Annotated in this window: 45 protein-coding genes and 1 pseudogene; 24 read left to right on the plus strand and 22 right to left on the minus strand. The window is 49.1% G+C overall.

Going from position 1 to position 43,900, the window contains the following annotated elements; translation table 11 throughout:
- Nucleotides 1-1,625, minus strand: a 1,625-nt coding sequence (locus tag HUX64_RS07760) for a thiamine pyrophosphate-requiring protein (protein ID WP_174625666.1), incomplete at its 3' end; no start/stop codon positions are given.
- A gap of 767 nt (nucleotides 1,626-2,392) precedes the next feature.
- Between HUX64_RS07760 and HUX64_RS07765 the strand changes: the two genes are divergently transcribed.
- Nucleotides 2,393-2,950: a recombinase family protein gene (locus tag HUX64_RS07765; protein ID WP_174625667.1), complete on the plus strand. Its 558-nt coding sequence runs from the start codon at nucleotides 2,393-2,395 to the stop codon at nucleotides 2,948-2,950.
- Between the two features lie 159 nt (nucleotides 2,951-3,109).
- Here HUX64_RS07765 and HUX64_RS07770 read toward each other — a convergent pair whose 3' ends face one another.
- Entirely contained in the window at nucleotides 3,110-3,685 is a 576-nt protein-coding gene (locus HUX64_RS07770; protein ID WP_217426463.1) for a cation diffusion facilitator family transporter, read from the minus strand.
- Nucleotides 3,686-3,842: 157 nt separating this feature from the next.
- On the opposite strand from HUX64_RS07770, the gene cadR reads away from it, so the two are divergent.
- The 3 genes and pseudogenes from cadR to HUX64_RS07785 all read left to right on the plus strand — a co-directional run.
- Nucleotides 3,843-4,268 (plus strand): Cd(II)/Pb(II)-responsive transcriptional regulator, encoded by a 426-nt coding sequence (gene cadR / locus HUX64_RS07775; RefSeq protein WP_174625669.1) that lies wholly within the window; start codon nucleotides 3,843-3,845, stop codon nucleotides 4,266-4,268.
- 195 nt (nucleotides 4,269-4,463) lie between these two features.
- Nucleotides 4,464-5,039, plus strand: coding sequence for a recombinase family protein (locus HUX64_RS07780; protein ID WP_425484253.1), 576 nt, complete (start codon nucleotides 4,464-4,466; stop codon nucleotides 5,037-5,039).
- A gap of 2 nt (nucleotides 5,040-5,041) precedes the next feature.
- Nucleotides 5,042-5,722, plus strand: a pseudogene (locus tag HUX64_RS07785) (DUF4158 domain-containing protein); the annotation flags it as partial.
- Between the two features lie 399 nt (nucleotides 5,723-6,121).
- Here the strand turns inward: HUX64_RS07785 and HUX64_RS07790 are convergent.
- The 17 genes from HUX64_RS07790 to HUX64_RS07870 form a co-directional block, all read right to left on the minus strand.
- Complete coding sequence (locus tag HUX64_RS07790) at nucleotides 6,122-6,985, minus strand: OmpA family protein (protein ID WP_174625671.1); 864 nt, start codon at nucleotides 6,983-6,985, stop codon at nucleotides 6,122-6,124.
- Entirely contained in the window at nucleotides 6,982-8,490 is a 1,509-nt protein-coding gene (locus HUX64_RS07795) for an LPD7 domain-containing protein (RefSeq protein ID WP_174625672.1), read from the minus strand. Before HUX64_RS07795 ends, HUX64_RS07790 begins: the two co-directional genes overlap by 4 nt.
- A gap of 32 nt (nucleotides 8,491-8,522) precedes the next feature.
- The gene (locus HUX64_RS07800; RefSeq protein WP_174625673.1) at nucleotides 8,523-10,526 is read right to left on the minus strand and encodes a type IV secretory system conjugative DNA transfer family protein; all 2,004 of its coding nucleotides are present in this window, start codon (nucleotides 10,524-10,526) and stop codon (nucleotides 8,523-8,525) included.
- Nucleotides 10,492-11,526 (minus strand): P-type DNA transfer ATPase VirB11, encoded by a 1,035-nt coding sequence (gene virB11 / locus HUX64_RS07805; RefSeq protein ID WP_174625674.1) that lies wholly within the window; start codon nucleotides 11,524-11,526, stop codon nucleotides 10,492-10,494. Before virB11 ends, HUX64_RS07800 begins: the two co-directional genes overlap by 35 nt.
- Nucleotides 11,523-12,704 (minus strand): type IV secretion system protein VirB10, encoded by a 1,182-nt coding sequence (gene virB10, locus HUX64_RS07810; RefSeq protein ID WP_174625675.1) that lies wholly within the window; start codon nucleotides 12,702-12,704, stop codon nucleotides 11,523-11,525. Before virB10 ends, virB11 begins: the two co-directional genes overlap by 4 nt.
- Entirely contained in the window at nucleotides 12,701-13,540 is an 840-nt protein-coding gene (gene virB9 / locus HUX64_RS07815) for a P-type conjugative transfer protein VirB9 (protein ID WP_174625676.1), read from the minus strand. Before virB9 ends, virB10 begins: the two co-directional genes overlap by 4 nt.
- A gap of 14 nt (nucleotides 13,541-13,554) precedes the next feature.
- Nucleotides 13,555-14,352 carry a VirB8 family type IV secretion system protein gene (locus tag HUX64_RS07820; RefSeq protein WP_174625677.1) on the minus strand — a complete coding sequence of 266 codons (798 nt, stop codon included), beginning with the start codon at nucleotides 14,350-14,352 and terminating at the stop codon, nucleotides 13,555-13,557.
- A 6-nt stretch (nucleotides 14,353-14,358) separates the two neighbouring features.
- Nucleotides 14,359-14,784 (minus strand): hypothetical protein, encoded by a 426-nt coding sequence (locus HUX64_RS07825; RefSeq protein ID WP_174625678.1) that lies wholly within the window; start codon nucleotides 14,782-14,784, stop codon nucleotides 14,359-14,361.
- 138 nt (nucleotides 14,785-14,922) lie between these two features.
- Entirely contained in the window at nucleotides 14,923-15,975 is a 1,053-nt protein-coding gene (locus HUX64_RS07830) for a TrbL/VirB6 family protein (RefSeq protein WP_174625679.1), read from the minus strand.
- Nucleotides 15,976-15,986: 11 nt separating this feature from the next.
- A complete protein-coding gene (locus tag HUX64_RS07835; RefSeq protein ID WP_174625680.1) occupies nucleotides 15,987-16,220 on the minus strand; it encodes a hypothetical protein in 234 nt (77 codons plus the stop codon).
- A gap of 46 nt (nucleotides 16,221-16,266) precedes the next feature.
- The gene (gene virB5, locus HUX64_RS07840; RefSeq protein ID WP_174625681.1) at nucleotides 16,267-16,962 is read right to left on the minus strand and encodes a P-type DNA transfer protein VirB5; all 696 of its coding nucleotides are present in this window, start codon (nucleotides 16,960-16,962) and stop codon (nucleotides 16,267-16,269) included.
- Complete coding sequence (locus tag HUX64_RS07845) at nucleotides 16,959-19,406, minus strand: VirB4 family type IV secretion/conjugal transfer ATPase (RefSeq protein ID WP_174625682.1); 2,448 nt, start codon at nucleotides 19,404-19,406, stop codon at nucleotides 16,959-16,961. Before HUX64_RS07845 ends, virB5 begins: the two co-directional genes overlap by 4 nt.
- Before the next feature lie 35 nt (nucleotides 19,407-19,441).
- Nucleotides 19,442-19,762, minus strand: a complete 321-nt coding sequence (locus HUX64_RS07850; RefSeq protein ID WP_174625683.1) for a VirB3 family type IV secretion system protein — start codon at nucleotides 19,760-19,762, stop codon at nucleotides 19,442-19,444.
- 6 nt (nucleotides 19,763-19,768) lie between these two features.
- Nucleotides 19,769-20,077 (minus strand): TrbC/VirB2 family type IV secretion system protein, encoded by a 309-nt coding sequence (locus tag HUX64_RS07855; RefSeq protein WP_174625684.1) that lies wholly within the window; start codon nucleotides 20,075-20,077, stop codon nucleotides 19,769-19,771.
- Nucleotides 20,074-20,343 carry a hypothetical protein gene (locus tag HUX64_RS07860; RefSeq protein ID WP_174625685.1) on the minus strand — a complete coding sequence of 90 codons (270 nt, stop codon included), beginning with the start codon at nucleotides 20,341-20,343 and terminating at the stop codon, nucleotides 20,074-20,076. The genes HUX64_RS07855 and HUX64_RS07860 overlap by 4 nt, the downstream gene beginning before the upstream one ends.
- Before the next feature lie 110 nt (nucleotides 20,344-20,453).
- Nucleotides 20,454-22,433 (minus strand): type I DNA topoisomerase, encoded by a 1,980-nt coding sequence (gene topA, locus HUX64_RS07865; RefSeq protein WP_174625686.1) that lies wholly within the window; start codon nucleotides 22,431-22,433, stop codon nucleotides 20,454-20,456.
- A complete protein-coding gene (locus tag HUX64_RS07870) occupies nucleotides 22,433-23,146 on the minus strand; it encodes a lytic transglycosylase domain-containing protein (RefSeq protein WP_217426464.1) in 714 nt (237 codons plus the stop codon). The genes topA and HUX64_RS07870 overlap by 1 nt, the downstream gene beginning before the upstream one ends.
- Before the next feature lie 1,080 nt (nucleotides 23,147-24,226).
- On the opposite strand from HUX64_RS07870, the gene ssb reads away from it, so the two are divergent.
- From ssb to HUX64_RS07950, 16 genes are all read left to right on the plus strand, one after another.
- Nucleotides 24,227-24,628 (plus strand): single-stranded DNA-binding protein, encoded by a 402-nt coding sequence (gene ssb, locus HUX64_RS07875; RefSeq protein WP_174625687.1) that lies wholly within the window; start codon nucleotides 24,227-24,229, stop codon nucleotides 24,626-24,628.
- 56 nt (nucleotides 24,629-24,684) lie between these two features.
- Nucleotides 24,685-24,909: a hypothetical protein gene (locus HUX64_RS07880; protein ID WP_174625688.1), complete on the plus strand. Its 225-nt coding sequence runs from the start codon at nucleotides 24,685-24,687 to the stop codon at nucleotides 24,907-24,909.
- Nucleotides 24,910-24,945: 36 nt separating this feature from the next.
- Nucleotides 24,946-25,707, plus strand: coding sequence for a ParA family protein (locus HUX64_RS07885; protein WP_174625689.1), 762 nt, complete (start codon nucleotides 24,946-24,948; stop codon nucleotides 25,705-25,707).
- A gap of 39 nt (nucleotides 25,708-25,746) precedes the next feature.
- Nucleotides 25,747-26,862, plus strand: a complete 1,116-nt coding sequence (locus HUX64_RS07890) for a ParB/RepB/Spo0J family partition protein (RefSeq protein WP_174625690.1) — start codon at nucleotides 25,747-25,749, stop codon at nucleotides 26,860-26,862.
- A 71-nt stretch (nucleotides 26,863-26,933) separates the two neighbouring features.
- On the plus strand, nucleotides 26,934-27,290 hold the full coding sequence (locus tag HUX64_RS07895; protein WP_217426465.1) for a TrfB-related DNA-binding protein: 357 nt from the start codon (nucleotides 26,934-26,936) through the stop codon (nucleotides 27,288-27,290).
- 62 nt (nucleotides 27,291-27,352) lie between these two features.
- The gene (locus HUX64_RS07900; protein ID WP_174625692.1) at nucleotides 27,353-27,649 is read left to right on the plus strand and encodes a hypothetical protein; all 297 of its coding nucleotides are present in this window, start codon (nucleotides 27,353-27,355) and stop codon (nucleotides 27,647-27,649) included.
- Nucleotides 27,633-28,751 carry a replication protein RepA gene (locus HUX64_RS07905; RefSeq protein WP_174625693.1) on the plus strand — a complete coding sequence of 373 codons (1,119 nt, stop codon included), beginning with the start codon at nucleotides 27,633-27,635 and terminating at the stop codon, nucleotides 28,749-28,751. Before HUX64_RS07900 ends, HUX64_RS07905 begins: the two co-directional genes overlap by 17 nt.
- A gap of 534 nt (nucleotides 28,752-29,285) precedes the next feature.
- On the plus strand, nucleotides 29,286-30,272 hold the full coding sequence (locus HUX64_RS07910; RefSeq protein ID WP_174625694.1) for a DNA-binding protein: 987 nt from the start codon (nucleotides 29,286-29,288) through the stop codon (nucleotides 30,270-30,272).
- A gap of 149 nt (nucleotides 30,273-30,421) precedes the next feature.
- Nucleotides 30,422-32,008 carry a class I SAM-dependent methyltransferase gene (locus tag HUX64_RS07915; RefSeq protein WP_174625695.1) on the plus strand — a complete coding sequence of 529 codons (1,587 nt, stop codon included), beginning with the start codon at nucleotides 30,422-30,424 and terminating at the stop codon, nucleotides 32,006-32,008.
- Between the two features lie 1,164 nt (nucleotides 32,009-33,172).
- Nucleotides 33,173-33,625: a JAB domain-containing protein gene (locus tag HUX64_RS07920; RefSeq protein WP_174625696.1), complete on the plus strand. Its 453-nt coding sequence runs from the start codon at nucleotides 33,173-33,175 to the stop codon at nucleotides 33,623-33,625.
- Nucleotides 33,626-33,745: 120 nt separating this feature from the next.
- Nucleotides 33,746-34,099, plus strand: a complete 354-nt coding sequence (locus HUX64_RS07925; protein WP_174625697.1) for a helix-turn-helix domain-containing protein — start codon at nucleotides 33,746-33,748, stop codon at nucleotides 34,097-34,099.
- Between the two features lie 161 nt (nucleotides 34,100-34,260).
- A complete protein-coding gene (locus tag HUX64_RS07930; RefSeq protein WP_174625698.1) occupies nucleotides 34,261-34,446 on the plus strand; it encodes a hypothetical protein in 186 nt (61 codons plus the stop codon).
- A gap of 84 nt (nucleotides 34,447-34,530) precedes the next feature.
- On the plus strand, nucleotides 34,531-35,019 hold the full coding sequence (locus HUX64_RS07935; RefSeq protein ID WP_174625699.1) for a hypothetical protein: 489 nt from the start codon (nucleotides 34,531-34,533) through the stop codon (nucleotides 35,017-35,019).
- Between the two features lie 151 nt (nucleotides 35,020-35,170).
- A complete protein-coding gene (locus tag HUX64_RS07940) occupies nucleotides 35,171-35,488 on the plus strand; it encodes a hypothetical protein (RefSeq protein ID WP_174625700.1) in 318 nt (105 codons plus the stop codon).
- Nucleotides 35,489-36,115, plus strand: coding sequence for a recombinase family protein (locus tag HUX64_RS07945; protein ID WP_174625701.1), 627 nt, complete (start codon nucleotides 35,489-35,491; stop codon nucleotides 36,113-36,115).
- 8 nt (nucleotides 36,116-36,123) lie between these two features.
- Nucleotides 36,124-36,507: a hypothetical protein gene (locus HUX64_RS07950; RefSeq protein ID WP_174625702.1), complete on the plus strand. Its 384-nt coding sequence runs from the start codon at nucleotides 36,124-36,126 to the stop codon at nucleotides 36,505-36,507.
- A gap of 281 nt (nucleotides 36,508-36,788) precedes the next feature.
- Here HUX64_RS07950 and HUX64_RS07955 read toward each other — a convergent pair whose 3' ends face one another.
- The 3 genes from HUX64_RS07955 to HUX64_RS07965 are packed head-to-tail and all read right to left on the minus strand — an operon-like array spanning nucleotide 36,789 to nucleotide 38,397.
- A complete protein-coding gene (locus HUX64_RS07955) occupies nucleotides 36,789-37,247 on the minus strand; it encodes a hypothetical protein (RefSeq protein ID WP_174625703.1) in 459 nt (152 codons plus the stop codon).
- An 8-nt stretch (nucleotides 37,248-37,255) separates the two neighbouring features.
- Entirely contained in the window at nucleotides 37,256-37,963 is a 708-nt protein-coding gene (stbB, locus tag HUX64_RS07960) for a StbB family protein (RefSeq protein ID WP_174625704.1), read from the minus strand.
- The gene (locus tag HUX64_RS07965) at nucleotides 37,960-38,397 is read right to left on the minus strand and encodes a hypothetical protein (RefSeq protein ID WP_217426466.1); all 438 of its coding nucleotides are present in this window, start codon (nucleotides 38,395-38,397) and stop codon (nucleotides 37,960-37,962) included. The genes stbB and HUX64_RS07965 overlap by 4 nt, the downstream gene beginning before the upstream one ends.
- Nucleotides 38,398-38,638: 241 nt before the next feature.
- Here HUX64_RS07965 and HUX64_RS07970 point away from each other — a divergent pair, with 241 nt between their 5' ends.
- From HUX64_RS07970 to HUX64_RS07985, 4 genes are all read left to right on the plus strand, one after another.
- Complete coding sequence (locus HUX64_RS07970) at nucleotides 38,639-39,010, plus strand: hypothetical protein (protein ID WP_174625706.1); 372 nt, start codon at nucleotides 38,639-38,641, stop codon at nucleotides 39,008-39,010.
- Between the two features lie 225 nt (nucleotides 39,011-39,235).
- Nucleotides 39,236-39,760, plus strand: a complete 525-nt coding sequence (gene mobC, locus HUX64_RS07975; protein ID WP_174625707.1) for a plasmid mobilization relaxosome protein MobC — start codon at nucleotides 39,236-39,238, stop codon at nucleotides 39,758-39,760.
- Entirely contained in the window at nucleotides 39,745-41,196 is a 1,452-nt protein-coding gene (locus HUX64_RS07980; RefSeq protein WP_174625708.1) for a relaxase/mobilization nuclease domain-containing protein, read from the plus strand. The genes mobC and HUX64_RS07980 overlap by 16 nt, the downstream gene beginning before the upstream one ends.
- 1,422 nt (nucleotides 41,197-42,618) lie before the next feature.
- A partial coding sequence (locus HUX64_RS07985) for a glycoside hydrolase family 15 protein (RefSeq protein ID WP_217426467.1) occupies nucleotides 42,619-43,900 on the plus strand: 1,282 nt, incomplete at its 3' end.

The following is a 43,900-nucleotide window of genomic DNA, read 5'->3' on the forward strand; positions in this document are numbered from 1 at the left end:
TCCAGCACCGCCGGCCGATCAGCGTTAAGCGCGCGCTCCCATGCATCGGCCAGCTGTTCCGGCTGATCGACGCGCAAGCCGTGTAAGCCGATCAGCTCGGCATAACGCGCATACAGGAAATCCGGCAATTCCTGCGAAGCTTCAAATTTCGGATCGCCCTGCATTGCCCGTTGCTCCCAGGTTACCTGATTCAAATCACGGTTATTCAGTACCATGACCACCAGCCGCGAATCACTCCAGCGCCGCCAGTACTTCGCAATAGTTATCAATTCATTAAGGCCGTTCATTTGCATCGCGCCGTCGCCGACCAGGGCAATCGCCACGCGTTCGGGATGCGCGAATTTTGCCGCAATCGCATAAGGCACGCCCGGCCCCATGGTCGCGAGCCCTCCCGATAACGAAGCCATCATGCCTTGGCGGATTTTCAGATCGCGCGCATACCAGTTGGCGGCAGATCCGGAATCGCAGGTCAGTATGCAGTCATCGGGCAGCCGCGGCGATAGTTCCCAAAAGACGCGTTGCGGATTGATCGGATTAGCTGACTCCATAGCCCGTTCCTCTATCGTTTCCCACCACTTCGCGACATTTTTTTCAATGCGCTCGCGCCAGCTGCGGTCTTCTTTCCTGCGCAAAAGCGGGATCAGCAGTCTGAGCGTTTCGACGCTGTCGCCGACCAGGTTCACTTCCATCGGATAGCGGATGCTGATCATGCGGCCGTTAATATCAATCTGCACGCCGCGCGCCTGCCCTTCCTCAGGCAAAAATTCGGAATAGGGAAAGCTCGACCCGATCATCAGCAAGGTATCGCACTCCATCATCATGTCATAGCTAGGCTTGGTGCCCAGCAGACCGATGGCTCCCGTTACATAAGGAATATCATCAGGCACGGCGGCTTTACCCAGCAAGGCTTTGGCAATGCCGGCCCCGAGCAGGTCAGCTGCCTCGAGCACTTCGTTTGTGGCGTGCAGCGCTCCGGCCCCGACCAGCATGGCCACTTTGCCGCCTGCGTTAAGCACGTCGGCGGCGCGTTGCAATTCTCCGCTGTGAGGAACGGTGCAAGGCGGCTCGTACCCGAGACCTGAATGCACCGTGCCATGCTCGTGAGGCGGCGTTTCGGCATCCAACTCCTGAACATCGTTAGGGATGATAATACAGCATACATTACGCTCAGCTTGCGCAATGCGCATGGCCCGATCGATAATGTGGCGCATTTGCGCGGCAGTCGTCGCCATATGCACGTATTCATGAGCGACATCCTTGAACAACGAAATCAGGTCGACTTCCTGCTGGTAATCTCCGCCCAAGGTCATTCGATTCTGCTGACCGACGATGGCGACCACCGGCTGATGGTCGAGCTTGGCGTCATAGAGCCCGTTCAGCAAATGAATCGCGCCAGGCCCCGAAGTAGCGAGGCATACCCCGACTTCGCCGGTGAATTTGGCGTGCGCGCACGCCATAAAAGCTGCCATTTCCTCATGCCGCACCTGAATAAAGTCGATCTTGCCGTTGGCGCTGTTCAACGCGCCTATAATGCCGTTTATGCCATCGCCCGGATAACCGAATATGCGCTTGACGCCCCAGTCGGATAAACGCTGCACTAAAAAGTCGCTGACATTTTTACTCATGGCGTCTCCTCTACTCACGCTGGCATGCTGAATGCCCGCAGGCGCAGACGTCACTGTTTTGCTGCTCCTCGCAGCTGTCACAGCAGTATGTTTCGCCTGGCTTTACCTGGCAGTTACAAGAGGGATTAGCGCAAGTTGAGTTATCTTGATTCGCCGAGTCGCGGGTTACAGGGTTCATGGCATTCTCCCGGGGAAAAATTTGAATGGCTGGAAAACAAGTCCCTATCTTTATGGTCGGGCCGGCAATGACCAGGATAATACCGGCTGGTTTTGTCTCGCCTGCCGCCCTAATACGTCATGGCTATGGATAAGCTTATTCAGGACTCCGGTTCAGTGGTATTTTTTGTACACGAAATTAATTGCGCTTTATGTACGCCAGGCAACTTAAATTTAAATTATTTAAAGGATGGGTTAGGTCGCTTGCATTTTGATGTCCCGCCTTCAAAGACCCCAGTCAGTTAATCGGGCTGGCATGGATTATTCGCAGGATCAGACGCCAGAGGCGCGGATTTATCAGTCCAGTCTGTCAATTTATCAAACGAGGCCAGTTTAAGGGGTACTTACCACATAGCTGTCAAAAGTGCCATCTTCGCCATATAGATCAAGTTAGTTCAATATAATCAACATACTAACGTTTTTTTTATTTAAACTACCAATAGAGCAAGCCCTAGTGATAGTTTAAAAAAAGCGATAAAGACTCTCTTTAGAGTTATATTTTAATTTAGATAGCTTTTCTATCACAACTACTAGACTCTTATGATAGAAGAATGATCATTGGTTACGCACGCACATCAACGGTCGACCAAATGGCCGGTTTTGAATCTCAGATTACTGACCTTCAAAGTATCGGTTGCGAAAAGGTCTTTCAGGAACAGGTCTCGTCGGTCGGCAACCGGGTACAACTCGATGCCGCATTAGAGTTTGTCCGGGAAGGCGATGTCCTGGTGGTGACCAAACTGGATCGCTTAGCCCGTTCGGTGCGGGACTTAATGACTATAATTCATAAGCTTGAACGTAAACAAGTCGGTTTGCGTATTTTGAATTTGGGCATGGATACCCAAACTACAACGGGTAAGTTAATGTTGACCATTTTAGGTGGCGTCGCTCAATTCGAACGTGAAATGATGCTTGAGCGACAACGCGAGGGTGTCGCCAAGGCAAAAGGGGAAGGCAAATATACGGGTCGAAAACCGATTGACACCACCCGCCAGGCAGCAATTATCCGCTTAAATACTGAGGGTCTGACCAAGGCCGAGATTGCCAATCAGGTTGGCGTGGGTGAAGTTACGGTTTATAGGGTATTGGCTAAAACTAGGAAAGCTTAATATACTGATTATATTGAATTATAATATTACACCGGTCGAAGATGGCGGTTTTTGCAGCTATGTGGTAACTACCCCTATTAGGGGTAGCTGCAGAATTCGGAAAAAATCGTACGCTAAGAGCTGCCACCCCTTTGTTGGTTAGTGTGATGCGACATTAAACTATGCGGGTGCCCGTAACGTGTGCAGCGACTGACGCAGTACGCTGAATGCAGAGTGTAGGAATAGTATGGCGATGAGGCCGCCGACGCCAATGTCAGGCCAGCGCGATGCCAGCAGATAGCTGCTTCCGGCTGCTAACAAAACCCCAACATTCGCAATCAAGTCGTTGCGCGAGCATAGCCAGGTCGAACTCATGTTGAGATTGTCGTCGCGATGCCGATACAGCAGCAAAAAGCATATTAGGTTGGCGAGCAGTGCTAGGCCGCCGATGAGCGCCATCGTTTCGACTCCTGGCATGAGGGGAACATACACTTTATAGGCAGCTTCCCCAAGCACGCCGAGTCCGAAAGCCAACATGAATGCCCCTTTGGCAAGAGCGGCGCCGGCCTGCCAGCGCGCCGAGCGTTCCAGCACGAACAGACTAAAGCCATACACCAAAGCATCGCCCAGCATATCGAGCGCATCGGCCAACAGCGAGGTTGAATGGGCCAGTAAACCGGCCGCGCCTTCGATAAAGAACATTGCCGTATTGATGGCCAGTACGATCCATAGCACGCGACTGTGGCTCCGGCGCATGGCGGTTAACGCACAACTCTTATTTTCACAACAATTGGTCATTTTTCGTCCTCATACTGTCATGCAAGCCGGCAATCCGCCCTGATCCTTGCCCATTTAAAACCCTCTAGTTACTATAGAGTCAAATGCAAAATGCGGATGAGGTGAAACTGTCCCTATGACCAACCGATTGAAAATAGGCGAATTGGCCAGTATGACGGGTTGCCGGGTGGTAACCATCCGTTACTATGAGCAAGAGGGGCTGCTACAGAAGCCAGCTCGCTCGGAGGGCAACTATCGTTTATACACGCATGAACACCTTGAGCGGCTTCATTTCATTCGTCATTGCCGATCGATGGAGATGACGCTCGAAGACATTCGACGGCTGCTCAAATTCCGGGACACACCGGATGAAGACTGCAGCGAGGTAGACGCGTTACTTGATCAGCACATTCGGGAGGTGGCAGATCGGATCAAGCAACTCAAATCACTGGAAAGACAGTTGAGAGACTTGCGGGGTCAATGCCGCAGCGCCCGAGCCACCAAGGATTGTAGAATCTTGCTGAGCCTGTATTCGGAACCAGACGAGCAATCACAACGATAATAGTACATCTGCATTTAAATTGGCCCGATCAGAATTAGAGCGACCCTGCACATTCGACTGTTGGTGTCCGAATGAACTATACCCTAACCTGATGTCAGGTTATGCACTGTTTTGACGTCAGGATAGAGTATGTTTTTGCAAATATTGACACATGCCGCCTAAGGCTATAGAGTTCATCCTGACACTTTTGGTTTTTTGAGGGCTGTTCATTTGCAAGGGCATCGGGTTGGTTACATCAGAGTCAGCTCGTTCGACCAAAATCCGGAACGGCAACTGGAACAGGTCGAGGTCAGTAAGGTGTTTACCGATAAGGCTTCCGGCAAAGACACCGAGCGCCCAGCCTTGGAAGAATTGCTGGCGTTTGTCCGAGAAGGCGATACGGTCGTGGTGCATAGCATGGACCGGTTGGCGAGAAATCTGGATGACTTGCGACGCTTGGTGCAGCAGTTAACCAAGCGCGGCATACGCATAGAATTCGTCAAGGAATGCCTCACGTTCACCGGCGAAGATTCTCCGATGGCCAATTTATTGCTGTCGGTCATGGGGGCGTTTGCAGAGTTCGAACGGGCTCTGATCCGCGAACGGCAGCGCGAAGGCATTGCATTGGCCAAACAGCGCGGCGCTTACCGGGGGCGCAAGAAATCGCTATCGCCAGAACAAGTACTAGAACTCCAGCAGCGAGCCAGTAACGGCGAGCAAAAAGCAAAGTTGGCCCGCGAGTATAGTATTAGCAGGGAAACCCTATACCAATATTTAAAAATTACTGAGTAATTATGTCCAGGCGCTCGGTATTGTCTGCTACGGAGCTGGCCAGTTTACTGGCCTTGCCCGACACTCAAGACGACTTGATCCGCCATTACACTTTCAATGAATCCGACTGGGCCCTGATTCGACAGCGCCGAGGCGACGCTAACCGTCTCGGTTTCGCGGTGCAACTCTGCCTGTTGCGCTACCCTGGTTACGCGTTAGCTGCGAATGCAACTGTAGCGGAATCGGTGATCCACTGGATAGCCGGCCAAATCAAGACCGATCCCAGCGCTTGGCGAAAATACGGCGAGCGCGATGAAACGCGGCGCGAACATTTCCAGGAACTGCGCGGTTATCTTGGATTATCGGCCTTCGGATTATCCGATTTTCGGTTTCTGGTGAAAACGCTGGCCGATCTTGCCATGCAGACAGATAAGGGTGTGGTGTTAGCGGCTCATGCCTTGGAAGGGCTTCGGCAACGCAAGGTAATTTTACCAACGCTTACCGTGATCGAGCGCGCCTGTGCCGAAGCCATCACTCGCGCGAATCGCAGCATCTACCGGGCATTGGCTCAGCCGCTCACAGCGCTGCATCGACAACGGTTCGACGAGCTGCTGAAAATCAAGTCGGATTCCAACACGACTTGGTTGAGTTGGTTACGCCAGTCGCCATTGAAGCCCAATTCCCGCTATATGCTGGAGCACATCCGCTGCGAGACAGGAGTCGAGTAGTCCCCAGAAGCGATAGGGCATGTGTTTTCACGAAGCGGCTTTTGGCGGAGTGAAAATGCAGGCTTTACGACATCGCGTCGAGTCATTGCGAGAATGATGCTGGGTACCCCTTGTTGGGTGCCCAGCGAAAGAAGCAGGACGGCTGGGGCAGCCGCAGGCATGAGCGGTCGCGTGATTTTTGCCGCTTGTTGGGCAGGGACGTCCATAAAAGCTTTCGCAAAAATGGACTAGCGGGAGCATTTGAACAGAAACTTACGCTTTGGGTAAACAAGGAATGCTAATTTTATAAAAAAACAATGTTTTATATCCTCCACAAACACCGCGAATTTGATTGTTTATGGAACAAGTAACTTTAAATATATCTTATTGATAAGGCTAAAAAATAAATCGTAACCGTAATTCTTTGTTCAAATGCTCCCGCCAGTCCGCAATAAACTCCCCTTCCGCTTGAGAGAAGATTTTAATCATTGCCGGATTTACGCCAATATCCATAAGATAATTGCGGGCGGCCATTGCCCGGCCTTGCGCAATCTTTGCGTCCATTGGTCCCGCGATTCGTGAATCTGTAAAACCCGTGATGGCTATAGGGGTGTTGTCTTTCGGTATTTCATCGAGCGCGAAGGCTTCTATATCGCTTGGTTTAAAGGTTGTGCTGTACCGTGGGAACGTCACTTGCAGCATGATTGTATCCATGCCTTCTACGCGGCGCTCGATTGCTTCGAGCTTCGCGTTCAGATCATCGTATGTCGCCCGTGAATTGCTCTTTTTTAGCGCCTGGCGGATTTCGCTAAGTTGTTGCTTCGATAATGCAATAAAAGAAGCAAGATCGTTCTCGTTGCTTGGTTGTACTTTTACTGGTTCCGGCTTGTTGTGCGGTTCAGTCGGGGTTGATAACGGCGTTGAGTAAACATAGGTTTGTGTCGCAGGAACGGCGGTAAACCTGACTGATCGGCCATTGATATTAGCTGTAAAAGTGTTGTAAAGGCGATCCAGGCGATAATAACGGCCTACCTCTTCATACGGAATTGAGTTTCCTTTTTCGTCGTGTAGACTCAAAAAGAATGGTGAATCCGCGCATTCAAGAATGGTACGGTCACTGTAGATGTAGGCTCTCGCGTCCGTTACTGATCCAACAGCGGTATAGTGCGGACTCACGCGGCGCGGTGTTCCGCTGGGTGTAGCGCAGCCGGTGATGGCCGCGCTGATTGCCAATGCTAGGGCGATTTGTTTGATTTTCATCGGCTGTGCTCCCTGTCTTCTTGTTTGCTTTTGCTGCGATTTACTTCACGATCCTGCTTAATCTTTACTTCGGGCACGTTGCCTTTCTCAATGCTATTTACTACGTTCTGACGTACTCGTGATGCAACAATCTCGCGTTGCGCTGGCGAAAGACCGTCCGCTTGCGCCTTTTTATCTATTGCGGCGGCGGCGGCTGCCGCCCCGGCCAGTTCTGGATATTGTTTAACCGCGTCAATAGGGGTTTTATTCGCGAAGGCATCCGCCATCTTTTTGTTGTGGCTCTCCTGCTCATTTTCGCGGGCGCGAACAGGTTTATTCTCGGGTTCGATTTTGTTTTTATTCAAATCCCCAGTGCGCTTCATCAGTTCCGCCTTGTCCTGTTCAGACGGCGAATAACCCTTGATGTGCATTCCTCGTGCCGCTGCTTCAAGCCATACCTCGCGGCGGAATGTCTCTGAACCCGACACCTTGATTTCGTCCCATCCTCGTGCTTCGGCGATCCGCACCATGTTTTCCGCGATACCTTCACTGTTCGAGGTTGTTTCTAGCTTATTGCCTTTGTCCTCGAAAGCTACATAGCCTGTATTTTTCGGGTGATAGAATTTATCGCCGACACGCAGATATTGTTTTTCGATTTCGGGCGGGATCAACGGTTTTATGTCTTGGGTGGCTGTAAAGATTTCATCGGACTCCACCTTGTTACCGCCTTCCGTCGGCTTGGGTTGTGATTGTTGGTTGTTGCTGGCCTTCTGCAACCAGGCTTGTCGTTTTTCCTCTTCGGCCCCCGCGAGCTGTTGTCTTTCCTTTTCAATGTTTGGTTCAACAACATTAAGCCCAAGGGCTTCCTTTGCTTGCGCCGTATCCCGTGCTCTATTGTTTGCGACACGCTCCAATGCTGCCGGATCAATGGCGGCTTGTTTATTTGTGTCTGCGGCCTCTGCTAGAGCTGCGACTTTTTCCGCTATCGGTGATATTTTGGGCGGGTTCCGAACATAACCGGAATACGCTACTTCCAAGCCCATTTTGTAATTGGGGTATTCTTGTGTTTGACTCGACATTACCACTGCGGCTTGTTCTTGCAGCGCCGGGTCTTGGATGCGTAGAAATGTGGTGGCGTCGGCCAGCGCCAGTTTTCTATCCGTGTTTTCACCTACGTCTTGCCCGGCTTGTTTTCTTAATTCGGCCCGGCTCAGAATCTCTTTTAAGCTATCCTGATCAATTCCTGCCTGTATTTGATCTAGCGTTTTGCCATCATCCCGTGTCCATACGCCGTTTTGCTTGCTGATTTGCGATACCTCTCTATCTGCCGTGTAGCCCTGGAAACGTGTAAACCCAAGTTCGTCGGCTTTAGCGATCATTTCGTTTGCCGTTTTGAGCAAATATTTTGCATCCGTGAATGGGTCTTGCACTCCAAAGCGATGCTGCGCTTTCGATAGGTCGTTAGTTAGTCTATCGTCCAGAGTTTGTGCCAGGTTGCCGCTGGTATTGCGTATTTGTTTATCCATTGTGTGCTCCTAATATTACAAAGATTGATTTGCTATGCAGTAATACCCGCTTGTCGGCAAAGATCGTCTGCGTAAGCGTGAAGTGCCGCCTCGTCAAGTTCGCCGGGCTGCGGTGATTCGACCGAAGAAAAGTCGAGAACAAAATTTGCCAGGCTCATCTTGGTGAAGTTCGGTACATCTTTCGGTTCCGCTGACCGATAGATAGACATCACTTGGCCGCTTGGCTTTTGCGGTGAGGTGATTGTTATCGCTATATCGCCGCCTGTGCGTCGATGATGCCGATCCAGGTCAATTAAAGGTACAGGTGCAGCCAGTTCACCGTCCTTGATTGCGCTATTCATTTGATCTTCGGTAGGCAGTTCTGCGCCCAGTGCTTTTAGCTTGCTTGATACCGACTTAAGACGATCTACGAATGCCGGGTCTTTGTAGTACACAACCTTCCTAGCGAGTATCGGCCTTACATTTTCCATTATGACCAGCTCCTTGGTTTGCTCAAGGCTGGTGATTTCTTGCGGTAGCATCAATGCCCGGCGCTGGTCTGACGTGCTTTCGGTGGGCGATTTCTTCCCAAACAAGTGCTTCCCTTTAGATACCGAAACGCCTTTGACTGTTTGATAGCCTAGCCATTCTGATACCTCGTTCGCCGTCTTGATTTCTTTGGGCGACGGCGGGTAAATAATTTGCAAGGCGTGGTTTGTTTGGAATGTTTGGGCGGCGGCGGTTTGATAGACCTCGATCAATTGCCCAGGGCTTTGAATGATTGGCATCATGCGAAGCCCGTATCCTGCAATATAGCTAATACCTTTCGATAGCACTGGTATCTTGCCAATGGCTGTAAACTCATCCATCAATAACATGCAAGTGCGCTTGATGGTTTTATTTTGGTTTGGCAGCTCGCGAGTGTTTAGGTCAATCAATTGTTGAAAGAACAAGTTTAGCAGCGGTGCCATACGTTCAAGATTATCGGGGGTCACGCCTAGATATATCGACATACGCCGCTTTCTTACATCGCGCAAGTCGAAGTCATTCTCACTGGTGGCCGCGTCCACAATCGGGTTCATCCAGAGTTCAAGGCGTGAACGAAAGGAGGTCATTACACCTGCCCGCGTGTTTTCGGAAGAAATGGATATGTAACTATTCAGGGCGCGGACGCATGCGCCGGATAGCGGTTTTCCAGCCTCGATGCGTTCCGTGATGATCTTGGTGAAATATTCCGCTCCGTCCCCTTCAACTAGGGTTTCCCTTAGCACTTGGCCGAGCGTTACGGGTTTACCGGGCGTTTCCGCCAGAAAAAGCACTACACCCAAGAATAAGCTGCGCGGCGTGGCTGTCCAGATTACATCCGTTCCGGCCTGATCCGGGAACAACATGTTAGCGATCTTTTGTACATCGTCGATCCGAAAATTCGGGTCGCTGTTGATGTATGCCAGTGGGTTGTATCGATGCGTTCGGAAATCTGTCGCGGCGGGGTTGAACAAATAACATTCTTGCCCGTATTTATGACGATAGCCGCTTGTGATATTCCAGTTTTCTTGCTTAATATCCAGCACGACCACGCTATCAGGCCAGTTCAGCAGGTTTGGTATCACAATGCCGACGCCCTTACCGCTGCGGGTTGGGGCGGATATGATGGCGTGTTGAGGGCCGCCGAACATCAGATAGCGCTTGCCTAGCTGACCTACGATAATACCCTTTTCGCCGAAAAGCCCTGCTTTCGCGATTTCTCTGCGCGTAGCGAATCGCGCATCACCAAATAAGCTTTTTTTCTCGGGCGCGAAAAACATTAAACCCGGTGACAACACTATCAAGGCGGATATGCCGCTTGCAATGGCGAGCCATTGCTGTATATCTTTTTCGGCTCCGTAGTGATACCAGTATTGATATAACGTTAGTGGTGTTGCTTCCTCGAATTCATGATCATACGCTACCAGAAATATGCCGCCCGCCAGGTAGGCCCATAGCGTCATTGCAACTAACACAAGCAATGTAATGCTCAGGGCTTTAGCCCAACTGTTCATGTTTGAAATTTGGGTCATAGTAGATTTCTCTTAGCTTTCGCTGGTGGTAAAAAAGGATTACATCCAGGGTGGTAAATAAGCGGTGCTTGATATAATTGGTATCAAGATGTGCGCCTGTCCTGCTGTCCTTAATCAATGCCGTCAATTGCTCGAACGCTTCAAAAGCGCCGTTGGCGTGCATTGTTGAGATTGATCCAGGGTGGCCGGTGTTGACTGACTTAATGAATTCCCATGCCTCGTCACCACGTAACTCCGCTAATAAAATTCGGTCCGGTTTCATCCGTAGGCATGATGCCAGCGCTTGTTTGGGCGTGACCTTTGCCCCGCCCTCGTCTTCTCGCGCATAGAACAAATGGACTTTGTTTTTATGCTGACGCAATACCAGCTCATGCACGTCTTCTATCGTGATAAGGCGCTCGTCTGGCGGAATGCTGCGGATCAAGCTCTTTGTTACCGTGGTTTTGCCCGATCCTGTTTTGCCGACAATCAGAATATTGCGATGCTTACGGACGGCAAGATCGAGGAATTCCTTGATCTTGCGTTCCCCTTTGAGTTTTAACAGTTCGTGTTCAAACGGCTGTAACCCATCGTCTACATCCTCACATTGATCAAATGCGCCTTCTGCATCCAATTCATCCAGCGTTTTGTCGAGCAGTGACGGCTTTCTCACTGTGATAGATACCGTATTGGCTTCACACGCGGGCGGAATAATGACTTGTACCCGTTCGCCGGACGGTAGTGCGGCGGACAATACCGGGTGATCTTTGCTAATGGCTTTGCCGTTATAACTGGCTATCAATGTTGCCAGTTGCCGACAATGGTTAAACGATAGTGCGGGCGCTTCAAACTGCGTCCATCCGTTTCGGCCTTCTGTCCAAATTTCGCGTGGGCGATTGACCACCACCTCAGTTAGTGATTCATCATCCAAATACGCTTGAATCGGGGCCAGGTACTCCGCGAGCATGACCGATGATTGTTTATCATCGTCATGGTGCTTTACTGTTTGCAAGGCGCTCATTGTGTCACCTGCAAACCATAAACATCAGAAAAATCCAAATCGCGAGCCACCATAACTTGAATGTGTTCGCCTTGGTTCTTAACAATCGTCGGCGGAATATTTACCTGTGATTCTAGGATTTTTTCTACCACTCGTTGCCCGCCACTGCCGCCGCTGTAAATGTTCGTTGTACCTCCTGAATCGGTTGGTACTGCCCTATTGGCTATCGCCGCTACCGAGTCATGAAGCAATGTAATCAAGATGGCCGCTCCGAAGCGTTCCCAAAAGTGGTTATCAACCCATCCTTCATGCCCGGTTCTGCCGAGCGCATCCGTACCGGGCGAGTTGAGTGAAATTACTACGCCATTAGGAGTTTTTGCGCGCGTCCACAACACGAATATTCGGACTTGACCTTGTTTAATCCCGCCTTGGAATTCGCCCACCAGTTGCGAGCCGCGATCCAATAACAGCACTTGTCCATTGTCCGAATAAACATCACGGGTCAATCGGCAAGTGGTAATGCCAGGCAATGAGCTGTCGAGCGCGGTTTCAAGCGCACAATCTAACGCTGTGCCTTTGGTAATCAGATAGTTCCTATCTGGCAACATGGAGGCGGCTGCCGCCTTCGTGATGGTTGGCTCTAGCCGTGCGGCGAGTTCATTGTTTTGCGAGTTGCCATACTCCGACCAATTCGCCGCTTTTGCGGGTTGCGGACTGACCGCCGCCGGCGTAGCTGCTGCTCCTGTGTTGTTTTGTGTTGGGATTAACAACGTGCCCATCATTTTCCGCTCAGTCCAATCTAATGGTGGTTTGCCATTTGGGCCTACGGTTTTGATTGGTGGCTGCTGCGGCTGTACTACAGGCCTAACCGGTAACGGCGCTGGTTGCGCGGGCATGATTAGCGGTGGCAAATTGTTAGTGACCTGCCCCTTTGATTCCTTTTTTTGAGGTTGTTTGTCATCCTTATTGACTGCCACGATTAGCGCCGCTGCTGCACCAAGAATGAAGACAAAGCCAAGTATCGTGACCAACTTGTTATCGCCTTTTCGGCGATTGACCGACGGCAAATCATTTTCTTCATCAAATTCATTTTCGCGTCCGCGAAAATCGTGGTCTCTTGCTTGTCTTGTCACATCGGCTAATGATTTAGGTTTGTTTTCTTCCGAATCGTTCGCGTTGTTGATGTCGGTAATACTCATTGCTGTTCTCCTTTGATCACACGTTCCACGTCATGCGCGATAGTGCCCGTTGTATTGTCAATACCTCCGTTTATGTCATAGGATTTGTTAATCACGGACGCTACATAAATGCCTTTTCGCAGGATTAAATGCGGCACCAGGCGTTGTATAACGATGGTGTTACCATCAATGACATTGGTATTGATTAGCGCTTCGTTGCCCTCCTGATCGACTGAATATATCGCTGGCATGTCGCGGTTATTGGTGAATGTCAGGTATATGAAGCGCCCATCATCCCGCGCGGCTGTTGGGCTAATCTCTTCTGAACCAGCTACCCAATAATCCAAGTTGTTCACCTGTTTTTTTGCATCGGCCAGCTTGTTTTTGAGGTTCTTTGTTCTAGCTTCCGCCGCCAGTTTCTCTTCTTTTTCCCTTCTCTCCGCATCTTCTTTATCGGGGTAATGAAACGTTAGCGAAAAAATTAAATTGGGGTCCGCCCAAGCCCTGGAATCTTTGGGTGGCTTCGGTTGTACGACTAACGCGAATTGGTATGTTCTTTTGTCAGTTACCACTGTCACATTGGTATCTGCTCGGTCGGCTTGAGGTTTGATAAATAGGTGATTGCCGCGCGGCACTACTTTCCATGCTTGATCGTCCCCCACCGCAACATCTTTTATTGATTCGCCATCATCGAATTGCACATGTGTTGATACACCGTAAAACGTCGAGAGCTTGACTACATTCAACGGGTTGTAATCCACCACCCTTACACGTGGATCGTAATTGCCTTTTCTTGGGGTAATTTCGCCGAACACAATTGTCGGTATCAACATGGCTACTATAAAAAGCTTTTTCATTGTTCCTTCCTCCGCTACTGTATTCCAGGCAGCGTTTGCGCTGGTGGCTGTGCCTGGCTTGGGAACACTGTTACCTCGCGCTGCTCGGTATTTGTGGGCGCGGCTGTGTTGGTGGCGTTACGTGGGGTGTCCGGCATAAGCGTATCTGGGTCGTTCCGATACTCTGTCACTTGATACCCCAATGGGTTGACGCCTCGATCTTTCTCATTCATCGGAGCGCCGGAATATTTAAAAGCGATAGTGGCCGCCCAGTGCGATATTTGCGGTTTATCTGATCCTCGTTCGATTTCCTTGTAGTAGCGCACTAATGCGGTCGTGGGATTGATGAAGGAGGTGCTTTTGATGCGTATCTTTACCTTTGCATACTCACCATAGACATTGAGCGGCGACATTGGGTTTTTGGGGTTGAAGAAATCATAGTATTTTCGCTGTTCAGCGCCGACCGACATGATGCCGGTATTGTAGTAATACTCTTCCGCCAGGTCTTTAGAGAAACCTTCACGATAGCGCACATACCATTGCGTAAAGTATTTGTTAATGGCTTCGTCATAATTGGTTTCGCCGTCCTTTAATGACTGCACTATGTCCACAATACCGGTTGAGTTATCTACACGGATAACATACGGCTCAACTGTTTTTAAGGGGGTTAGCATTGATACCGCTAACACTGCTGACAGTGCGATAACGCCGGACGTGCCCGCGATCCACCATGCCCGTTTTTCCGATTTCATAAGCGATTGCACCTTGTCGGTTTCCCAACCACTGGCTTCCGCTAAGTATCGATCTAAATCCTCTTTGGCTACTTTACTCATGACTTATTACCTGCCGGTATTTACTGTGTTGAAGCGGATAAATACTTGATTACCCTCGTTTGTAACGCTTTTGCTAACAATAACATCGGCGTATGGTCCGCTTTGTGCGCCCAATTCTCGCAACACCTCATCAAGCGTGGCCGCCCGAAAACTAACCCTAACCAATACCGTTCTTTGTTCGCCAAGCGGTGGGAGTACCGTTATATCTGGCCGTTGTTTTTGCAATTCATGTAGTGCTGCCACAATGTCGCCCTCAAACGCAAAATCGAGCGTCTGTTGAGACAAGCGGTTAGGTTGGGTTGCTATCGCCAATGGCATTGATTCAATCTTGTTGATTGGCTTGTATTCACCCTCTACCGCTGGAGGCGGTGGCGGGGACAATGCGCAACCCGTCAGCGCCAAAAGCGGAAAAATAACAATACTGATTTTCATAATATCTCCTGTACGAAACTGATTATATTGCACTTGCAATATATCATATTTTGCTTGTGCAATACATAGTATTTTGCTGTTTTTTTGCACAAAAAAAAGGCGGTTTTCGCTTACGCGAAAATTCCGCCTGTTGGATTTTTAGCCTCTGGCGATCTTGTTCCTTCCGCCTCCGGTTATCCTTCTATACACCGCTTGCGGTGCTCCGACTACCGCCCTGCCCGCATTACTTGCAATGCGGACATCTGCCCGCGCTTTGTTGAGAGACCGCCGTAAGTTGGTTGGCCGCATGGCTGATAGACCGCCCTTGGCTTTTCCGAATGCCCATCCTACCGCTCCGAGCGTACCTATTGCTACGCCTCCGCCCAGTGCTGATGCTACCGATGGTAGTTGCATCATCACTAACGATGCTATCGCGCATAACACCATTACTGGCAACGCGAGGTCTATACTGGGTTCTGCAAGCGCGGCTGCCCCGCCAGGTGAAAGCAGATATATTTCAATAATAGTTACAATCAATTTGATGGCCGCAGCGGTCAGCATTACTAGAAACACATAATTCAATGCTTGCCCAATCCATGTATCAAAGAACCGTTTAGTCGGCTCAAAAATAGTCATCAAAATAAACAAAGGGCCAACCCCTAAAATGATCGCAAGCGCCATTTTTGATAAGGCTAATAGAAATGCGGCGTATCCAGTGGCAAGTATTCCACCCGCCCATATCAAAATTGCTACAATTAGAAGCCCGAAGTTGGGGATGCCAAGCGCACCGGCTCCCGCGTAGGCTTTTTGCCAATATGCGTCGCCCATGTCGTATATTTTACTCATGAGACTATCAAGAAACTGCATGTTGTTTGTGCTGTCCTCGTACCCGTCTGCGATATAGGCCGCTAAAGCATCCGGCGAATTCCATAACATATCTGATAAAAAACCATTGTATCTGCCTAAATTGAGCGCAATCGCTATTATGGTTGCTAACTTAAGAATGCGTGTTGTGCCGTCTGTTATCGGCTCCGAGATTACGCCGCGCATCATTGACCATCCCCACAACATGATATAAATGGTTACAAGCGTTGTTGCTACAGGCGTAATGGCGTCAATAATGTTGGTCGCAACATCTGTTATGTAGGTGTCAAGAGATCCACTTAATGTATTGAATGTATCCTCGTAAAAATGAAAGTCGCTGGCGGCCATTTTTATACTCCTTAGAAACGCGGAATTCCGCCCGGTGATTTAGTGGAGTCCGTGGCCATTGCGTTTTTCACCTTTGCACAGGTTTCGTTAAGCTCTTTGCCTATGCAGTATTTTTGTAAAAAATCGGCTTGACTCATTTTTTGACCACCAACTTCCACATTATGCACATCCTCTACTGTTGGCACATCTTCGCCACATGCCGCAAGCAAGGTGGAAAGTAGTATTACTGGACTTATTTTTTTCATTTTGCCTTACCTTGGTGCGCCGTAAACGGCGCACCTTTTTAGATGATCAGAAACGGGGGATTCCGCCCGGTGCCTTTGATGATGCCATGCCAATTTCAACCGACTGCTGATTAGCCAAGCCTTTTTGTGCTTCCGCCAGTTGCTGAACCATCGCAAGCTTGATGCTTTCATTCTGCAACATTACTTGCTCTGCCTGAATCCTTGCTTGTAAATCCTCCACATCTTTAGCGTCGTTTGTATCGTTGACTTTATCCAACAGCACTTGAATATCGGCGAACCGTTGGCTTGCTCTTGTGTAAGCGTCCTCCGCCATTGCCCGATTTATAGCGGCTTGGTTGGCGTTTGATTCAAACGACAAAGCTGTTGAGCCATTTACGTCTAGCGTTGTGTCTTCGATCCCGAACAACTTTGCTGCTTGGCGAATATCCGCCGAGTTACCATATCCACCATTTAAAATACTTTGGTAATTTTCCGGTAAATATTGGCGTAACGCTGGATTGTTCACCAAGTTTCCCATGCCTCGTGCACCATTCAGGCTGTTATATGTTTGTTGTAACTGACTCAGTTGATTCGCCATTTGGGCTAATTGACTGCCCCAACTGGCGGCTTGTGCCGCCCAACCGGCAGCGGTAGATGCGGTATGCCCTGGATCACTAACAATATCAACAGCGAAAGCGTTATGGCCCCCGCTTATTGACATAGCTATTAAAGCGGCATAAACCGGTTTTTTTACTAATTTCATGACTGCAATCCTTTTCTAATACGATGGAATTCAGGCAACCAGATAGCCGGGTCTTCGCCCATTTCTTGGACAAGTCTTTCGGCCAATAATGAAGTAGCCGTGTTGCCTGAAAGTACGGCTAACTCATCATCGAACCCTCTCAGGTTCAATTCTGCAACAACCGAGTTCTGACCTTGCTTGATCAAAAATCGGCGCGATTTTTCGCCCAGGCCGCGGACTATTTCATATTCTCGCTTTGTCAGCTTGAATCCGTTTACATAGTCGTCATAATCCGCTTCCGGGTTGGGTAAAAATATCTTGGTGGCAGTTTGCGAGATAATGGCGAACGCAATTGGTGATTTCAGCACTTGCTGAGGTGATTGGGTAAACATGACCAAGAAGCCGTCTTGCTTACGGATCGTGACCAGCTTGTTTTTTGCCAGGTCTTCAAAGGCTGGATCGTCCAAAAGCTTCCAGAACTCATCCATAAAGATCGGTATGCGGCGGCCATCGATCAAGCTTTCAATCCGGTGGAACAGGTACATGATCGTTGGAGTGCGCGTTTCGTCGTTATCCAAGAATTCGGTCACGTCGAAGCCCACCATCGTACAGTTGTCCAGTCGTAGCGTATCTTCGGCATTATCAAACAACCAGCCTAGCGGCCCGCCCCGGCACCATCTTGATAAGCGCACATGCAAGCCGTTTTCATCGGTGGGATCAAGGAACTCCAATACCGAGCTAAGCCGCCTGTTCGGCTTGGCCGCCGCCATCACGCCTTTTATCGCAGCGCTGATTTCATGCTCTTGTCGCGGTGTAATGGGTAGTGACTCATGTTTGACTAACTGCTTCACCAAGCTTTCAAGAAAGGTGAGGTGATTAGGGGTTGGCTCCATTTGGAACGGATTAAAACCTGATGGAACGCCGTTTTTCAATGGGTAATACCGTCCGCCCATTGCTCGCACGGCGACCGCCGCCCCCAGGTCTTTATCGAATAATACGCTCGACAACACCTTGCCATGTTCCGGCTGATGAAACTTTTGCGCTTGCGCTAACAACATGGTTTCCAGTACGGTCTTACCTGTGCCTGATTTACCAATCACTACCGTGTTTGCCAAGTCTTTGTGGTTTGGGTCAAGCTTAGCCGCCTTCTTGGCGTCCGCCCCCTCTTCGCCTTTGTGAAAATTAAAGTAAAACGGTGCGCCCGATGTTGTTTTAAACATCGTTACCGCATCCCCCCATTGATTGCCGCGTATGCGACCAATGGGGTAGTTGTGCAGACTGCAAAAGCCCGCGAAATTACGGCTCGTAATGTCGCCGACATTGATCCGGTAAGCGAAGTTGCCCGGCAGTTGCGACCAATACGCCGCTGCCATGCCTACATCCTCTCGCGCCCATTTCATGCCGCTATCGGATAGCGCCGCTCCAGCCTCATTGATATGCTCGTTTAGCGACTTTTGATCGTTCGCTCGTATCACTAGGCACAAGCTGTGAGCGCCCATTACGAAACGGTTTGATGTGAGGTCGTCCAGTGCATCATCAATATCATCGATCTGACTGGTTGCTACATCCCCCGCATTCACCATACGGGCCTGTTGCCTCTGCATACGGCCTATCGCAACTGCTTTGGATAAGAAGGTAAATGATTGTGACAGAACAAACTCGAATGGCATGCTCAGCAAATCATTCATGATGCCAGGGCAGGTAATCGATGGATATTCTTGAATCGCTACCACGCCCGCATATTGAGTATGGGTCGGCGCTTTCAGCGCCATTAACCCACCTTTGCCGAACATTGGGCGGGTTGTCGCTAAAATCTTTTTTATATCCGCGCGTGGCAATGGAAATCGCCGCCACTCCCCATCTACCAGAAACGCTAAGAACTCCAACACCTCAGAGAACATGTGGCCGTTATGTTCATAACAGCCTAATAGCTCTGGCTCGTAACGATCCAACGCCGCGAGTGCGGCGCCGGTCACATCGTTTAATGCTTCCAGCTCGTCCGTTTGCCGCTGACTCAATTCCTTTGGGGTATTTTTATCAAAGACGTTTAGTAGTTTTGCTACTTTGATAGGCTGAGGGCGGTACACAATCGTCAAGTACAGCTCATTGACCAACATCTTTTCATTTGCCATTTGTCGCCGATACTTTTCATTAAAGTCCCGGCAGAACCCGACATTGAAATCCCCTTCCGGGTATTCGCCATATTCACGGCGAACAACATGTGACCATATTGCGACATTGGCGGATGCGATGTTTCTCATGAAACCATTCAATTGATCGTGCCAGGCGTTAATATCCCGCACGTCTGCGCTTTCATGTGCAGCGCCTTGCATTTTTATAACCTGAATGTAATCGCCGCTATCCAGCTTCACTGCGCTTTTGGTGATATGGGCGGTATAGGGGATAAATGCGGCGGTTGTTTCTTCGGTCTTTACGGCTTCGGCATATTTATATGCGGCTCCCATTGTGCTACTCCTTCATTTTTTCGCGGACGCGAAAATCATTCTGACCATTTTTTGGTGGGTAACGGCGAGAAACTCGCCGCCCCCCAAAACCGGATATTTCTGCAACGTCCCGTTGTTTGCACCCACAAGTATATCGAGTTGAATACACCGGGATTATTGGCACTGATCAAGTACAATACTCCATGAATCGGCACCACTAGCAACAGATATAGTGGATTGCCGACCGCCAGGAATATCAGCGTTATCGCCATGAATTCGATCACGAACGCCGTGTACGGGATGCCCCACAACATGGCGGGGCGAGTCAGGCCGACAAATAACGGATCGGTATAAACATCATGATGTCCGTTATCCATGATCGTCTATGCTGATGCAGCAGAAATGACGTAATCGACAATTGCGGCGGCACCGAAAATCAACACGATACCGACGATGATCTTGATAGCCCAGTCCCACGAAAGCTTACCCGCCATCGCTGCGATACCGCAGGCGATTACCGCGATAATGGCAATAGTACGGGTCATGCCGCCCGTGAAAATTTCCAGTACCTTGGTCGCGGTTGAGTCCCAAGGGGCGGCCATTGCAATGTCCGGGATCAAGGCCAGGGCAAAAATCCCCATTATTGCCATTACGGAGTTCATTTTTTTGTTGCTGATTGTGCTCATGTTCATTTTTTCGTCTCGTTCAAAAGGATTAAAGTGATGCGGATTAATTTATGACTCTTGTATTTCTCGCGCATGTGCTTGATCAGTCGATCCAGACTTACCCATTCGCGCGGGGTTTTTCGTGTGGTTACTAAGGTGTAATCGCCCTCCTTCCAGGTTAAGTTGACCACGATTTTGTACGTGCTTTCTTTTGTCTGCACGATAGTCAGCCTCTTTACCACCTTATTTATGAAGAAGTCGGTTAATTCGGCTTCGGTAATAGTGTTGCTCATTTCCTCTCCGTCGAGATCGTAATTCGCAACCAAAAGAAAACGGTTTCATAGTACACGTTTTTTATCATTTTGGCAATGCGATATGTATTATTTTGTTATGTCGTTAGTTGCTATTTTGTTATGTCAAAACATGGTTGTCCGTTCTTATTGTTATAGGCTGTTTTGCAGCCGTCTTTATAGCCTGTGCATCCCCAAAAGTCATAACCGTTTTTACCTGTTTTTTTCCGATGCACTAACGGCTTTCCGCATTGCTGGCAAGCGTATTCCGACGCTTCCAGCGACTTTCTTTGCCCTGGTTTGCCGTCATCATCCGGTTGTGTTGTCGAGCAGTCCGGGTGTCCTGTACATCCCCAAAAGTATCCGCTCTTGCCCTTTATGCGCCTCATTGCCTTGCCGCACTCGGGACACGGATATTTTGCCGCATTGGTCATTTCCAATGTGGTTAATTCGCGTGTTAATTGCTCATGGACTTTAGTTATCACCGTCTTAAACCCGGTATCGCCGGCTGCAATACGATCCAAGTCTTCTTCCAGTTCGCGCGTAAAGCCTAAATCAATAAATGCGAATTTTCCGGTAAGCGCGTCTACGACACGCTCCCCGGTTTCAGTGGGGATCAAGAATTTCTTATCTGTCTTGACGTATGCGCGGCTGACAATGTTATCCATAATTGCCGCATACGTGGCCGGGCGGCCTATCCCCTCACTTTCCAGCTTCTTAACCAAGGTCGCTTGGGTGTACCGACTGGGCGGCTTCGTTTTCTTTTCGAGCAGTTTGCCATGTTCGGCGCTTAGCGCTTCATGCGGTCTGCATTCCGGGATCGGATTGGTTGGCTCGCCCTGTTCCTCGGTTTCCTCGGTTTGGTCGCCCGCCACCAGTTTTAGCCAACCCTGATAGATCAGGGTTCGGCCTTTCGCCTCGAATTCAATATGTTCGCCTTCGACCGGCTGCGCCGCGTCGAGCCGCACAGTACGCACCGCGTAGCGGGCATCTGCAAGCTGGCAAGCAATCGCCCGAATGCGGATTAACCTGTAAAGCGCCCTTTGCTCGTTGGTTTCTCCGGCCTCTTCGACTTCCCAGTGTGTTGGTGTAATCGCTGGATGGCCCACTTGCGCCCCTTCCGGTGCCTTGAAGCGCCTTGGCTCTTCGGCCATATCCAGCCCCAGTTTGACGGCTTCCGCGTAAATGTCGCCTAGTGATTCATCCGATACATTGGGATTGTCGGTTCGGTGGTAGGTGATATGGCCTTGCTCATAAAGCTTTTGCGCTGCGTCCATTGCCGCTTTTGGATTTAGCCCCAGTGCAACGCTGGCCGCTTGTTGCATGGTCGAGGTAGTGAACGGCGGCGGTGGGCTTCGCCTCGCCTCGCGCTCATCAAACGATTTGACTATAACCTCTCTAACACTGGCTACAGCTTCCGCGAAGGCACGATCCATAAAATAAGGGTTATCGTCGCTCACAAAACGGGGTTTTGTGAGCCATTCCGCCGTCCATTGGTTGCCTGTTTTCGCGTCCGCGAAAACAAGTAAGGCTCCATAGTGGTGCGTTACTTTGAATGCTCTTATCGCGCGTTCGCGCTCCACTACAAGACGCACCGCCGGGCTTTGCACCCGCCCTGCTGAAAGTCTTTCCCCTGCTTGTCGGCTCAATTCCGGGCTAACCATGTAGCCGACCAATCGATCCAAGACACGCCGCGCTTCTTGCGCGGCTACTCGTTTCACGTCGATTGCCCTCGGTGACGCTAACGCCGTTTTAACGGCGTTGGGCGTTATTTCATTGAAGGTTACGCGATATGGGTTTTGTAGTCTTAAGCATTGTTGAAGATGCCAACTTATGCTTTCCCCTTCTCGGTCTGGGTCGGTTGCAAGATATACGGCGTCGGCTTGTTTGACCAAGCCTTTAAGTTTTTTAATAACGTCTTCGCCGCGCTCGGTAAGCTCATAGGTAGGTTTAAAATCCGGGGCTTCGACACCCATTTGCTTTTTTGGTAAATCGCGGACATGCCCGACACTGGCCCCGATTATCCAGTCCGATCCTAAAATGGCTGATAGTTTTTTGATCTTGCCTGGTGATTCAATAATCATGAGTTTCATTAGTACACCATTGCGTTGTTGGCTGTATTGCCGTAAACAAAAACAGTTCCTTGCTTCACTTGTTCCGTATTTTCGACGGATAACCTTACAGGTGTGTCTTGGCTCGCTTTCACTTTATAAGCTGTGTGCTCTGCAATTGGGGCTTGGGCTTGCGCTTCTGATGTATCTAGGGCTGGTACAACTGGTTTTTGCGCTGCTATGCCCGCGTTTTTAAGCACTTTGCCAACGTATCCGTTTTTAACGCCTTTGGTGAATGATCCTGTGTTGTAGGCTGATAACGCCGCATGTAATGCGGTTTGTTCGCTTTTTTCGCGCTGAAAAGCGGCTTCATAGTTTGATTGCAAAATAGACGCTGAGGCGCTTAAGTTAAGACAAGGATCAAATGCGCTTTCTACCGTTAAGCCGGTTGCTGTTAGATTTTTTGAGTTGATTTGCCCAAGACCAAGATCGATGTTGTAACCTTGTTCAAGTAAATTTCTTGCTGTGCTTATCGCTTCGGCTTTGCTCACGGGTTGCCGAGCTAGTTTAGTTTTGGCATTGATATTGATTGCCCACGGATTGAAGCTTGATTCAGTTTGCACAATCGCTGCCATTGTTTGAGGCGCAACAGTTGGGGCGCATTCTTGAGTTAAGCTTAGAAAATCGCTTGTTTCAGCCGCATAAGCGGAATTTGCAAATATAAAAAGCATTAGAGCGAGCTGTTTTTTTGGCATAATTAGCATTCTCCACTACGCAAAGTTTGTATTTTGAGCGTTCAATATAGCATTTTTTGTCTATCAATTATAGTAATTTTGCGGCAAGTGACACTAACAATAAAGTTAAGTATTTCGCGTGAAAGCATGTCTCTTTATTTGAGTTTTTGGGGCATTTTCGCTACCGCGAAAACCGGACGCCCTTCCAGGCTCGCTATTCGCTCGGTCCTGCGGACTGGCGGCTATTGCCGCCACCTTCCAGACCGCCTTGCCGCGCTCAATAAGGGGCGTCACGCCTTTTGCTGCGCGTCAGGCATGACACCCCTTAGCCGCTGAGGCTTATCCCCGACAAACGCAAGGCTATCGCCCTGCTCATCACCGCCGCTGCGCGTTGGTGACAAAATCCGGACGCCGGCGAGCTGGCCGTGTCACCAGTGCTACACTGGCGACAGGCTGCGCCCGGATCGGGACCAGCGCCGGGCGGTCGCTGTCACCAAGCCGCCGCCGAGTGATGACAGATCCCCGTGCCTGGCCGCGCGAATCTGTCACCATGCAATAAGGAGCGGCTACCGCCGCGCTGATTTTTGATAAAAGCAGGTGATGTATCCCTGGCGTTGTACCAGAAGCCGTCACAATGGAATAAGAGCTTGCGTAATGTGCGATCAGCTTGACAGAAGGCCCGGCTTGCCCGGTCAAGGGGCTTTCGCGGCATAAACCGGTCGCTTCGCTCCCTATTTATTCCACGACCCCTTGACCGCGCCGGTCCCCCTGTCAATCGATACGCACCGCAAGCCCTTGTCCCATTGCGACCGAAGCACCAGGTCGGGCGGGGGCTGTTCCTCATCACAAATAAGGTGCGGCTACCGCCGCGCTATTTTGATTTCCCGCTTCACCCTGAACCCTTGCTCCCGATGCACTTTTCATGCCAATAAATAGCACAAGTTGTTGAAATAATGATGATTTAATTTATTTTGACAAGCGAAAAAGCTTGACACGATAGGCCGAAATCAGGATAATAGGCTCATGGTTTCGGGAAGCCTCGAAACCATCCGAAGGTCGGGCAATTCCGCCAAGACCATTTTCACTTTTAAGGAGTTCACGATGGCTGTATTAAACAAAGTAAGTCTCATTGGTCACTTTGGCGCTGATCCTGTTATCCGTTATATGCCGAACGGCACCCCTACGGTCACGATTAACCTGGCGACTACCGAGACATGGAAAGACAGACAAAGCGGCGAAAAAAAAGAGCGTACTGGTTGGCATCGCGTGGTTTTCTTTAATGGTCTGGCTAAAACGGTCGGTGAGTATTTGAAATCCGGCTCACAGGTTTATGTTGAAGGAAAATTGCGTAATCGCAAATGGAAGGATAGCAACAATGTGGATCGTTACACCACTGAAATCGTGGTACACGACCTGCAAATGTTGGGCAAAGCTCCTAACGCGGTGAGTGCGCCTGTTGTTGATGAGCCGCCATTGTCCGACGACTTTGAGGATGATTATTGATAGTCGTTTTGCCCCGGCCTTGCCGGGGCGCTGTCTTGATTCTGGAGTGAAAAGCTATGTACAACCAAATCGATGAAGCTGTTTTTGTTCAATACCTTTGTTATATCCGTAGCGCTTCGGGCATGTGGGCTGCTTATGATGGTTATGTTGAGGTACATGCCCCCGATAACGCAACGGATGATGAAATTTTCAGAAAAGCCGTGCAAACATTGGCGAGAACCAGTTTCCCGGATCGTCCTAGCTTGTCCAGTTGGGTGCTTGATCGAGTTGAAAGGGCTTAGTACCCGTCCGCGTAACAAACTTAGGAACTATACATCATGAAAATTTTATCGATTGCAAATCAAAAAGGTGGTGTCGGCAAAAGCACCCTTACTGTGCATCTTGCTTACGCCGCTATGGAGGCAGGCTTACGGGTGCTGCTTGTGGACATGGATAAACAAGGAAGCTTGTCGTTGACTTTTCCGGCCACCGAAGGCCAAGCCCCAGGCCTGGCCGCATCTAAATTGTATGGCGCTGAGGCGACCGACGAACAGCCGCAAGCTATCAACGAACGTTTATCAATTATCCGCGCAGATAACGCGCTATTGTCAATCGACAAAGCCGAGAATGAGGTGATTCGTCGCCCGGCACGATCCTTGCGCCGCTTTGCTGATCATTTCGATGTGTGCTTTATTGACACGCCGCCGCTCTTGGGTGTGCGGCTCATGGCGTCGTTGGCTGCTTCCGATTATGTTATTACGCCTGTTTCTATCGGTTTGTACGAACTAGCCGGAGTGGCGGACTTGATGCAAACGCTTCATGTTATCCGTACCCAGGGCTTTAATCCGCGGCTGAAACATGTTGGCATACTCGCCATGAAGACCAATAGCCGCAGCACTGAGGCGCGTAACGCTTTGGCATCGATGCGCGAGAAGTACGGGCCTGTTATTTTGCCGAATACGCTACCAGAACGCGCAGCCGTGCGTAAGGCGATTGCGCAGCGCCGCCCGGTATGGTTTCGCACTAGCGGCGAAGGGCATTTAAAGGCCGCTCATGAATGGCGGGCGGTATGCGAGGACATTTTGAAGCGGTTGGCTTGATGCTGACAGCCTATTAACCCAAGACGAGACAACGTAATCATGAACACAAATAACGCATTTATGGGTGCTGGTATTGATGCCCTGTTTGGTGATAGTGGCAATCCGAACGAATACGAGCTGTTGGTTAATCTGGACGATGTAGAGATTGAGGCCCAGGTACGTGAAGAGTTCGAGGATGAAGAAAACGGGTTAGCCGATCTTGGCAAAAGCCTTCGGGATCGACAATTGCAAGCAATTGTCATCCGGCCTAACCGCGTTGGCCGCGATAAGCCTTATTTACTGGTTGCGGGTGAACGCCGCTGCCGCGCCGCCCGCATTGAAGGATTGACGCAACTTCGGGCGCGAGTGATGGAGCTGAACGACGAGGAAGCGGAAGACGTGCAGTTAGCCGAAAACATCCACCGCAAGAATTTAACGCAAATAGAGGAAGCAAAGAAGATTCAGCGCGACTTAGACAGGCTTGGAAGCGTGGAAATGGTACTTGAAAAGCATAAAAAAAGCCGTACATGGTTAAGCAAAATGCTGGCACTGCTAAACCTACCCGAACAAGCTAAGCGGCTTGTCACGGAAGACATTAGCGCAGATATTGAGGTGATCAACACGGTTAAGACAATCGAAAAGCACGATCCAGAAAGGGCGCATGCGTTGGTTGACGAGTTGAAAGAAACGCGCGGCAAAACGAATACGCGGGAGAAGGTGGCGGCGGTTAAGGATGAAGTTAAACCACCGAAAAAGCCGAAACCCGAAAAAACAGATAAACCGAGCAGTGAGAAAACAGGGGAATATAAACAAACCGCTGTTTTCGCGGACGCGAAAACGGATCATGACGATGCAAGCGGATTGCTGAATAATACATCTGTGGCGCTAGTGCTCGATCTTGCGTACAGTGCGATTTTTTTGCAAAACGGTAAACCTAAATCGGTGCTGGACGCCATGAGTACGGACGACCGGGATATGGTTGAAACGTGGTTGCGGGCTTTTTATGATATGGGCGCGAACAGCAAGGATGTCGCCCGTGATGCTTTGAAGTGTTTGCGGGATGATCATTTTGCCAGTGATGGTTTAGGCGCATTTGCCCTGGCCGCTTTTATGTACGGCGTTGACCATGAGGCCAAATTCAGCCTGTTGAATATCTTTGGCAGCGTTAAACAATAATACATAGGCAGGGGATACCCTGCCTTTTTTTGTTTCTGGAGTTAAATATTTATATGGCCATTAAAAGGCGAATGACCCCCGTTGAATTTGAGTCGATACGCCCCTTGTTGAATATCTCTGACGATAGGGTATCCGCCGCTCGCGCTGTACTGGTAGACGACGACACCTATCAAGTTGTTGCGCAACGTTACGAGTGGTCGCGGCAAGCGGTTGGTGATGCGGTAAATGTGGTGTGGCGGACTTTGCAACGTTACCAGGCCGCCGCCAACACCACGGCTAATATTGCGATCCCGGAGGGTTGGGAGCAGGTCACATTGATTGCCCCGCGTGAACTCATTGCTAAATTCCGAAAAGAGCTTGATAGGTACGGAAGCGGTGAGGCCTCCACCAAGAAGACGACAAGGAAAAGAACAAAAAAAGAGGCGTAAAACCGAGAACCTTGCGGTTCGGGTTGCGTTTATCAATATTGCTATTCCACAGGAGTAACAACATGGCACATGATTTTAGTATTGAAAGAATATCAACAAAGGAAACGGCTTTTTTTTTCGGTTATGGTGGCGGCGCTTTGTATAAAGCGTTTGGTTGCGAGCAATTTAATAATGGAATATCTGGAAGCAACAACGGAATAGAGATCACAAAAATTGTCTGTCATAACGCATTAGCTTATGCCCTTTTTCTGTTAGCTGATTATCCAGACACTGATAGGGCAAATGATTTAAAGCGTTTCTTACATGATGTGGTTTTGCCATCATCAGACGATGAATTGTTTTATGCACATTTTAGTTAATCAATATTTTTACATGAACGGAGCTGGAATGAAACGCGCTGTTAAGCATCCCGACCCCACTATCACCAATGATAGTTATATTTCTGATCTTGTTGAAAAGGGTTTATCGCGAGAAGATGCGGTTATTATTGCAAGCAAAACGGCTAAACCAATGGGCGGCGCGTCGTTAGATGTGAACGAAAAAGCCGATGATGTTAACGGGAAACCTGAAGGCCATGCTAAGCGAACGGGCCAGAAGAAGAAAAGGGTTATTATCGATGCCGCTGTTGATATTACTGAAAATCCGATCCAATCCTATGATACAGGTGATATGGCTTTTGGCGCTAAGTGTTTAGTTGCGGCTGCGCTGCCATATCGGAACCCCAAGCCGGAACATCTTCAAAATGGGGCGTGGGTGCGTCAAAACGGGAATTACACCCTATGGATACAGGGCGGACCGGATGGCGTTCCTTATGGGGCTTATCCGCGTGTTTTTGTAATATGGCTCACAACTGAGGCGGTTAGAACACAAAGTCGGCGTATCGAAACAGGCGGAACATTCCGCGAATTTTGCCGGAAGGTACATATCGACACAAGCATGGGCACGCGCGGAAGTGGCCGCCGTTTTATTGAGCAAGCATCCAAGCTTTTATCTTCGCGGGCGGCATTTGTTACGGGTTCATTTGACGAGCGCAGAATTCGGACAGAATTTCTACAGTTTTCCGAAGATTTCGAGTTCTTCTTTGATGTATCTAATCCGAGGCAGGCCAGTGTTTTTGAATCCGAGATTATACTGACTGAAAAGTTCTTTAATGAAATTACAACTCACAGTATCCCGCTTGACTTCCGCGCGGTTGCCGCCCTTAAGCAATCCCCATTGGAGCTAGACATCTACCAATGGTTAGCGTACAGAATGCACAGTATTAAAGGCCGTGCGATGCCGACCTGGCAACAATTACATACTCAATTTGGCGCAAATCATAAAGAGTTGCGCTTCTTTAAGCGGGACTTTTTGAAATCGCTGCATTCTGTTAAACAGGTTTATCAAGGCGTTCGCGTTGATCCTACTGAAAATGGGCTAATTTTGTTACCTTCTTTAACGCCAGTTCCCAAGAAGGACTAAAGCCTGTTTAAGTGGGTGTGGTGAAGTTCTCACGCATTGATTGTGAATTGCTAGTGCTTCGCACCTCTAATAACCGGCCTTCCTGGTTTCAGTCGCCGCCTAATATTTTGTGTGGTGAAGTTCTCACGCAAGCGCGATCAATCGCTGCTTTCTGCTATTTCCATTGGGTATTTCTGTTGATAACCCTGTTGCTTTCCGAAGTTATAAAGGGTGAAGTTCTCACGCTTCCGTGGTGAAGTTCTCACGCTTCCGTGGTGAAGTTCTCACGCTTCCGTGGTGAAGTTCTCACGGCAATACGGCTCAAGGCCTTGTCTGGCGCGGCATACAGACGGCCCCAAATATCTTTCAAATATATCAAATAATACCTGTAATTAAAGGGCTGTTTTCTGTTGATAACTCAGCGAAAGGCGCAAAAGGCTAAAAGCATATTATGACAATGATAATTACTTGACAGGTACTAGGTTATTTAATAAGATAAGATAACGTAAAAAGTAATACGTTATTTTATCTTATCATTTGTGGGGAATTAAGGCTATGGGGCGCAAGGCATTACATACTCAAGAGCAAGTTTTTCAAGCGGCTGATATGTTGGCGGCAAATGGCATAGAGGTCACACCTACTGCGTTACGTGACGCATTAGGTGGCGGTAGTCTGACGACTATTTATAAACATATTGATGCTTGGCAAGAAACCAGGCGAGCCGCACCTTCGCCCTTTATTCTTGAAATGCCGGATAGTGTCAAAGCTGCCTTTTCTCAATGTTGGCAAGCCGCCGCCAGTGAAGCAGGCAAAGAAATCGCCGCCATCCGGGAGAAGGCCGACGCTGAAATCAAGAGCACCAAAAGACGTTTAGATGAAGCGGTATCCGCAATTGAGCAGCTAGAAAGCGAAGGCGAAGCCGATAATGCAAAACTTGAGAAAGCGGAAGCCGATCTTGCCGCAGCTCTCGCGGCTTCACAAGAGACAGCCAAGGAATCGGCGGCACGGGAAGCCGCTTTATCCGCTACCGCAGATCAGATGCGGCAACAGATCGAGGCACAGCAAGCGGAGCTTAGTCGCGTCCATGCTGAGATTGACACTACACGCAGCCAACACGCAGCAGAAATAACCAGACTTACCGCTGACTTTACCCGGCAACTGGCCGAACAAGTTTCGGCCTTACATGCCGCCCAGTCCGAAACTGAGCGACTACGCGAGCAACTTGCGGATGCGGGTCAAAAACTCGATGAGGCCAACATTCGCGAACGGGGGAAGATCGAAGAAGCGGCGGCGGCCAAGGCCGATGCTATGCGGTTTGCGGACCAACTCAAAGACACCAAGACACGAAGCGCCGAGGTGATTGGTAGGCTTGAGAAAGGGAAACAGGATTTAGAAGCTGAGTTAATTGCAGTTAGAAAAGAATCCCGCGAACTCTCAGCTCAACTAAGCAGAACGACCGGCGAACTTGATGCGCTACGCTCACAAGTCGCTGGTCAAAACGAGCTAATCAAAAGCTTTGCTACTAAGGAAAAGACCAAATAAAAAGCAGTGTCCGCCCTATTTTGACAGGCCAAAACGCTTGACAAGATAGGGCAATATCGGGATAATAAGCGCATGGTTTCAAGGCGTTCCGCCTGAAACCGTTAAAAGGCCGGGCAATTCCGCCAGGGCCACTTTGCCGGAGGTATCCGATGTTTCAATTTTATCCTACTCCTTTATCGTTAGCGTCCAAAGCGCTTGCCAAATTTAAGTCTCATAAATATTTACGCATATTGGAGCCAAGCGCCGGGCGAGGCGATCTACTTGCGCCATTACTCGATACTTGCAATCACCGTTATTCATCATTTAACACTAACAAGATCGATTGTATTGAGATCGACCTAGAGAATCAGGCGGTATTGCGTAGTAAAGGGGTAAATGTCATCGACAGCGATTTTTTGACATTTACCGGGGCTGGAATGTACAGCCATATTATTTTAAATCCACCGTTCCAAAATGGGGATTCTCATCTTATCAAAGCGTTTGATTTGCTGGTTGATGGTGAACTGGTGGCAATCCTAAATGCTGAAACTATTCGTAACCCGCACACAACCAAGCGTAAACTTATTTGCAAATGGATTGAAGAGCACGGATCGGTTGAATTTCTTACCGAGGCCTTCCTTGATCCCGATACCAAGCGCAAAACCCCTGTTGAGGTTGCCTTGATATGGTTGCAAAAAAAGGTCGATGTAAAACAAAGTTTCGTTCACGGCCTTGAAGTGGAACGAGTGGCTGAACTTGATTACACAGAAAAGAACGGTCTTGCACTTCGACAAAACACGATCAGTAATGCCGTGGCGGTATTTAATGCTGGTGTCCGTGCGCTAAAGGCCGCCGAGATAGCGAGAGAAGAGGCGGATTATTACGGGCGTTTATTGGGCCGTCCATTAAACGAACTACACAAAACTACGCAAGATGGCGAAATCGTTGCTATCCAAGAACGATTTAATAAAGGGTATGATGATCTTAAACAACGCGCATGGACTAATGTTCTTCATTCCACTGAATTCAATAAATATTTGTCTCATAAGGCATACCAGCGGCTGGTTACAGAGTTTGAGCAGATTTCTAAGTTATCGTTTACAGAATCAAACATTAGAGGATTTCTTATTGGTTTGGTTAATAGCCAGGGCGATATGAATATGCAAATGTTGCTTGATTGTTTTGATGAAATAACTAAGTATCGCCCGGATAATCGCGCTTATTACAAAGGGTGGAAATCGAACGAAAAGCATAGAGAGCTGGCCTATCGCGTCAAAATGACGCGGTTCATTATTCCGGTGCGTAACAGTTATGGCATAGGCCCGAGCTGGGACGATCTTAAACGGTTGCAGGATTTTGATAAAACCTTTGCCATGTTGGACGGCAAAGCGCAATGTAATTATGGGCTGCACGACTTATTTCAAAGCATGCCAGATGGTTTAAGGCGTAGTGACCGAATGACAACCGATTATTTTGATGTTCGGTGGTATCGGCAAGCGGGAACTGTCCATTTCTATCCACGAGACAAGAAAATTATTGATCGTTTGAATAGGATGGTTGGCCGTCATCGACAATGGTTGCCAAACGATGAGAATGCAGCAACCAAAGCGTTTTGGAACCATTACGAAAAGGCTGAAACAATCACGAATGCAATGCTATTGCCCGCGCTTCGTTGGGGTAATCATTCCGATGAGCAACTGGAGAAGGCACACACCGAAATCGGCGGAAGGCTGCTCGACTCCATTGCGCATGTCTGAGTAGTAGCGACACCTGCATAGTGGTGCGGCTGCCGGGAGAGTTCGGCACAGAATATTATTTAGGCGTTTTATTGGTGACAAAATCCGGACGCCGACGAGCTGGCCGTGTCACCAGTGTGGCACTGGTGACAGGCTGCGCCCGGATCGGGACCAGCGCCGGGCGGTTGCTGTCACCAAGCCGCCGAGTGATGACAGATCCCTGCGCCTGGCCGCGCGAATTTGTCACCATCTTAGACACATAGCATTTACGGAGCTTTTAAAATGAATGTAATCATATTAGGCATTATTGTTTTATCAGTCGCGATATTGAGCCCTTTTTTATTTGCAAAATGGACAGATGAACCGCGAACCAGGTCAATCATAACGTTATTTTTTGCCCTGGCGTTTTCCGGGTGGTTATATTACGCCTATTATGATGTTGACTACCCTGAATTGCTTTTGCGCGATTGCAAAGAGTGTCCAGGCTCTTCGCTTTGGAATATAGAGAGACTTTATTTTTGGTTATTGTTAAGTGCCGGTTGGCTTTGGTTGTCCGCCGCCTTCTTTGCGGTCTACAAATATATTGCAGATTAACCGGCGCATGGTGACAAGGCCTGGCGATCGATGCGCTTGATTTGTCACCATGCAATAAGGAGCGGCTACCGCCGCGCTGAGTTTAGATGTTGGGGTTTATCCGTGCCCAGGTGCATGGTGTAGCGTCTTAATGGGAAGGCTTGCGTAGTGTGCGACAGATTGCCAGAATGCCCGGCTTGCCCGGTCAAGGGGCTTTCGCGGCATAAACCGGTCGCTTCGCTCCCTATTTATTCCACGACCCCTTGACCGCGCCGGTCATCCTGCCTGCCTTTACGCACCGCAAGCCCTCGTCCCATTAAGACCGATGCAACCCCGAGCGCCGGGGTATTGCCACGGCTAACAAAAGGTGCGGCTACCGCCGCGCTATTTTAATTTCCCCGCATCCCTGAACCCTTAATCCCGATTGCAGGAACCGTGCCAAAGGCGCTGAAAAAAAGCTCATTCAAGGCAGTGAATTATTTTATTTTGACAAGCGAAAAAGCTTGACACGATAGGCCGAAATCAGGATAATAGGCTCATGGTTTCGGGAAGCCTCGAAACCATCCGAAGGCCGGGCAATTCCGCCAAGACCAGTTTTGAAAGGGGTTTTAAATGTCTTTGAATGATCAGCAAAAATTTTTAATTGATTCCGCCATTGAAGTTTTGGCCGGACTTTTCCAAAAAGGGGATTTACTGGCAACATCCCCTGATAGCGTAAAGAAATTTTGCCAGCTTCATCTTGGGCACTTGGAACACGAAGTTTTTGGGGTTTTGCTCCTGGATAATCAACATCGATTGATTGAGTTTGAAACTATGTTTCGCGGAACCATAGACGGCGCTAGTGTTTATCCTCGTGAGGTAGCAAAACAGGTTTTAAAATGCAATGCGGCGGCGGTAATTTTTTGTCACAATCATCCAAGTGGTATTTTAAGCGCGTCTGAGGCCGATAAACGCATTACGGATAAATTGAAGGAAGCGCTTAATTTATTCGACGTTCGCGTTCTCGATCATATTATCGTTTCTCATCTTGGTGCATTTAGTTTTGCAGAAAGCGGGCTTTTGTAGATAAGGTGGGAGAGGGGGCTATAAAGCCCCCTTTTTATATTATGTTTAGATATGCGCATCTATCTTGTCAAAAAGCCTGAGAGAGCGGATTTTAATTAGTGATGATTGTGAGGGTTTATTATGGAAAGTGTAGCTATTTATGATTTGGGCGGTTCATTACCGGCCTCCTTGGAGGCCTTTAGAAATAGGCCGTGCGCATTGCCGTTTAGTCATCCGGCGTATGTGCCGCCGACGCCGCAAGAAGTTGATCAATTGATAAAACTTAAAGGGTGGTCTCAAAGTGAATCTGCGGCGCTGGTGGGTGTTTCGTTCGGCAAAAAAGGATCGTCCACGATACGGAAATGGCGAGCTGACAAAGAGGCCGATATTGCGCGACCTATTCCTTATTCGGCGTGGCGATTACTCCTTATTTATGCGGGTGTTGTGTCTGTTGATGATGGACTAGACGCGCTTACCAGGCTTAAAACCGGATGAGTATTAGAAGCATAAGGCGAGGGTGATTTATTTTATTTTGACAAGCGAAAAAGCTTGACGAGATAGGCAAAAATCAGGATAATAAATTCATGGTTTCGGGAAGCCTTGAAACCATCGAAGGCCGGGCAATTCCGCCAAGGCCACTTTGCCGGAGGTATCCGATGACAACTCAAGCACCAGATTTATTCGATTATGAATGGCTAGAAGACTCCAAAACCGGGCAATTTAGCCGTGTTGCTATTGGTAATGAAGATTCAACCTGGAGATGCAATACTTGCGGCCAGGGCGAGGCCGATCCGTATGAGTATGGTTGCGACAACTGCGGCGCAGAAGCGGACGCCTACTAATCAAGATTCTGCGAAAAGGGACTTTCGCAACATTTCAACAAAGGCCGGGCAATCCCGCCAGGGCCATTTTGCCGGAGGTATCCGATGTTTAAATTATTTCAGTCCAGCCAGAACTATGGCGCACATAAAAAACCTACCGAGTTTCACCCGGCACCGCTAGAGGTGAAGGCGGCGCAGGATGCGTGTTTTATTGCGCCGTTTGTTTCCAAGGCGCAAGGGGCGGCGATTGCTAACGCACTACGCGGCGAGAACAAAGAACGTGTTATGACGCAAATTATTTCGACTGCCACCGTGATCGAAACAATGGCTATATCACCAGAACAAGCCGGGTTGAATGATCGAGCCACGGTATATCTACACTATACATTGAGAAACTGGCATTGGTATATCACTGAGCGCGGCGGTGATGATAATAAGGTCTTTGGTTATGTGGTGCTAATTGGTGGCGGCCACGGGCGGGCGCATTTTATGGAAATTTCGATTAAAGCGTTACTTGCGCACGGTTGCACACTTGATTTGGCCTTTGCGCCTTGTTCGTTGTCCGAAGTGAAGCAACTGTATCGCATTCATTAAAGCAATAATTTTCGCGGGCGCGAAAATTATTGCATTCGTTAAAACGACGATTTAAGTTGAAACAATTTGATATACTTTCTTAGCCATTATTTTGATGCAAAACACATCCGTTTATTATCGAAATGTGGTTTATTCGGAAAAGGGGATAATTATGAGTGAATCATTAGCAGTTTATAGGGTTGCATCAGGCCAACTTAGCTTGCCGGGTATTTTTGAGCGGGCCTTTCAGCGTGTTAGCAGTGGGGCTATTGGTCGGGAAAGTCACGTTGTTGCGAATTTCGCCGCCACCGTGGTTGATTCGTCAAAAATCACTCTAGTACAGCTTTCGCAGTTATCCGACGACGACAAAGCGCTTTGTTTGTCGCTGATGGAGTATTGCTTGAATAACGATATAACCGAGGATCAGCGGAAGGCGGTTTTTAACGCCTTTGCACCGTTTGTTGATACACAGGCCAAAAAGAGACATTAAGTGCCTAAATACTTTGGCTATTTACGGGTTTCGACTGACGGGCAAGATGTTGCGAGTCAGAAACTTGGTTTATTGGAATATGCGAATAAGCATGGGTTTGCCCCTATGGAGTTGATTGCCGAGACAGTTAGCCGGGCGACTGACTGGCAATCTCGTGAACTAGGCGGATTGTTAGATAGGGCGGAGCAGGGGGATGTTATTCTGACGCCGGAATTTACGCGATTAGCGGCCACTCCCGGCCAGGTCTTCACATTTCTGGAGGCGGCCAGTAAAAAAGGGGTTATTGTACATATTACCAAAACCAACACCATCATGGATGGATCGATGCAAAGCCAGTTATTGGCGTCTGTATTCTCAATGGCATCCATGATTGAGCTTTCGTTTATTCGAGCGAGAACAACGGAGGGGTTGCAGAGGGCAAGAAACGCCGGTAAGCGTCTTGGCCGCCCCGTGGGCAGCCAAGGGCGATTGAAATTGGACGATCAAGAGAACGTTATTCGTGGCTATCTTGCAATTGGCTTGCCTAAGCGCAAGATAGCGCTGGCTTTAGGCGTGTCTTACAATACATTGGCTCGATTCATTGAGCGAAAGAAACTTAAGGCCGGGCCTGATCCGGGCGCAAATTAGGAGGCGTTATGACCGACAATCGTAATAATGTTGTGAAGTTCCCGCAGGGGAAAAAGGCGGCGCCTGTTGCCCCGCTCGATACTTCCAAAATAAAACAAGCAATCATTCCCAGGGGTTCGACTGTTAAAGCGGTTCTGGCATGGCTCTGGCTGATTGTAAGGTTGCCGGTCTTTCTAGTGATGTACTGGCTACGGTTGCCGGTGATCTTTTTGTGTAATCTGGTATCCGTGCCGCTGTTGCTGGTTTGGTTATTTGCATGGTATGCGTTTCCCGATAAACCTCACATGGTTTGGAGTTTTGGCATTATGAGTTTTCTGGCCTTCGCTATTGCATGGCTATATGACTTTGTTTTGATGGCAATATCGCCACAAGACATGTTTAGGTCGCTTTAGGCTGGCGAACCCCAAAATCAAAAAAACAAGATTTGTCCACATCGATTCGCGGGGGGGCTTTCCATTCTGCCCCCGAAAAAGCGAATCGTTGTGGGCAAATCGTCCTCCTTATTGGTGACGGTATTCGCTCGGTGCCGCTGCTGGTTGATTCACCCCCACGGGCGTGGGGAACATAAGCGGACCATTCTGGCCGACCGTGCCGCTACCGGTTCATCCCCACGGGCGTGGGGAACATACTCTATTTATTCCGCATTTGCCGCCGCCGTTCCACGGGCGGCCTGTCACAAACCATTTATTAGCCATACCGTGGCGCATGATGCGATTATTGCTGTAAACGCATGCTCGAAAAGCCTTATCCACGTGGATCGTCGGAATTCCTTTGCCGCCGCCCTTAGTGATTTACCCAAGTCCGCCGCTTTATCCGATGCTTCGGACCGGAAGGCCATTCGCGCGGCTTCTTGCATGGCCGCGCGTTGATCTTCGGTTGTTTTGCTATACACTTCGACGGTTTTGCGTTCGAGGTATTCAGTTAATTCCGTCTTTGCTTGTTCGGTGAATGCCGTTACTGCCATCCGGTATCTATCCCCGGCGTCTTCAAGCGTTTTAATGCTTTCTGTTAAGCTGGTTTCCGCCCCGGACACCAGGGCGGGTAATGCCTCGACACGCGCAAGGAGCTGATCCAGGTCGCCTAGTGCCTCCGCAATTAACGCTTCTCGTGCTGTTCGCGGGCCTTTGTTCATTGCGATGCCTATTTGAACAGTATTTTAAAGACTGCATCCAGATTCTTGTTTGCGGTCGTTGCTAAGCGTTTTAAGGCGACCATTTTAATGCAGAAATCCTTTTCGTCCTCGTTTGTTGCTTCCCGGAGCCTTGCGCGGTAATCGGTTTCGTCTGCGGTTATGTCGCCAAGGGACTTGCCGACTGCTTTCAACCGTTCGAACACTTCGTTTGAGTAAATCACCGATTCTGGTTTAACGATGAATGACTTTTCTGATTCGGCCAGGCCGAACAGTGCTGCGAACTCGTCTGTTACCGACTCATCAACCTCGACTTTATTGAATACCATCCGTATCCGCTTTTTGTCGATGCCGATTTTTTGTAATGCGCGGATCGTGTTCACAGTATCCGCTTGGACTTTCTTTTCTTTTACTGCGGGCACTACGAAAAAATCGAACTCTTCATGTGATCCATCGTACTGCTGCATTAGTTTTAGAAAATCCTCAACATTGGATGCCCCTACATCAACGATTGCGGTATCAAGTGGCATGATTTCATCGATCAGTTCGCCGAACTTCTTACCTTTCATTTTTTCCACTTCGAGGCCGTCCGCGTCCGCTCCCATGTTGATTGATTCAATTGAGTAGATTTGCGCGTCACCCATGCGAGGTTTTAATAAATGCCCGGCCACGGTGGTTTTGCCAACGTTGCCACTGAAATTTAATACTGCTACTTTCATTTCTTGCTCCTTTTTCCAAATTTGGCTAATGCCGCGAGATCGGGTGTATTCCCGATGATTTCATCTAAATCGGCTGGATTGCTTGAACCTACTACGGTCGGTTCGGTGTTCTCTTCTGCTGGAGGTGTTACCGGCGCTGATGCTGGCTTTGTCAGTTTGGCTTTTCCCGTTACCCCTTTGCCGCGTTGTTTTCGTATTCGTTTGAGTGTTGTTGCGAATGTTGCCATTGAAATATCGAGGCCGTTTTGTTGCAGCACATCAACCACGGTTGCCCGCCGTACACCTGCCGCCAGGGCGGTTTCCACGTCTTCTATTACGTCTCGTAATCGTGCTGCTTTTGAGCGATGTTTATCATCACTGGCAAGCGCCCGGAGTTTTTGGGTGATTGCGTTTTTGTCCATTCTATAGGCTTGGTATGTTGTTAGCGTCCTCATTATGTACCCTTTTTGCTCTCTATTCAACGTCTCTTATCATCCTTTTGTATAAAATGTGTATGGCACTTGTGCCATACGTGTTCTTTATACGTACCATTTGCGTACCACAAATGTTAAAAAGAAAGAGGGGGGTTGGGACTAGGGCAGGATAGGCATTCATGCCGCAGTCTGGTACACTATGTACCATAATGTACCCTTTTACCCCCCCCTTTTTTTTCTCTTTATTTGTGGAGCAAACGGTATGAGCGTGATAACAGACGTTGAGGTATTGGCCGACCAATTGCCCGCATTGATTGCGGCGCAAAAAGCGGAGCTGATGGTTAAACAAAATGAAATGAATGCCTTGAAACAAGCGGGACTCATATACGCCAATGAACATTGGCGCTCAGGCAAATACCTGTACCTGATTTACCCAAGCAAGGACGGACAGCGAGAACGTAAATATGTTGGCGCGGACCCGGCCAAGATTGATGAGGCGAAGGCCTCTATTCGGCGGGCGAAGGAATATGATCGACTTGCGGCGGAGCTGATGGTTATCGAACAGGCATTATTAAACGGACGTATGCGGTTGCGTGATGCTGTTTCGTGTCTATCTGGAAAACGCCAGTGGTGACAATCCAGGTGCATCGATCGCCAGGCCTTGTCACCATGCGCCGGTATCAGCAAATGGTGACAGATTCGCGCGGCCAGGCACGGGGATCTGTCATCACTCGGCGGCTTGGTGACAGCGACCGCCCGGCGCTGGTCCCGATCCGGGCGCAGCCTGTCACCAGTGCGGCACTGGTGACACGGCCAGCTCGCCGGCGTCCGGATTTTGTCACCAATACGAGGGCTTATTATGGCTGTACTAAAAACAACTGTTGATAATGATACTAAAGAGCGGTTTCATGAGATTGCCTTATCTCAAGGAATGACCGAAGCAGAGTTATTGCGGTCTGTTGTGTTAATGTTGGTTGATCAGCAAGAGGTAAGCGCCGATGCTATTGTGCTTCGCCCCGATAACACAAAATCTAGCCGTATTACCGTTGGCATACCGGGTTTTTTGGTGGATGCGGTTAAGACGCGAGCCAGCTCTAAGGGTATGGCCGTTAGCCGGTGGGTGGCGGCCTTGGTGCAATCGAATGTTACCGGTCAGCCTGTCATGACCGACAAAGAGCTTCTGGCATTACAAGCCAGCGGTCGCGAGTTGGCGGCCATTGGCCGCAACGTCAACCAGATAGCCAAAGCGTTAAATATTGCCTTTGAAGATACCGACCGGGTGAAACTCAAGTTGTTATCCGAATTGAGCCAGGTTATTGATGATAACCGGTCTGTGATTCGTGCTTTAGTGCGAACCAGTCAAAATGCGTGGGATGCGGACTAATGGCGTTAATTGAGTCAGAGCTTAACAAGGCGTTGCAATCATCGGTCAAACGGAAGGCGAACCGAACCCAAAAACTTAAAGCAAAGGCAAAGCGCGTCAGTCGTGGTGCAACCGAAGTCATGGTAAAGATTACCGGTTTTGGAAAGGGTGCCGGGCACGTAAAAGCCCATCTTGATTACATCACTCGCAATGGGAAGCTTGAATTAGAAAATGACCGAGGCGAAGTAATGACCGGCAAAGCCGAGGTTAAGGATTTCTTCAAAGATTGGGAAAAGGACTTTGGCGATAGCAAGCGACACAAGAACCAGCGCGATACGATGCACATGGTGTTATCGATGCCGGAAGGCACTGATGAGCTATCCGTCAAGAATGCCGTGCGCGAGTTTGCGCGAGCGACATTTGGAAGGAATCATGAATATGTTTTTGCCCATCATACCGATGAGCCGCATCCGCACTGTCATCTAACCGTCAAATGTCTTGGTTTCGATGGTAAACGGTTGAATCCGCGCAAGGCCGATTTACAACGATGGAGGGAGGGGTTTGCTGAGCATCTGCGGGATCAAGGCGTAGACGCCGAGGCGACCCCGCGTGGTAGTCGTGGTGTAGTGAAGAAGGCGGATCGTAGCGTAGTACGCCACATTGAGCGTGGCGACAAGACCCATAAACCACGCGTCCCTAAAGTGAAAGCGGCTCAAGTCAAGGAGGCCTCCGACCAACTTAGCCAAGATATTGCCGCCGAGACCAACGGTTTGCCGGTGGATGCTAAACCGTGGGAAAAGATTTTATTATCTCAACAGAAGCAAATCCGCCGCGCCTGGTTGTCGGCGGCTGAGGCACTAGAGAACGAGAATCCCCGATTAACTTTTAATAATAAGGAGCCTGTCAATGAACGACCCAACTATGACCGAATCAACACAGATCGAGCGCGAGCCATCCAGCGAGCTGCCGCTGTATATCAGTCCAATCTTGAGAAATCTGGACAGTCGGCACCGCCCGGAACCCTCCCCGGCCTGCGAAACTTGTCCCGCGTCAGTATGGTTCAACACGCACGATCAACTAAAATGCTTTTGCAGCCGGATGCACCTGATCGTATGGGACGGCAACGAACCGCCGATCTTGACTTGCGACGGTCGGGAATTGGCGCTTCTCGCACTGTTAGAAGCGCAATAGTGATGAAATGGGATAAAGAGGTTGCCGTTGAGAATAAAGCGCTTGCAGCGCAAATTCGCGACTTTGTTGATGCGTTGCCGCGCGTCGATAAGGCGGCGGATTTACCTACGGCGCAAAATCTTCTAAAACGTGATCTTAGACAGCGGTTCACTAAACAGGCTGAAGCTGTTCAATCTGTTACTACTGGCGTCCAAGCCGCAAATGAGCAAAAAAAAGGCGCGGATCAAGCCGCGCCGAGGTCGGTAGGTAAGGATGTCGAGCGGTAAGTTGTTAGGTCTTTGTCGGCGTTATAGCGATTTCCACCCGGCGATTTAACGCCCTTCCCTGCTTGGTGTTATTGGGGGCAATGGACTAGCGGGAGCATTTGAACAGAAACTTACGCTTTGGGTAAACAAGGAATGCTAATTTTATAAAAAAACAATGTTTTATATCCTCCACAAACACCGCGAATTTGATTGTTTATGGAACAAGTAACTTTAAATATATCTTATTGATAAGGCTAAAAAATAAATCGTAACCGTAATTCTTTGTTCAAATGCTCCCGCCAGTCCTAATTGCCTACTCTGCAAAAGGACATCCGTGTGAAAGCGTGCTTACGTTTGACAAGAAGGCCGCAAAATTTGCTGGGTTTGAGCTGATTAAATAAAGTTTCTTGCGGGCATTCATTAATTAAGCGTAACTAAATATAGCGGATATTTAGTACGGACATGCATAAGCTCTAAGTGTGTCACTTTTCAAAGTCGATGTCAGCAGTAATCAGCCTGAGCCCGCGTAGAATATCGATGAATGCAAATTAAATTGTCATAGTCGATGTCAATAGTATTCAAACCCGATGTCATCATGTTGCAAATTGTCGAAGTCGACGTCAGCACATCGCAAAAATGGGTACACCTAGTTGCATGAGTGCGGACCACTCGGTAGAACAGAAATTTGTAACCAACTGCATGAATGGGTTGTCGCGAAAATTGAAAGTTCTGCGACAATCAGGCAACCTCAGTAAAATCAACATTTTTTATGTCGCAAAAATATGGTGCGAAAGTACATATTTTCGATACACTTTTGCGACATTACTTTTTGAGTTTTAAGCTTCATCCCCAAATGTCCCGCTGACGTCGACTATGACAATCTGCTGACACCGACTTTGAAAAGTGACAATTGAAGGCCGCGCTATAACGTCCCAGTACGAAACCGACCGGTTTCGGACAGTCTTTAAACCCTATGTAGGGTTATTCTGCATAAAGGTACCTAACGCACCATAGGATTTCAAAAATATATTTTCCAGCACCGTTGGAGATTTTTTCATCAACTATTTTCGGAATCTTGGGGGCCGAGAGCGGTAAATGTCTCTAAGACTCTGTTTTTAATTCGCGTTGCCTAGCGTTGCACAAACGTTCATTTGCGCAACACAGCGAATCTTTATGTCGCTTGTGGCTTCCATGATGCACCAACCTATTAAATAATTAAACATTAACGCCATAGGTTTGGGCAACTATTATACGCATCGGATAGCAGCCATTTTATTGCCGCATGGGGGACACTTTTTTAATAAAATTTGGTGGCCGTAAAATCATCGGCAAATATGGCTATGAAAGGGTTTTCAGCAAATCCTATGGGGCGGTACCTACCTTTATGTAGAATAATTCTATCTTGCAATTTCGATATGACCCTAATCATGAAGGAATACTCAAATGACAAAAAAACCGCATCCTCACGGCACAGCGCCTATACCTTCCAGCATTTACCCGACCTGGGCGCCTGCCGTTAAAGATGCCGTCGGTACGGCATTAGGTTCTTCATGCGTATGGTTTACGGTGGCGCAAGGCATCGTTACTGAAGTTTATTATCCGCGGGTGGATATTCCTCAGTTAAAAGATTTAGGTTTCATTGTTGCTAACGGCAGAGATTTCTGGATCGAGATACGCAGGCTCAACGACTATTCGGTGGCTTGGCAAGATGATGTCGTCCCGGCAATAACTGTCATTCATCACCATGGCCGTTTTACACTGACCCTGAAAATATGCGTCGATCCCGAACGTGATGTGCTGGTGGTCGACTTTATATTAAAAGGCGATGCAGATCTGCAGCTCTATCTATTGGCAGCCCCTCGGCTTGGCGAGGATGCGGCTAATAACCAGGCATGGACGGAGGAATGGGAAGGTCATTCCTTATTATGGGCTGAACAGGGACCGTTCGGAATGGCTTTGGTCGCAGTCGACCGCGACGGCCGTCCGGCGTTACAGCAACGGTCAGTTGGATTAGTCGGTAACAGCGATGGCTGGCAGGATTTTAAACGCAATAATGCGATGACCTGGCATTATGCCCACGCCGGACCCGGCGAAGTGGCGCTGACTGCCCAATTACCCTGTAGCGGAACATTGGCTATGGGGCTTTCCGCCAGCCGTGAAGCTGCTGCGACCCTGGCATTGCAAACACTGGCGTCCGGCTTTGATGCATTATGGATTGAATACTGCCAAGGTTGGCAGCAATGGCTGAAGACCCTGCATTGGCCGGCAAAATTAGACGATCTGCTCGACTCTAAAACACTGACACTATTGCATCGATCGGCAGCAGTGATAAAAACGCATGAAGACCATACCTTTCCCGGCGCTTTTATTGCCAGCTTATCGGTGCCTTGGGGCGAAGCCAGCACCAGCCGGGGCGGCTACCATTTAGTATGGTCGCGCGATTTGGTCGAAACAACGGGCGCATTATTGGCGCTTGGCGATACTGGCGACGCAAAGCGAAGCTTGATTTACCTGATGTCGACTCAGCAAGCCGATGGTCATTGGCTGCAAAACCAATGGTTAGGTGGCAAGCCTTTCTGGCAGGGCATTCAGCTTGATGAAACGGCGTTTCCGGTACTGCTTGCCAGCGCCTTGGCCGAGCGCAATGCGCTGGGTGAAATACGAGTCAATGATATGGTGCGCCGCGCATTGAGCTTCATCGTTCGCGAAGGGCCGACAACGGCTC

Origin of the sequence: Candidatus Methylobacter favarea (genome assembly GCF_902806695.1) — a bacterium.
Taxonomy (GTDB): Bacteria; Pseudomonadota; Gammaproteobacteria; order Methylococcales; family Methylomonadaceae; genus Methylobacter_B; species Methylobacter_B favarea.

Coding starts and splice junctions, on each gene's coding strand:
- HUX64_RS07765 (WP_174625667.1), top strand. CDS start 2,393: ATGATCATTGGTTACGCACGCACATCAACGGTCGACCAAATGGCCGGT.
- HUX64_RS07770 (WP_217426463.1), bottom strand. CDS start 3,685: ATGCGCCGGAGCCACAGTCGCGTGCTATGGATCGTACTGGCCATCAAT.
- cadR (WP_174625669.1), top strand. CDS start 3,843: ATGACCAACCGATTGAAAATAGGCGAATTGGCCAGTATGACGGGTTGC.
- HUX64_RS07790 (WP_174625671.1), bottom strand. CDS start 6,985: ATGAAAATCAAACAAATCGCCCTAGCATTGGCAATCAGCGCGGCCATC.
- HUX64_RS07795 (WP_174625672.1), bottom strand. CDS start 8,490: ATGGATAAACAAATACGCAATACCAGCGGCAACCTGGCACAAACTCTG.
- HUX64_RS07800 (WP_174625673.1), bottom strand. CDS start 10,526: ATGACCCAAATTTCAAACATGAACAGTTGGGCTAAAGCCCTGAGCATT.
- virB11 (WP_174625674.1), bottom strand. CDS start 11,526: ATGAGCGCCTTGCAAACAGTAAAGCACCATGACGATGATAAACAATCA.
- virB10 (WP_174625675.1), bottom strand. CDS start 12,704: ATGAGTATTACCGACATCAACAACGCGAACGATTCGGAAGAAAACAAA.
- virB9 (WP_174625676.1), bottom strand. CDS start 13,540: ATGAAAAAGCTTTTTATAGTAGCCATGTTGATACCGACAATTGTGTTC.
- HUX64_RS07820 (WP_174625677.1), bottom strand. CDS start 14,352: ATGAGTAAAGTAGCCAAAGAGGATTTAGATCGATACTTAGCGGAAGCC.
- HUX64_RS07825 (WP_174625678.1), bottom strand. CDS start 14,784: ATGAAAATCAGTATTGTTATTTTTCCGCTTTTGGCGCTGACGGGTTGC.
- HUX64_RS07830 (WP_174625679.1), bottom strand. CDS start 15,975: ATGGCCGCCAGCGACTTTCATTTTTACGAGGATACATTCAATACATTA.
- HUX64_RS07835 (WP_174625680.1), bottom strand. CDS start 16,220: ATGAAAAAAATAAGTCCAGTAATACTACTTTCCACCTTGCTTGCGGCA.
- virB5 (WP_174625681.1), bottom strand. CDS start 16,962: ATGAAATTAGTAAAAAAACCGGTTTATGCCGCTTTAATAGCTATGTCA.
- HUX64_RS07845 (WP_174625682.1), bottom strand. CDS start 19,406: ATGGGAGCCGCATATAAATATGCCGAAGCCGTAAAGACCGAAGAAACA.
- HUX64_RS07850 (WP_174625683.1), bottom strand. CDS start 19,762: ATGGATAACGGACATCATGATGTTTATACCGATCCGTTATTTGTCGGC.
- HUX64_RS07855 (WP_174625684.1), bottom strand. CDS start 20,077: ATGAACATGAGCACAATCAGCAACAAAAAAATGAACTCCGTAATGGCA.
- HUX64_RS07860 (WP_174625685.1), bottom strand. CDS start 20,343: ATGAGCAACACTATTACCGAAGCCGAATTAACCGACTTCTTCATAAAT.
- topA (WP_174625686.1), bottom strand. CDS start 22,433: ATGAAACTCATGATTATTGAATCACCAGGCAAGATCAAAAAACTATCA.
- HUX64_RS07870 (WP_217426464.1), bottom strand. CDS start 23,146: ATGCCAAAAAAACAGCTCGCTCTAATGCTTTTTATATTTGCAAATTCC.
- ssb (WP_174625687.1), top strand. CDS start 24,227: ATGGCTGTATTAAACAAAGTAAGTCTCATTGGTCACTTTGGCGCTGAT.
- HUX64_RS07880 (WP_174625688.1), top strand. CDS start 24,685: ATGTACAACCAAATCGATGAAGCTGTTTTTGTTCAATACCTTTGTTAT.
- HUX64_RS07885 (WP_174625689.1), top strand. CDS start 24,946: ATGAAAATTTTATCGATTGCAAATCAAAAAGGTGGTGTCGGCAAAAGC.
- HUX64_RS07890 (WP_174625690.1), top strand. CDS start 25,747: ATGAACACAAATAACGCATTTATGGGTGCTGGTATTGATGCCCTGTTT.
- HUX64_RS07895 (WP_217426465.1), top strand. CDS start 26,934: ATGACCCCCGTTGAATTTGAGTCGATACGCCCCTTGTTGAATATCTCT.
- HUX64_RS07900 (WP_174625692.1), top strand. CDS start 27,353: ATGGCACATGATTTTAGTATTGAAAGAATATCAACAAAGGAAACGGCT.
- HUX64_RS07905 (WP_174625693.1), top strand. CDS start 27,633: ATGCACATTTTAGTTAATCAATATTTTTACATGAACGGAGCTGGAATG.
- HUX64_RS07910 (WP_174625694.1), top strand. CDS start 29,286: ATGGGGCGCAAGGCATTACATACTCAAGAGCAAGTTTTTCAAGCGGCT.
- HUX64_RS07915 (WP_174625695.1), top strand. CDS start 30,422: ATGTTTCAATTTTATCCTACTCCTTTATCGTTAGCGTCCAAAGCGCTT.
- HUX64_RS07920 (WP_174625696.1), top strand. CDS start 33,173: ATGTCTTTGAATGATCAGCAAAAATTTTTAATTGATTCCGCCATTGAA.
- HUX64_RS07925 (WP_174625697.1), top strand. CDS start 33,746: ATGGAAAGTGTAGCTATTTATGATTTGGGCGGTTCATTACCGGCCTCC.
- HUX64_RS07930 (WP_174625698.1), top strand. CDS start 34,261: ATGACAACTCAAGCACCAGATTTATTCGATTATGAATGGCTAGAAGAC.
- HUX64_RS07935 (WP_174625699.1), top strand. CDS start 34,531: ATGTTTAAATTATTTCAGTCCAGCCAGAACTATGGCGCACATAAAAAA.
- HUX64_RS07940 (WP_174625700.1), top strand. CDS start 35,171: ATGAGTGAATCATTAGCAGTTTATAGGGTTGCATCAGGCCAACTTAGC.
- HUX64_RS07950 (WP_174625702.1), top strand. CDS start 36,124: ATGACCGACAATCGTAATAATGTTGTGAAGTTCCCGCAGGGGAAAAAG.
- HUX64_RS07955 (WP_174625703.1), bottom strand. CDS start 37,247: ATGAACAAAGGCCCGCGAACAGCACGAGAAGCGTTAATTGCGGAGGCA.
- stbB (WP_174625704.1), bottom strand. CDS start 37,963: ATGAAAGTAGCAGTATTAAATTTCAGTGGCAACGTTGGCAAAACCACC.
- HUX64_RS07965 (WP_217426466.1), bottom strand. CDS start 38,397: ATGAGGACGCTAACAACATACCAAGCCTATAGAATGGACAAAAACGCA.
- HUX64_RS07970 (WP_174625706.1), top strand. CDS start 38,639: ATGAGCGTGATAACAGACGTTGAGGTATTGGCCGACCAATTGCCCGCA.
- mobC (WP_174625707.1), top strand. CDS start 39,236: ATGGCTGTACTAAAAACAACTGTTGATAATGATACTAAAGAGCGGTTT.